56 protein-coding genes and 2 tRNA genes (1 of these 58 cut by a window edge) are annotated in these 55,369 nt (G+C 63.9%); 41 read left to right on the top strand and 17 right to left on the bottom strand.

What is annotated here, in order from left to right; translation table 11 throughout:
- Positions 1-590: the beginning of a prolyl oligopeptidase family serine peptidase gene (locus ACK4FZ_RS15665; protein ID WP_409822410.1), read on the bottom strand. 1,462 nt of this gene lie to the left of the window's left edge; the window shows 590 of its 2,052 coding nt (coding positions 1-590); it begins with the start codon at positions 588-590; its stop codon lies off the left edge, out of view.
- Positions 591-719: 129 nt separating this feature from the next.
- Here ACK4FZ_RS15665 and ACK4FZ_RS15660 point away from each other — a divergent pair, with 129 nt between their 5' ends.
- Complete coding sequence (locus ACK4FZ_RS15660) at positions 720-1,208, top strand: Ivy family c-type lysozyme inhibitor (protein WP_409822408.1); 489 nt, start codon at positions 720-722, stop codon at positions 1,206-1,208.
- A 381-nt stretch (positions 1,209-1,589) separates the two neighbouring features.
- Here the strand turns inward: ACK4FZ_RS15660 and ACK4FZ_RS15655 are convergent, their stop codons facing one another.
- Positions 1,590-2,483: a LysR family transcriptional regulator gene (locus ACK4FZ_RS15655; protein WP_409822406.1), complete on the bottom strand. Its 894-nt coding sequence runs from the start codon at positions 2,481-2,483 to the stop codon at positions 1,590-1,592.
- Between the two features lie 121 nt (positions 2,484-2,604).
- On the opposite strand from ACK4FZ_RS15655, the gene ACK4FZ_RS15650 reads away from it, so the two are divergent.
- Complete coding sequence (locus ACK4FZ_RS15650) at positions 2,605-3,318, top strand: carboxymuconolactone decarboxylase family protein (protein ID WP_409822404.1); 714 nt, start codon at positions 2,605-2,607, stop codon at positions 3,316-3,318.
- 34 nt (positions 3,319-3,352) lie between these two features.
- Here the strand turns inward: ACK4FZ_RS15650 and ACK4FZ_RS15645 are convergent, their stop codons facing one another.
- The 5 genes from ACK4FZ_RS15645 to ACK4FZ_RS15625 form a co-directional block, all read right to left on the bottom strand.
- Positions 3,353-4,111: a sulfite exporter TauE/SafE family protein gene (locus ACK4FZ_RS15645; protein ID WP_409822402.1), complete on the bottom strand. Its 759-nt coding sequence runs from the start codon at positions 4,109-4,111 to the stop codon at positions 3,353-3,355.
- Complete coding sequence (gene ltaE / locus ACK4FZ_RS15640) at positions 4,108-5,139, bottom strand: low-specificity L-threonine aldolase (RefSeq protein ID WP_409822400.1); 1,032 nt, start codon at positions 5,137-5,139, stop codon at positions 4,108-4,110. Before ltaE ends, ACK4FZ_RS15645 begins: the two co-directional genes overlap by 4 nt.
- Before the next feature lie 143 nt (positions 5,140-5,282).
- Complete coding sequence (locus tag ACK4FZ_RS15635; RefSeq protein ID WP_409822398.1) at positions 5,283-5,513, bottom strand: hypothetical protein; 231 nt, start codon at positions 5,511-5,513, stop codon at positions 5,283-5,285.
- Positions 5,514-5,633: 120 nt separating this feature from the next.
- Positions 5,634-6,386: an MBL fold metallo-hydrolase gene (locus tag ACK4FZ_RS15630; protein ID WP_409822396.1), complete on the bottom strand. Its 753-nt coding sequence runs from the start codon at positions 6,384-6,386 to the stop codon at positions 5,634-5,636.
- The gene (locus ACK4FZ_RS15625; RefSeq protein ID WP_409822394.1) at positions 6,383-6,991 is read right to left on the bottom strand and encodes a methyl-accepting chemotaxis protein; all 609 of its coding nucleotides are present in this window, start codon (positions 6,989-6,991) and stop codon (positions 6,383-6,385) included. The genes ACK4FZ_RS15630 and ACK4FZ_RS15625 overlap by 4 nt, the downstream gene beginning before the upstream one ends.
- 151 nt (positions 6,992-7,142) lie before the next feature.
- On the opposite strand from ACK4FZ_RS15625, the gene tcdA reads away from it, so the two are divergent.
- Entirely contained in the window at positions 7,143-7,925 is a 783-nt protein-coding gene (tcdA, locus tag ACK4FZ_RS15620) for a tRNA cyclic N6-threonylcarbamoyladenosine(37) synthase TcdA (RefSeq protein WP_144373758.1), read from the top strand.
- Positions 7,926-7,973: 48 nt separating this feature from the next.
- On the opposite strand, the gene ACK4FZ_RS15615 is transcribed toward tcdA, so the two are convergent.
- Positions 7,974-8,723, bottom strand: coding sequence for a substrate-binding periplasmic protein (locus ACK4FZ_RS15615; protein ID WP_409822392.1), 750 nt, complete (start codon positions 8,721-8,723; stop codon positions 7,974-7,976).
- Between the two features lie 311 nt (positions 8,724-9,034).
- Between ACK4FZ_RS15615 and ACK4FZ_RS15610 the strand changes: the two genes are divergently transcribed.
- The gene (locus ACK4FZ_RS15610; RefSeq protein WP_409822390.1) at positions 9,035-10,540 is read left to right on the top strand and encodes a methyl-accepting chemotaxis protein; all 1,506 of its coding nucleotides are present in this window, start codon (positions 9,035-9,037) and stop codon (positions 10,538-10,540) included.
- Between the two features lie 70 nt (positions 10,541-10,610).
- On the opposite strand, the gene ACK4FZ_RS15605 is transcribed toward ACK4FZ_RS15610, so the two are convergent.
- Positions 10,611-12,245: a methyl-accepting chemotaxis protein gene (locus tag ACK4FZ_RS15605; RefSeq protein WP_409822388.1), complete on the bottom strand. Its 1,635-nt coding sequence runs from the start codon at positions 12,243-12,245 to the stop codon at positions 10,611-10,613.
- 162 nt (positions 12,246-12,407) lie between these two features.
- Here ACK4FZ_RS15605 and ACK4FZ_RS15600 point away from each other — a divergent pair, with 162 nt between their 5' ends.
- The 7 genes from ACK4FZ_RS15600 to ACK4FZ_RS15570 all read left to right on the top strand — a co-directional run bounded on the left by ACK4FZ_RS15600 (position 12,408) and on the right by ACK4FZ_RS15570 (position 18,751).
- The gene (locus ACK4FZ_RS15600; RefSeq protein ID WP_409822386.1) at positions 12,408-13,190 is read left to right on the top strand and encodes a 3-hydroxybutyrate dehydrogenase; all 783 of its coding nucleotides are present in this window, start codon (positions 12,408-12,410) and stop codon (positions 13,188-13,190) included.
- A gap of 121 nt (positions 13,191-13,311) precedes the next feature.
- Positions 13,312-13,908: a Maf family protein gene (locus ACK4FZ_RS15595; RefSeq protein WP_144373754.1), complete on the top strand. Its 597-nt coding sequence runs from the start codon at positions 13,312-13,314 to the stop codon at positions 13,906-13,908.
- 15 nt (positions 13,909-13,923) lie between these two features.
- On the top strand, positions 13,924-15,420 hold the full coding sequence (gene rng / locus ACK4FZ_RS15590) for a ribonuclease G (protein ID WP_409822384.1): 1,497 nt from the start codon (positions 13,924-13,926) through the stop codon (positions 15,418-15,420).
- 138 nt (positions 15,421-15,558) lie between these two features.
- Positions 15,559-16,341, top strand: a complete 783-nt coding sequence (gene cysE / locus ACK4FZ_RS15585; protein WP_409822382.1) for a serine O-acetyltransferase — start codon at positions 15,559-15,561, stop codon at positions 16,339-16,341.
- The gene (locus tag ACK4FZ_RS15580; RefSeq protein WP_409822380.1) at positions 16,338-17,114 is read left to right on the top strand and encodes a DUF3658 domain-containing protein; all 777 of its coding nucleotides are present in this window, start codon (positions 16,338-16,340) and stop codon (positions 17,112-17,114) included. The genes cysE and ACK4FZ_RS15580 overlap by 4 nt, the downstream gene beginning before the upstream one ends.
- Positions 17,115-17,220: 106 nt before the next feature.
- Positions 17,221-18,063 (top strand): 2OG-Fe(II) oxygenase family protein, encoded by an 843-nt coding sequence (locus tag ACK4FZ_RS15575; protein WP_144373750.1) that lies wholly within the window; start codon positions 17,221-17,223, stop codon positions 18,061-18,063.
- A 118-nt stretch (positions 18,064-18,181) separates the two neighbouring features.
- A complete protein-coding gene (locus ACK4FZ_RS15570; RefSeq protein ID WP_409822378.1) occupies positions 18,182-18,751 on the top strand; it encodes a cysteine hydrolase family protein in 570 nt (189 codons plus the stop codon).
- Here the strand turns inward: ACK4FZ_RS15570 and ACK4FZ_RS15565 are convergent.
- The 4 genes from ACK4FZ_RS15565 to ACK4FZ_RS15550 form a co-directional block, all read right to left on the bottom strand.
- Entirely contained in the window at positions 18,737-19,255 is a 519-nt protein-coding gene (locus tag ACK4FZ_RS15565) for a GNAT family N-acetyltransferase (RefSeq protein ID WP_409822376.1), read from the bottom strand. The genes ACK4FZ_RS15570 and ACK4FZ_RS15565 overlap by 15 nt on opposite strands.
- Positions 19,256-19,322: 67 nt before the next feature.
- Positions 19,323-19,399 (bottom strand) — tRNA-Met (locus ACK4FZ_RS15560).
- Positions 19,400-19,433: 34 nt separating this feature from the next.
- Positions 19,434-19,510, bottom strand: a tRNA-Met gene (locus tag ACK4FZ_RS15555).
- Between the two features lie 91 nt (positions 19,511-19,601).
- Positions 19,602-20,756, bottom strand: a complete 1,155-nt coding sequence (locus ACK4FZ_RS15550; RefSeq protein WP_409822441.1) for a class I SAM-dependent methyltransferase — start codon at positions 20,754-20,756, stop codon at positions 19,602-19,604.
- 105 nt (positions 20,757-20,861) lie between these two features.
- Here ACK4FZ_RS15550 and ACK4FZ_RS15545 point away from each other — a divergent pair, with 105 nt between their 5' ends.
- The 28 genes from ACK4FZ_RS15545 (at position 20,862) to ACK4FZ_RS15410 (ending at position 48,353) form a co-directional block, all read left to right on the top strand.
- Positions 20,862-21,599, top strand: a complete 738-nt coding sequence (locus tag ACK4FZ_RS15545) for an SDR family oxidoreductase (protein ID WP_409822374.1) — start codon at positions 20,862-20,864, stop codon at positions 21,597-21,599.
- 3 nt (positions 21,600-21,602) lie between these two features.
- Positions 21,603-21,998 (top strand): dihydroneopterin aldolase, encoded by a 396-nt coding sequence (locus tag ACK4FZ_RS15540; RefSeq protein WP_409822372.1) that lies wholly within the window; start codon positions 21,603-21,605, stop codon positions 21,996-21,998.
- On the top strand, positions 21,995-22,741 hold the full coding sequence (locus tag ACK4FZ_RS15535) for a pteridine reductase (RefSeq protein WP_409822370.1): 747 nt from the start codon (positions 21,995-21,997) through the stop codon (positions 22,739-22,741). The genes ACK4FZ_RS15540 and ACK4FZ_RS15535 overlap by 4 nt, the downstream gene beginning before the upstream one ends.
- Positions 22,742-22,863: 122 nt before the next feature.
- Complete coding sequence (gene ttcA / locus ACK4FZ_RS15530) at positions 22,864-23,862, top strand: tRNA 2-thiocytidine(32) synthetase TtcA (RefSeq protein ID WP_409822368.1); 999 nt, start codon at positions 22,864-22,866, stop codon at positions 23,860-23,862.
- The gene (locus tag ACK4FZ_RS15525; RefSeq protein ID WP_409822366.1) at positions 23,852-24,652 is read left to right on the top strand and encodes a polyamine aminopropyltransferase; all 801 of its coding nucleotides are present in this window, start codon (positions 23,852-23,854) and stop codon (positions 24,650-24,652) included. The genes ttcA and ACK4FZ_RS15525 overlap by 11 nt, the downstream gene beginning before the upstream one ends.
- A gap of 135 nt (positions 24,653-24,787) precedes the next feature.
- A complete protein-coding gene (locus tag ACK4FZ_RS15520; RefSeq protein ID WP_409822364.1) occupies positions 24,788-25,846 on the top strand; it encodes a Gfo/Idh/MocA family protein in 1,059 nt (352 codons plus the stop codon).
- A 38-nt stretch (positions 25,847-25,884) separates the two neighbouring features.
- Positions 25,885-26,247 carry a GxxExxY protein gene (locus tag ACK4FZ_RS15515; RefSeq protein WP_409822363.1) on the top strand — a complete coding sequence of 121 codons (363 nt, stop codon included), beginning with the start codon at positions 25,885-25,887 and terminating at the stop codon, positions 26,245-26,247.
- A gap of 117 nt (positions 26,248-26,364) precedes the next feature.
- The gene (locus ACK4FZ_RS15510) at positions 26,365-26,931 is read left to right on the top strand and encodes an acyltransferase (RefSeq protein WP_409822361.1); all 567 of its coding nucleotides are present in this window, start codon (positions 26,365-26,367) and stop codon (positions 26,929-26,931) included.
- A 141-nt stretch (positions 26,932-27,072) separates the two neighbouring features.
- Positions 27,073-28,170 (top strand): DegT/DnrJ/EryC1/StrS family aminotransferase, encoded by a 1,098-nt coding sequence (locus ACK4FZ_RS15505; protein WP_409822360.1) that lies wholly within the window; start codon positions 27,073-27,075, stop codon positions 28,168-28,170.
- A complete protein-coding gene (locus ACK4FZ_RS15500) occupies positions 28,171-29,457 on the top strand; it encodes a lipopolysaccharide biosynthesis protein (RefSeq protein WP_409822358.1) in 1,287 nt (428 codons plus the stop codon).
- Positions 29,450-29,974: an acyltransferase gene (locus ACK4FZ_RS15495; RefSeq protein WP_409822356.1), complete on the top strand. Its 525-nt coding sequence runs from the start codon at positions 29,450-29,452 to the stop codon at positions 29,972-29,974. Before ACK4FZ_RS15500 ends, ACK4FZ_RS15495 begins: the two co-directional genes overlap by 8 nt.
- A complete protein-coding gene (locus ACK4FZ_RS15490; RefSeq protein WP_409822355.1) occupies positions 29,968-31,176 on the top strand; it encodes a DegT/DnrJ/EryC1/StrS family aminotransferase in 1,209 nt (402 codons plus the stop codon). The genes ACK4FZ_RS15495 and ACK4FZ_RS15490 overlap by 7 nt, the downstream gene beginning before the upstream one ends.
- Before the next feature lie 135 nt (positions 31,177-31,311).
- Positions 31,312-32,367 (top strand): glycosyltransferase, encoded by a 1,056-nt coding sequence (locus tag ACK4FZ_RS15485; RefSeq protein ID WP_409822353.1) that lies wholly within the window; start codon positions 31,312-31,314, stop codon positions 32,365-32,367.
- A gap of 455 nt (positions 32,368-32,822) precedes the next feature.
- On the top strand, positions 32,823-33,926 hold the full coding sequence (locus tag ACK4FZ_RS15480; protein ID WP_409822351.1) for a glycosyltransferase family 4 protein: 1,104 nt from the start codon (positions 32,823-32,825) through the stop codon (positions 33,924-33,926).
- Positions 33,923-34,357 carry a hypothetical protein gene (locus ACK4FZ_RS15475; RefSeq protein ID WP_409822349.1) on the top strand — a complete coding sequence of 145 codons (435 nt, stop codon included), beginning with the start codon at positions 33,923-33,925 and terminating at the stop codon, positions 34,355-34,357. Before ACK4FZ_RS15480 ends, ACK4FZ_RS15475 begins: the two co-directional genes overlap by 4 nt.
- A 35-nt stretch (positions 34,358-34,392) precedes the next feature.
- On the top strand, positions 34,393-35,634 hold the full coding sequence (locus ACK4FZ_RS15470) for a glycosyltransferase family 4 protein (RefSeq protein WP_409822347.1): 1,242 nt from the start codon (positions 34,393-34,395) through the stop codon (positions 35,632-35,634).
- Positions 35,635-35,668: 34 nt separating this feature from the next.
- Positions 35,669-36,106, top strand: coding sequence for a bleomycin resistance protein (locus ACK4FZ_RS15465; RefSeq protein WP_409822345.1), 438 nt, complete (start codon positions 35,669-35,671; stop codon positions 36,104-36,106).
- On the top strand, positions 36,103-37,143 hold the full coding sequence (locus ACK4FZ_RS15460) for an acyltransferase family protein (RefSeq protein ID WP_409822344.1): 1,041 nt from the start codon (positions 36,103-36,105) through the stop codon (positions 37,141-37,143). The genes ACK4FZ_RS15465 and ACK4FZ_RS15460 overlap by 4 nt, the downstream gene beginning before the upstream one ends.
- A gap of 178 nt (positions 37,144-37,321) precedes the next feature.
- Positions 37,322-37,849 carry an REP-associated tyrosine transposase gene (locus tag ACK4FZ_RS15455; protein ID WP_409822342.1) on the top strand — a complete coding sequence of 176 codons (528 nt, stop codon included), beginning with the start codon at positions 37,322-37,324 and terminating at the stop codon, positions 37,847-37,849.
- 470 nt (positions 37,850-38,319) lie between these two features.
- Complete coding sequence (locus tag ACK4FZ_RS15450) at positions 38,320-39,483, top strand: DegT/DnrJ/EryC1/StrS family aminotransferase (protein ID WP_409822340.1); 1,164 nt, start codon at positions 38,320-38,322, stop codon at positions 39,481-39,483.
- Positions 39,483-40,145, top strand: coding sequence for a sugar transferase (locus ACK4FZ_RS15445; protein WP_409822338.1), 663 nt, complete (start codon positions 39,483-39,485; stop codon positions 40,143-40,145). The genes ACK4FZ_RS15450 and ACK4FZ_RS15445 overlap by 1 nt, the downstream gene beginning before the upstream one ends.
- A 199-nt stretch (positions 40,146-40,344) precedes the next feature.
- Positions 40,345-42,228: a polysaccharide biosynthesis protein gene (locus ACK4FZ_RS15440; RefSeq protein ID WP_409822336.1), complete on the top strand. Its 1,884-nt coding sequence runs from the start codon at positions 40,345-40,347 to the stop codon at positions 42,226-42,228.
- Positions 42,229-42,566: 338 nt separating this feature from the next.
- The gene (locus ACK4FZ_RS15435) at positions 42,567-42,899 is read left to right on the top strand and encodes a PadR family transcriptional regulator (RefSeq protein WP_144373997.1); all 333 of its coding nucleotides are present in this window, start codon (positions 42,567-42,569) and stop codon (positions 42,897-42,899) included.
- Positions 42,896-43,735 (top strand): DUF1700 domain-containing protein, encoded by an 840-nt coding sequence (locus ACK4FZ_RS15430; protein WP_409822334.1) that lies wholly within the window; start codon positions 42,896-42,898, stop codon positions 43,733-43,735. The genes ACK4FZ_RS15435 and ACK4FZ_RS15430 overlap by 4 nt, the downstream gene beginning before the upstream one ends.
- A gap of 31 nt (positions 43,736-43,766) precedes the next feature.
- On the top strand, positions 43,767-44,675 hold the full coding sequence (locus tag ACK4FZ_RS15425; protein ID WP_409822332.1) for a LysR substrate-binding domain-containing protein: 909 nt from the start codon (positions 43,767-43,769) through the stop codon (positions 44,673-44,675).
- 307 nt (positions 44,676-44,982) lie between these two features.
- Positions 44,983-46,386, top strand: a complete 1,404-nt coding sequence (gene aspA, locus ACK4FZ_RS15420; protein ID WP_409822330.1) for an aspartate ammonia-lyase — start codon at positions 44,983-44,985, stop codon at positions 46,384-46,386.
- A gap of 366 nt (positions 46,387-46,752) precedes the next feature.
- Positions 46,753-48,069 carry a dicarboxylate/amino acid:cation symporter gene (locus ACK4FZ_RS15415; RefSeq protein WP_409822328.1) on the top strand — a complete coding sequence of 439 codons (1,317 nt, stop codon included), beginning with the start codon at positions 46,753-46,755 and terminating at the stop codon, positions 48,067-48,069.
- Between the two features lie 38 nt (positions 48,070-48,107).
- Positions 48,108-48,353 carry a DUF2164 domain-containing protein gene (locus tag ACK4FZ_RS15410; protein ID WP_144373992.1) on the top strand — a complete coding sequence of 82 codons (246 nt, stop codon included), beginning with the start codon at positions 48,108-48,110 and terminating at the stop codon, positions 48,351-48,353.
- A gap of 134 nt (positions 48,354-48,487) precedes the next feature.
- Here ACK4FZ_RS15410 and ACK4FZ_RS15405 read toward each other — a convergent pair whose 3' ends face one another.
- From ACK4FZ_RS15405 to ubiD, 3 genes are all read right to left on the bottom strand, one after another.
- Entirely contained in the window at positions 48,488-48,844 is a 357-nt protein-coding gene (locus ACK4FZ_RS15405) for a YggL family protein (protein WP_144373991.1), read from the bottom strand.
- A 79-nt stretch (positions 48,845-48,923) separates the two neighbouring features.
- Positions 48,924-50,969, bottom strand: a complete 2,046-nt coding sequence (locus tag ACK4FZ_RS15400; RefSeq protein WP_409822326.1) for an Ig-like domain-containing protein — start codon at positions 50,967-50,969, stop codon at positions 48,924-48,926.
- Between the two features lie 130 nt (positions 50,970-51,099).
- The gene (ubiD, locus tag ACK4FZ_RS15395) at positions 51,100-52,575 is read right to left on the bottom strand and encodes a 4-hydroxy-3-polyprenylbenzoate decarboxylase (RefSeq protein ID WP_409822324.1); all 1,476 of its coding nucleotides are present in this window, start codon (positions 52,573-52,575) and stop codon (positions 51,100-51,102) included.
- A gap of 148 nt (positions 52,576-52,723) precedes the next feature.
- On the opposite strand from ubiD, the gene ACK4FZ_RS15390 reads away from it, so the two are divergent.
- Together ACK4FZ_RS15390 and ACK4FZ_RS15385 are read left to right on the top strand one after the other, a co-directional pair.
- Positions 52,724-53,311, top strand: a complete 588-nt coding sequence (locus ACK4FZ_RS15390) for an OmpW/AlkL family protein (RefSeq protein ID WP_409822322.1) — start codon at positions 52,724-52,726, stop codon at positions 53,309-53,311.
- 107 nt (positions 53,312-53,418) lie between these two features.
- Complete coding sequence (locus ACK4FZ_RS15385; RefSeq protein ID WP_409822320.1) at positions 53,419-54,519, top strand: VanZ family protein; 1,101 nt, start codon at positions 53,419-53,421, stop codon at positions 54,517-54,519.
- On the opposite strand, the gene ACK4FZ_RS15380 is transcribed toward ACK4FZ_RS15385, so the two are convergent.
- Positions 54,475-55,221: a pyrimidine 5'-nucleotidase gene (locus ACK4FZ_RS15380; protein ID WP_409822318.1), complete on the bottom strand. Its 747-nt coding sequence runs from the start codon at positions 55,219-55,221 to the stop codon at positions 54,475-54,477. The two genes, ACK4FZ_RS15385 and ACK4FZ_RS15380, sit on opposite strands and share 45 nt — an antisense overlap.
- Positions 55,222-55,369: the final 148 nt, after the last annotated feature.

The following is a 55,369-nucleotide window of genomic DNA, read 5'->3' as shown; positions in this document are numbered from 1 at the left end:
AGCAGCCATACTTCGCGCGGGTAGCCGGCGCGGGTGAGCTGGCTGTCGTCCCAGGCCGGGCACACGAACACGCTGTCCAGGTCGCGCCAGGCGATGTGGTTTTTGCCGTAGGGGAAGGCAAAGCCGCCGGCCACGAAGGCGCCAGCGTTCAGGTCGTACTCGCGGCTGACGGTGGCGTCGCTGCCGCCGGGGGTAAGGCTGAGCAGCACGCGCGTGGGCTGCAGCGTGTAGTGCGACACGCCGTCCAGGTACCAGTCCACGTCTTCGTCGGCGGCCAGCTGGTCGATGTCGATTACCGTCTGCCAGTCTTGGGCGTTGGCGCGGTAGCTGTCCAGTGTGGTGCGGCGGTAGATGCCGCGCGGGTGGGCGTCGTCCTGATGGAAGTTGTACAGCCAGCCGTCGTGCTCGGCAAAGAACGGAATCTGCCGCGTGTCGCGCAGGTTGGCCAGAATGCTGGCTTGCAAATCGGCAAAGCGCGGGTCGGTGTCCAGCCGTGCACGGGTGGCGGCGTTTTGGGCGGCTACCCAGTCCAGGGCGGCGGCGTCGTCCAGGCTTTCCAGCCAGGCAAAATCATCGGTGTGTGGGGTCATCGGGGCAGGGCAGAGGGTTGGCCGCAAGGCAGCAATGGGCGGATTGTGCGGCAGTTTGCGCACGCAGGGAAGGCAGCGGCGAAGGCTGCTGGCATAATGCAGGTATCCCCGCAGCTACCGGAGCTTGCCATGAAGAAAACCATCCTGATCGTGGCCGCCTTGTTGGCCGCCAGCCCGCTATGGGCCAAGCCGGTGACGGCCACCCAGGCGGCCACCTGCAAGACGCAGGCGGCTTGTGCCTATTTTGGTGATGTGTACAGCGGCGATCGTGCCTTTCGCACTGCCGTGCAGGCCGTGTTTCGCGGTAGTGGCAACAAGGCCCCCGCCTGGGTGGCTGCGGGTGTGATGTCGCCGCTATTGCCCATCCAGCAAGGGGCGGAGCTGTACCTGCGCGGCAGCGTGTGCCAGCCGCACAACTGCCCGCACCAGCTGCTGGTGCTGTACCAGCCGCGCCGCCAGCAACTGGTGGCGCGCTACACCCGCGAAGACGGCAGCCAGCTGTGGCTGGGCCGGCCGTCGGCGGCGCAGAAGGCACTGCTGCAGGACGAAAGCGACCCCGCCTCGCCGCTGGCCGGCAAGCTCACCGATAGCACCCCGCTGCCGCTGGTGTTGCCTTAAAGGTTGGCCGCCAGCGTAATGCCAGTCAGTTAGCGCTGACTGGCGTTTTTTTTGGCTAGGGGTTTGTTGTGTTTGAAGAGTGCTAATGTGTCCGCGATGCGGACGATGATTAGATGCCGGTTCCGCCCGGCAGACGGGAAAGGGGGCGGATTGCCGCCCCCTTTTCATTCCCCCGCAACCCGGGGCTGCTCGAAACCCCGTTCAAAATGGCACGCCCCAGGCGCCGCCGAACTCGCCCCTCTCTAACGGCTCGGGGCTCAAACAAATCGGCGTCTTAAAACCTGGGGCGCACCATTTTGACCGGCTCGCGCCAACGGGATGGGGCGCTTCACTCACGTCCTGCTACTTGCAAACCAAGCACATTTGCCTAACTGACTGGCATTAAGCCGCCAGCGCGGCCTTCAGGTAGTCGATCCACAAGCGCATGGCCTGCGGCAGGTGGCGGCCGCTGGCATAGTACAGGTACAGCCCCGGCATGGCCGGGCACCAGTCGGCCAGAATGCGGGTGACCCGGCCGTCGGCCAGCGCCGCCGCGGCGTAGCCTTCAAAAACCAGCGCAATTCCCAGCCCGGCGGCGGCGGCTTCCACCATCAGCGGTTGTTCCCCCAGCGTCAGCTGCCCTTGCGGCTGCACCGTCAGCGCCTCGCCGTCTTTGGCCAGCTCCCACGCGTACAGCGGCCCGTTGCCGAAACGGTGGCGGATGCCGGCGTGCCGCGCCAGCTCGGCCGGGTGTTGCGGCGTGCCGTGCTGCGCCAGGTAGCCAGGGCTGGCGATGACGGCAAAGCGCATCGGCGGCCCTACCGGCACTGCCACCATGTCGGCAGCCAGCGTTTCGCCAAAGCGCATGCCGGCGTCGAAACCGGCGCTGACGATGTCCACCAGCGTGTCATCGCATACCACGTCCAGCTGAATACCCGGGTAGCGCTGCAGAAAGCCCGGCAGCAGCGGCATCAGCAGCAGGTAGGCCGCGGTGCGCGGCACGTTCAGCCGCAACAGGCCCTGCGGCAGGGCGCGATAGTCGTTGACCGCTTCCAGCGCATCGCCAATCTGGCCCAGCGCCGGCCCCAGCCGCGCCAGCAGCGCTTCACCGGCTTCGGTGGCGGTGACGCTGCGCGTGGTGCGGTGTAGCAAGCGCACCTGCAGCCGCGCCTCCAGCTGGCGCAGGCTGTGGCTGAGCGCCGACGCGCTGACGCCCAGCTCCTGCGCCGCAGCGCGAAAACTGCGGTGGCGTGCCACGCAGGCAAAGGCGTACAGCTCGTTCAGCGGTGGTGTCATTGGTGAATTTGGCTCAGTAAAGCAAGAAAGATAGCCTGGATTGTAGCGGGTAATTGCCGGCCTTACGCTGTCAGCATGGCTACAGCCACCCCGGTTGGGCCCCACCAGACAGGACTGCGCCATGACCGCTGCTGCCAGAGCTACCACACTCCCCTATCAACTGATCGCTCGCCTGGGCCTGTGCGATGGCGTGGCCGTCGACGAGGCGCGCCAGGCCTTGCAACAGCTGTGCTGGCACACCCGGCGCGAGCCCGGCTGCCTGCGCTTCGAGCTACTGCAGCAAACCGATGATGCCGCCGGCTTCTGGCTGCTGGAAAGCTTCCGCGACGCTGACGCCTTTGCTGCCCACCACGCCGCCGCGCATACCGTGGCCTACCAGGCGCGCGGCCTTACCCGGCTGCTGCAGCACTGGCCGCTGACCACGCTGCCGCCGCTGGCACCTGCGAAGCCGGATGACGGCGCCACCCGCTACGCGCGGGGCCTGGCGCGGCTGGCGCAAGTGGATGGCGAGGCCGGCCAGCGCGTCATCGATGTACTGCAAGGCGTGGCCCCGGCGTTGGCCGCGTACACCATTGCCTTTCCGTTTGGCGAGGTATATCAGGACGACGTGCTGACGCTGAAAGAGCGCGAAATCGCTACCATCGCGGCGCTGGCCGCGCTGGGCTACGCCACGCCACAGCTGAAGGTGCATCTACACGGTGCACTGAACGTAGGCTGCAACCGCGACGAGGTGATTGCGGTGCTGACGCAGATGGCGGTGTACGCCGGTTTCCCGGCGGCCATCAACGCGGTACTGGCGGCGAAAGAGGTGTTTGCCGAACGCGACGCTGCATGAGGCGGCGGCCAAGCTTGAGGGCTTGGCCGCGTGCCTAGCCGTACACCTTCCAGAAAAACGCGGCGGTCAGCACGCTGCCCAGCGCCACCACCACCCGCTTCAGCCACAGCGCCGGCAGGCGGCGGGCGAGGCGTGCGCCGGCGACGCCGCCGCAGACGGTGCCGGCTAGCATCACCAGCGCGGCGGGCCAGTCCACCAGGCCGGCCACGATGAAGGTGAGCACCGCTACGCCGGAGATCAGCACCGATAGCCAGGTTTTCAGCGCGTTCATGCGGGTGAGGGTATCCAGCGCAAACAGGCTGTACAGCGCCAGCATCATGATGCCCATGCCGCCGCCGAAAAAGCCGCCGTAAATGCTGACCACGAACTGCCCCAGCAGCAGCGCGCCGGTACTGCGGCCCACGTTGGCCGCGTGCTGGCTCATCCAGCGCGTGAGCGTGGCGCTGAAGGCAAACATGGCAGTGGCCAGCAGGATCAGCCACGGGATCAGCACGTCGAACAGCCGGGGCGATACCACGGTGACCAGCCAGCCGCCGGCCAGACCGCCCAGCAGGCTGGCGGCGCTCATGCCCGCCATGGCGCGCTGGCCGGCGAGTTCGCGGCGGAAGGTGAGGCTGCTGGCCACGTAGCCGGGCCATTGCGATACCGAGCTGGTGGCGTTGGCCACGATGGGCGGCACACCGGCCGCTACCAGCGCGGGGAAGGTAATCAGCGTGCCGCCACCGGCCACGGCGTTGAGGCCGCCGGCGGCGAAGGCGGCGGCAAACAGCGCCAGCGCAACGGTGAGCGTCATGCGGCCAGCACGCTGGCGAATACGGCGACGACGCGGTCCAGCTCGCTGCGGCCAACCTGCCAGTGCGTCACCAGCCGCATCAGGCCGTGTTCTGGCCCGTTGGCCTTGATGTTGGCCGCGGCCAGTGCCGCCATCAGGCGGTTGTTATCCAGCGCGGCGGGCAGGCGGAACCACACCATGTTGATGTGCACGTTGTCCAGGTTCACTTCCACGCCGGGCAGGGCGGCCAGCTGTGCGGCCAGGTAGCGGGCGTTGGCGTGGTCTTCCGGCAGGCGGGCCACCATCTCGGTGAGCGCCAGCAGGCCGGGCGCGGCCAGTACGCCGGCCTGGCGCAGGCCGCCGCCCAGCAGCTTGCGGTTTTTGCGGGCGCGGGCGATGAAGGTGGCCGGGCCGGCCAGAATGGAGCCTACTGGCGCGGCCAGGCCTTTGGACAGGCAGCACATCACGGTATCGCTGTAGCGGGTGATGTCGCTGACGTCGCAGCCCAGGTGCACGGCGGCGTTGAACACGCGGGCGCCGTCCAGGTGCACCGGTACACCGTGCTGTTGTGCTACGTCCCACACCGCGGCCATGTCGGCCAGCGGAATGACGCGGCCGTTGCTGTGCGCGTTTTCCAGGCAGATCAGGCCGGTGCGCGGCCAGTGGATGTCTTCGCCGTCACGGATGCGTTTTTTCACCTCGGCGGCGGGCAGCACGCCGTTATCGCTGGCGATGGTGCGCAGCTGTACGCCGGCAATGACGGCGGCGCCGCCGGTTTCGTGCCACACGATGTGGCAGTCGTCGCCCAGAATCACCTCGTCGCCACGCTGGCAGTGGGTAAACAGCGCCAGCTGGTTGCCGAAGTTGCCGCTGGGTACGAACAGCGCGGCTTCCTTGCCCAGCAGGCGTGCGGCCAACGTTTCCAGCTCGTGTACCGTGGGGTCGTCACCGTAGACGTCGTCGCCGACCACGGCGTTGGCCATGGCCTGGCGCATGGCCGGGGTGGGGTGGGTAACGGTGTCGCTGCGCAGATCGATGACGATGGACATGCTGGCTCCTGGGCACAAGGGGAACGGTGGGGCGGTGCAATGCACAACGGCAACCCGGAGGTTGCCGTTGGAATGGACCGGGGGTTACCCGATTGTGCCAGCCGCAGGCCGGCTGCATGAAGGGGATTTTGGCAAAACAGTGTTCAGGCTGCGTTGATGTGGTAGGCCGCCTTGATGGCGGCGGCCTTGTCCAGGGCGCTTTGCAGGCCCTGCGCTCCCAGGCTGATGTCGTGGCCGCAGGTGCAGGCCAGGGCGGAGTCGGGTTGCAGGCTGGACAGGTGCTGGTGGTTTTCGTGGCCGCAGGCCGGGCACTCTATGACCACGGTGGCCTTGTAGTGCTTGTCCAGATCGATATCAAAGCGCGGTGACTTCATCAGGCGGTCTCCCGTAAAAGACAAGAACCTCCGCTGGCAGCGGAGGTTCTTCAACTTAGGAATGTGCCGGATTTATTGCAAGTTGCATTTGCCGGCACCCGCCCGCGATGGGCGCCTGGCCTAGCGGCGGTGGCGGAAGGTGCTGAGGCCGATGGGCAGCTCGGCAAACCAGTTGATGAAGCGCATCACGTCGTCGCCCTGGTAGATGCTGCCGTGTTGCGGGCACAGCATGTCGATCTTCATGCGGCTGGCGCGCTCGCACCAGTCCAGCTTGGCTTCGGTGGAGCCCATCCAGCGGCGGTGGAAGCCTTCGGCGTGGCGGATGTGCTTGTCGAAGTCGCGCACGAACAGGACATCGTCTTCCGGTGGCAGCAAGGCGGCACCGACATCGCCGCTGAACAGGATGCGCGCGTCCGGGTCGTACAGGTGGAAGTTGCCGGACGAATGCAGGAAGTGCGCCGGCACGTACTCGATATGGCCGCTGCCCAGTGGCATGCCCATGCCCTCGTCGGGAATGGCGGTCAGCGAGTGCTCGTCGCCGCCAAAGTGCGGGATGAAGCTGCTCCACAACCGGCTGACGTAGCAGCGGATCTCGGGGTTGCATTCCAGCCACAGGCCCAGCGACGAGATGATGTCCGGGTCCTGGTGCGAGGCAAACAGGTAGCGTACCGACATCGGGTCGATGATGGTGGACAGCGCGGCAAACACGGCCGGAAAGATCTCGCTGCCGCCCGGGTCGGTCAGCAGGTTTTCGCCTTCGCGGCTGACCAGGTATTCGTTGGTATCGATGACGCAGTCGGGTTTGGACGGGTCGCGGGCAATCACTACCCAACGGTGGCTGCCGTCCTGAAAAATGGTCTGGGCCGTTTTCATCGTCTTTGCATTCCTGTGCACAGCGCCTCGATCGAGGGCAGGATGTTCTGGATTTTCTGGTCGAATTCCTGGCTGACCTCGGCCAGCGCACGGCCGTATTCGCGGCCGTAGGCAGCTTCGATCTTGGCCGAGCGGGAAATGGCGGTGCCGAACTGGCACAGCTTGCGCGCGTCTTCCAGCCGGTCCAGCAGGCGCAGGCGCACGTCGCGTACGCGCAGGCTCACTTGCTCGAACTCGGCCTCGCGTCGCGTCATCACGTCGCGCAATGCCGGCGACGGGTTATCAACCAGGTCGGTGGCCTTCTTCAGCAGGCGGTAGCGGCGTTCCTGGCGCAGCAGGTCGGAGATCAGGTTCACCGCCAGGTAGGCGTCCTTGGATAGCTCCTGCATCAGCCCGGTCAGCTCCACCGACAGGCTGCGTAGCTCCTTGGAGATGACGCCGAAGCCCAGCGCCACCTCGCCGGCACGGTGCGCCAGCAGGATGGCGTTCAGCGCCATGATGTTGATCTGGAACGCGATCAGCACCACCCCCTTGATGCCTTCGTTCAGCCGCACGAAGCCGGCCAGTTCGCTGGTGGAATTCTTTTGTATTGCCCGGGTGCTCAACGCCTGCTCCTTCGCCGGTGGCCATGCAAAGAGTTTAGCAAAGCGCGTGCTGCGATGCCCCAGTTCTTTTAGTTTTACTAACAAGTGGTAACGCGCTGGTGCGCCGGGCGCAGCTTGGTTATGCTTGGCCGTTTTTTGACGGGAGTCTGGCATGGAAGCCGATCTGGATCGCCGCTTTGGCGGTATCGCCCGCCTGTACGGCGACGCCGCGCTGCAAACCTTTGCTGCGGCCAACGTATGTGTGGTGGGCGTGGGCGGGGTGGGCTCCTGGGTGGTGGAGGCGCTGGCGCGCAGCGGCGTGGGCCGGCTGACGCTGATCGACCTCGACAATATTGCCGAATCCAATACCAACCGCCAGTTGCCGGCGCTAGACCCGCTGTACGGCATGGCCAAGGTGACGGCGCTGGCCGAGCGCGTGCGCGCCATCAACCCGGCTTGCGTGGTGACCGAGGTGGAAGACTTCGTTACCGAAGACAACCTGGACGCCATGCTGGGCCAGGGCTTCGACTACATCGTCGATTGTATCGACAGCCTGCGCGTGAAGACGGCGATGGCGGCGTGGTGCGTGCGCCAGCGCCAGCCGTTTATCGTGTCTGGCGGTGCCGGTGGCCAGATGGACCCCACCCGTATTGCCATTGCCGACCTGGGCGCCGTCACCGAAGACCCGTTGCTGTCCAAGCTGCGTTACCAGTTGCGCCGCCATCACGGTTTCAGCCGCGAGCCGGGCCGCAAGCTGGGGGTGACCTGCGTGTACTCCACCGAGCCGCTGGTGTACCCGCAGGCGCAGGCCTGCGACACGGCGGAGGCGCGCGGGCCACAGGGTTTGTCGTGCGCCGGTTTTGGCGCCAGCGTGGTGGTGACCGCCAGCTTTGGCCTGTTTGCCGCCTCGCGCGTGTTGTCCGACCTGGCCGCCGGCAAGCGCCGCAAGCGTTGAGCGCCGGTTTATATGCAAAAAAGCCACCTTGAGAGGTGGCTTTTTCGCTTATGGCGTGGCCGGCAGCCGGTAGCGCTGGCGGTAGTACTGGCTGATGCGCTCGTATTCGCCACTGGCTTTCAGCTTCAGCAGTGCGGCGTCGAACTGCTGGCGCAGCGTCTGGCTGGCAAAGCCGACGTGGCGCGGCGAGTTGCCGAACAGCGCATAGCTGACGATATTGAAGCGCTGGCCGTTCAGGTCGGTCTGGGTAGGGTTGGCGCGGAAGATGTATTCGTCGCCGACGATGACGTCGACGCGACGGTTCAGCAGCAGCCGGTTCAGCGTGTCCTGATCGGCATGTTCGCTGTAGCCGGGTGACCGGGCGACTGCGGCGGCAAACTCGTTACCGAACAGCAGCCGGGCGTTCTGGAAGCTGGCCACGGTGTAGCGTGCCAGGTCGCTTACCTGTAGCAACACCACACCGCTGCGCTGCAAGGTGATGGCGCGATTGCGGTAGTAGATCAGCGGCTGCGAGTAATAGAGCCCTTCACTGGTAGCCGGCGTCAGTGTCAGCATCGCGTCTACCTGACCTTCTTTGAGCATGGCCAGGCCGCGAGCTTGGGGTACCTGGACCACTTTGATCTGATGGCCCGCTTGGCTGAGTACCGCGATGGCCAGCGCCGACTCCAGCCCGGTTTGTCCACCCGCCTCGACATAAGGGGGTTTGGGCAGGCCGACCGCCAGGCGCACCTCCGCCGCACTGGCGCTGAGTGCCGGCAGCCAGGCCAGAACGAGCAGGCATTGTCTGAGTTCGCGCATGAGAGTGGGTTTCGGTCGTCGAGCGGTTATCGGTTAAAAAAGGGTGGGCTGTCCATTATTGTGGTGTGGCATGAATTTGTCAGCGTCATCGCCTGTCAATGCGGCCTATACTCACTGACAGCTGTGGGGGGGTAAGTTGATGAAACTTTTAACGAATAAGCGTGCCAGCGTGGCAAGTTACCTGTGTGCACTATGGCTATTGTACGTGCTGGGGGGCTTGGTACTGTTGAATTGGCAGGCAGTTACCCGTTTTGGCATGCGTTTATGTGGTGGTTAACCCTGTTTCAGTCCTGACCGACCGGAGGTGTGACGTGACGGAAGTAATGAGCATAGAAGCGCGTATTGCCCAACTGCGCGCCACGGCTGACCGTACCCTGGTGCTGACGCTGTGGCTGTTGTTGTTGCTGACCCTGTTGCTGGCCAGCTGGCACGATACCTGGCTGGAGGTGTTACTGCTGGGGGTGCCTGCAGCCGTGGTGCCGGCGTTGCTGGTCCGGCTGGCGCCTGCCGGTGCCCGCAGCACCCGTTTGGCGGTGGCGGCTTCCTTCATGGTGTTTTCGGCGCTGATGATCCATCAGAGCCGCGGCATGCTGGAGTTTCACTTTGCCATTTTCTGTTTTCTGGCTTTTTTGCTCTATTACCGCGACTGGCTGCCCATCGTGCTGGCTGCCGCCATTATTGCACTGCATCACGTCAGTTTTTACTTTTTGCAACTTAACCAGGTACCGGTGTTTGCCTATCCGTCGGTAGGCAGCTTTTGGGTGGTGTTACTGCATGCGGCTTTTGTGGTGGCTGAAACCATCGTGTTGGTGATTTTTGCCCGTCGCATGTACAGCGAGAGTGTGGAGGCTGCCACGGTAGCCATGCTGGCGGAAACCATGGCCAAAGGCGACCTGCGGCCAAGCACCATGCCGGTACCGATGGATAGCGATTTGCTGCGCATCGTGTTCAACATGCAGCAGTCCCTTGCCTTGCTGGTGGGCAGTGTGGCGCGTGAGACCGACAGCATACGACAAAGCTGCCAGCAACTGGATCAGCTGTCGCACACGGTCAAGCAGGATGCCGCTTTGCAGCGCAGCAGCTCGCAGCAGATGGCAGAGCAAACGGCTCAGCTAGCGCAGACGATAGGCAGCAGCAAAGATAGCGCCATGCTGGCCTCGCAGCTGACGCGCGATGCCGATCAGGTGGCCGGCAAAGGCCGTGCCATCATTCGCACCACTATGCAGGAGATGCAGCGCATGTCTGAAACCATCCAGGATACGGCTGGCCGTATCGAAACGCTGGGTAGCGCCAGCGACAAGGTTTCGGGCATCGTCAATGTCATTCGCGATATTGCCGATCAGACCAATCTGCTGGCGCTGAATGCGGCTATCGAGGCTGCGCGTGCGGGTGAGAACGGTCGCGGTTTTGCCGTGGTTGCCGACGAGGTACGCAAGCTGGCCGAGCGTACGGCGCTGTCGACCCGTGAAATCCAGCAAGAGATCGAGGGCATGCAGGACAGCAAGCAAGTGGCCGTCAGCAGTATGAGCAGCATGGTGGCGCGGGTGCAGAACGGTGTGGATCTGACACGGGAAGTGGAAGCCGCCATCGATAGCATTGCGCAGTCGGTACAAGGCGCAGCCGAGGTGGTGGCCGGCATTGCCGGCAACCTCAGTGCCCAGGTGAACTCGGTGCAGGGCATTGGCCAGCAGATCAGCGACGTGGCGGCTATTGCTACCCACAACGACGAGCGCGTACTGCAGGTTGCTAGCCTGACGCACGCCATGCTGGACACGGTTGGCCGCATTCAGGCCGATACCGACAAGATCCGGGTATAGAAACGGCAATGGCTTTTTCTGGCCGTGGTGGCGGGCTTGCCCTGCAGCCACGGCTTTTTGCTGGCCGGTGCTAGAAGCGGAACTGCTGCAGCGACTGGTTAAGCTGGCGCGAGCAGTCTTCCAGGCTGGCCGCCTCGGTGGACAGACTGTCGGCTTCGTCGCGGTTGCTGCCGATAGCCGCCCCCAGCGTCTGCATGTGCTGGCTGATGGTGGCCACGTGCTGGCGGATGCTGTGGCTGTGGCTGACGTTGTCGTCGAAGGTCTGCTGTAGCGAGTCCAGCAGCAGGCGCGCTTGTTCCAGCGTGCGTTGCACGTCGCCGGAGCAGCCGGACAGCTTGTCGGCCTCGTCGGCCTGGCTGGTAATGACGCCGGCGGTATCGCGGATGGTCTGCAGCAGCTTGCCGACAAAATTGTCGGTTTCGGACAGTGTGGCCTGGGTCTGGCCGGCCAGCTTGCGCACTTCGTCGGCCACCACGGCAAAACCGCGGCCCGCTTCGCCGGCACGGGCGGCTTCGATGGCCGCGTTCAGCGCCAGCAGATTGGTTTGTTCGGAAATGCCGGCAATGCGCTGCAGGATGCCGGTAATGTTCTGCACATCGCTGGACAGCGCCTCGAAGCGTTTGGCCAGTGTACGGTTGTCGGCCACATGGTGGTGCATGCCTTCGCTCAGTTCGCCGACGGCGCTGCGCGACTGCGCCAGCTGTTGGCCCACGCTGGCCAGTTGTTGCTGGGCGGCTTGCAGCATCTGGCTGCTTTGCGCGCTGAGCTGGTGGATGTCTTCGGTGCAGCCGTGCAGGGTATGCAGCGACTGCTGGCTGTGGTTCGCGGTTTCGCGCATGTGCTGGGTGCTTTGGCGCACGTTCTCGGCACTGTGGAAGGTCTGGCTGGCGTTGTCGGACACTTCGTGCAGGGTCTGGCTGACGGCCTGGCACAGCTGGTTGAGGCTGTGTGCCATCTGTGCGATTTCATCATTGCCACGCACGTTCAGCTTACCACTGAGGTCGCGTTCGCTGGCACGATGTGCCACGTGGCGGGTAATGCGGCTGATGGACGCGGCCAGCATATTGGCTAGCAGCCAGGCCACCATCATGCCTGCCAGCAACGAGATGCCGCCAATAAGCAGCACCTCTTGCAGTACGGCGTGGCGGCTGGCCATGGCGGCTTCCAGCGGCACGTCGGCCGCCAGTACCACGGTCTGGCCGTTCAGCGTGGTGGGCAGGAAGATGGAGCGGAAGGTGCCGTATTTGTCGCTGTACTCGTCGTATTGCACGGTTTTTTGCTGGAATGCTTGCAGCAGTCCTGCACTGGGTTCGTAGGTTTCCAGATGATGGCCGAACTGGTTGCTGCTACGTTCCGTCTCACCGGCACCGTCGGCCAGGTACACCACCTTGCCGTCTTTCTGCCACAGCAGGTACAGGTATTTCACGCCAAACTGGCGCGCGTAGTTGTCCATGCGCTCGGCGTTGGCCAGCATCTGCTGTTGTGTCACGCTGCCGGTATTGAATACCGTTGCCAGAAATGGCTCGCCCAACAGGGCCGGAATGGCGCGCGCGGCGGCGTTGAGCCGCGTGTCGATGACGGCAGTGGCTTGTTCGGTGCTGCGCAGGTAGCTGTGCGCCGAAAAAGACAGGATGGTCAGTATATTCAACAGGGCAAACAGGCAGACCAGCTTGGTGCGGATGCTCACGCGGTGTAACCAGGACATGGGTGGCAAACCTCGGTATCGGGGGGGCTAGAGTCGGGGTAACGTTATTATTTCACCTCGCGCCAAGGCAGAAGTGATTCTTATCGGTATTATCGAAAATCTTTGTTATACCTATTTGAAAAAGTTGCATTAATGCAATTGGCGTAATTGACGGGAGGCAGCATGCAGCAGCAAAAAACCGCGTTTATCACCGGTGCCGATCGCGGTATCGGCCTGGCCATCGCTTGCCGGCTGGCCGCACAAGGCTGGCGCATCGCCTTGCACGGCCTGGCTGACGAGCCCGGCCAGGCCGCCGCGCTGGCCGCAGTACGCGCAGCGGGGGCTGCCGACGCCGCTTTTTTCAGTGCCGACCTGCGCAGCGGTGACGCCACACGACAACTGGCTGAAACAGTGCTGGCGCACTACGGCCGGGTGGACGTGCTGGTCAACAATGCCGGCATGCAGCACGCGGCGCCGTTGCTGGAAATGCCGGCACAGAAGTGGGACGACATCATTGCCGTCAATTTGTCGGCGGCGTTTCATTTGATGCAAATGTGCTTGCCCGGCATGTTGGCCGCAGGCTGGGGCCGCATCATCAACATTGCCTCGGTGCATGGCCTGGTGGCGTCCAGCGGCAAGCTGCCGTACGTGGCCAGCAAGTTCGGCATTGTCGGCATGACCAAGGCGGCAGCGCTGGAAACCGCGGGCCTGGGCGTTACCGTCAACGCGGTGTGCCCCGGCTGGGTGGAAACGGCGCTGATCGAGCCGCAAATCCTGGCCCGTGCGGCGAAGCTGGGGGTTGGCCGCGACGAAGGCGCGCGCGACCTGGTGCTGGAAAAGCAGCCGTCGGGCCGCATGAGCCAGCCGGCCGATATCGCCGAGGCAGTGGCCATGCTGTGCGGCGACTGGGCGCACAACCTGACCGGCGTGGCCTTGCCGGTAGATGGCGGCTGGACGGCGCAGTAAGCGTTGCAGGGTTGGCCGCAGGCGGCGCTTGGCCAAGGCTTGCGCCAGCGCAAGCCTGCGGCATATGCCGATGCAGCCGGCTCTGGTAATCTAGCTGGCTGGATGACCAACCTTAGCCATCATGAGCACGAACGATTCCCGCATTTACCTGGCCTCCGGCAGCCCGCGCCGTCGCGAAATCCTGGAAGGCATGGGCCTGAGCCTGGAGCGCATTCACGCCGAGATCGATGAAAGCGTGTTGCCTGGCGAAGACGCCATTACCTATACCGAGCGCCTGGCGCGCGAAAAAGCCGCCGCCGGCTGGGAAGTGGTGCAGCGCTGCGGCCTGCCCGAGCGCCCGCTGCTGGCCGCCGACACCACGGTGGTACAGGACGGTGAAATCTTCGGCAAACCGGTCGACGCCGCCGACGCCCGCCGCATGCTGCTGGCCTTTTCCGGCCGCAGCCACCAGGCCGTTACCAGCGTGGCGGTACGCCAGGGCGATCATGTTGAGGTGCGCACCAGCGTGACCGACGTGACGTTCAAACCGCTGAGCGAGGCGGAAATCCAGCGCTATATCGATAGCGGCGAGCCGTTCGACAAGGCCGGTGCCTACGGCATCCAGGGCCGTGCGGCGGTGTTTGTCAGCCGTATCGAAGGCAGTTTCACCGGTGTGATGGGCCTGCCCGTCTACGACACCGCCCAGATTCTTGGCAACTTCGGTTACCAGTTTCCCTGACCCCCGGAGCCCGCCATGCTGCAACAACCGATTCCGCTGCCGCGCGACCTGCCGCGCCCCAAAGAACAGATCCTGGTCAACATCACGCCGCAGGAAACCCGCGTGGCGGTGCTGGAAGATGCCATCGTGCAGGAGCTGCACATCGAGCGCTCGGCCAGCCGCGGCATCGTGGGCAATATCTACCTGGGCCAGGTGAAGCGCGTGCTGCCGGGCATGCAGAGTGCCTTCATCGAAATCGGCCTTGAGCGCGCCGCCTTCCTGCACATTGCCGACGTACTCGAGCAGCGCCAGCACCCGTCCGAGCCGCAACGCATCGAGAAGATGCTGTTTGAAGGCCAGACCGTGCTGGTGCAGGTGATCAAGGACCCGATCGGCACCAAGGGCGCGCGGCTGTCGACGCAGATCAGCCTGGCCGGCCGTTTCCTGGTGCACCTGCCGCAGGAAGAACACATCGGCATCTCGCAGAAAATCGAGCACGAGGCCGACCGCCTCAGCCTGAAATCGCGGCTGGAAAAGCAGCTGCCGGACGGCGCGCCGCGCGGCTACATCATCCGCACCAGCGCCGAAACCGCCACCGACGACGAGCTGGCGGCCGACATCGGCTACCTGTCCAAACTGTGGGCCGATATCCGTCACAAGTCGCAGCACCTGCCGGCGCAGAGCCTGCTGTACGAAGACCTGCCGCTGGCGGTACGCGTGCTGCGCGATATGGTGAGCGACCACACCGAGAAGGTGATCGTCGATTCCACCGAGAACTACGGCAAGATGGTGGAGTTTGCCGAGGCCTACGTGCAGTCGGCGGTGGCCAAGATCGAGCGTTACAGCGGCGAGCGCCCGCTGTTCGAACTGCACGGCATCGAAACCGAGATCGACAAGGCGCTGTCGCGCCGCGTCAACCTGAAGTTTGGCGGCTACCTGATCATCGACCAGACCGAGGCGATGACCACCATCGACGTCAACACCGGCGGCTTTGTCGGCAACCGCAACTTTGACGAAACCATCTTCAAGACCAACCTGGAAGCCACGCTGGCGCTGGCACGCCAGCTGCGCCTGCGCAATCTGGGCGGTATCATCATCGTCGATTTCATCGATATGGATAACGCCGAGCACCGCGAGGCGGTGCTGGCCGAGCTGGCCAAGGCGCTGGCACGCGACCGCACCCGCGTCACGCTGAACGGCTTTACCAGCCTGGGCCTGGTGGAGGTAACGCGCAAGCGCACCCGTGAAAGCCTGGCCCACGTGCTGTGCGAGCCGTGTCCGGTGTGTCAGGGGCGCGGCGAGATCAAGACGGCGCAAACCGTCTGTTACGAGATCCAGCGCGAGATCGTGCGCGAGACGCGCCGCTTCGACGCCAAGGGTTTCCGCATTCTGGCCGCGCAAAGCGTGATCGACATGCTGCTGGACGAAGAGTCGCAAAGCCTGGCCATGCTGATCGACTTCATCGGCAAGCCCATCTCGCTGGCAGTGGAAAGCACCTACAGCCAGGAACAATTCGACGTGGTACTGATGTAGGCCTTGAAAGGCCGTCGCGGTGCCATCAGCTGTCACAGGCTGGCCGCGCACCGGGCACATCAAGAGGGCGCCGCCGGCGGGCAGCGCCCTTTTTCATGCCTGCGCGGGCAGGCAAACAGAACAAGCAAAGGTAAGAGCATGACTGCAAGCAATCACGACGCGCTGTGGCTGGCCATCCTGCAGGAGGCCGAACTGGCGGTGCGCGACGAGCCGCTGCTGGCCAGCTTCCTGCACATGACGGTGCTGCGCCACGGTACGCTGGAAGACGTACTGGCGTTTCACCTGTCCAGCAAGCTGGCCAGCCCGGTAATGGACGCCCGTGCGCTGATGGAGCTGTTCCGCGAGGCGTTTGCGGCCAACCCGGCCATCGTCGACGCGGTACGCGCCGACATCACCGCCTGCTACGAGCGCGACCCGGCTTGCGACAGCTACTCCACCCCCTTGCTGTACTTCAAGGGCTTTCATGCCCTGCAAAGCCAGCGCGTGACGCACTGGCTGTGGCAGGAAGGCAGAAAGACGCTGGCGTATTTCTTGCAAAACCGCATCTCCGAAGTAATGGGCGCCGATATCCACCCGGCGGCCAGAATTGGCCACGGCGTCATGCTGGATCACGGCACCGGCATTGTGGTGGGCGAAACCGCCGTCATCGGCAATAACGTGTCGATCCTGCATGGGGTGACGCTGGGGGGCTCCGGTAAGGAACGCGGCGATCGTCATCCCAAGATCGGTGATGGTGTGATGATCGGCGCCGGGGCGGCCATTCTCGGCAATATCCGGGTGGGCGACTGTGCCAAAGTGGGTGCCGGCAGCGTAGTGCTGGACGACGTCCCTGCCCATACCACGGTAGCCGGCGTACCGGCCAGGGTAGTGGCGCAGCTTTGTCCGGGCACCCCGGCGCTAGACATGGACCAGCGCGTATGAGCGCCAGCGCCATCCACCTTGCCCTGCCGTCGCCGGCGCATACGCTGCAGCAGCTGTGTACCGCCGGCACCTTGCCGGGCGAGGTGCTGTGCTTCCAGGAAGATTTCAGCCAGGGCCCGTTGGCCGATTGCGACCTGATCGACCCGCAGGCGCGCATGGGCTACTGGAACGCGGTGCTGTGGGCACAAGACTGGTGGCCACAGCAGGACGAAGACTTCGTGCACGCCTACTGGGCCAGTCGCAAGGCGCAGCTGAAGGCCTTCGAGCGCCGGGCGCCGTTGTACGCCTGGGCCGGTGGCCACGCCGGCGAATGGCTGATGCTGTGCATGCTGGCCGAGCACGCCCACGCCGACACCCCGCTGTACCACGTGGCGGTGCCGCAGGACGGCCGCCGCAGCTGCATGGGTATCCAGCCGCCGCAGGCGCTGCCCGCGCTGTTTGCCGGCGCTCGCTTGCTGACGGCCGGCGAGCGCGAACAGTTGGCCGCACAATGGCGTTACTGGCAGGAACATGGCGACGGAATACGCTACCTCGATGCGCAAGGCACGCTACAGCAGCACCCGATCGACCATTACGACAATGCACTTGTCAATGCCATAAAAGTGGCCGGTAAGTGGCCTGTAGCAAGGCTGGTAGGCGAAGTGATGGGGCGCGAGGAACAAGCCTGGCTGAGCGATAGCTTTTTGTTCTGGCGGGTGAAAAAGCTGGTGGATGCCGGTGTGCTGAAACGTGAAAATGTGCCTGGCGCCATGCCGTTGATATGCCATTGGTAAATCAAATAGGGTACTTCCGCACGACCTGAAGGCGGCGTAGAATGCGCCGCCTTTGCATTGGTGTGCCCGTTTGCGGCCGCCGTGCCGCCACACGAGGAAACCCGACATGAACGTACGCGTAGTCGATTACCGCGCGCCCGACGCGGCCGAACAGTTCACCCGCAGCCTGCACGAAACCGGCTTCGGCGTGCTGGTCAACCACCCGATCCCGCAAGACCTGGTAGAAAGCATCTACCGCAACTGGCTGGCGTTCTTCGGCACCGAAGAAAAGCACGACTTCGCGTTCTCGGTAGAAAAGCAGGACGGCTACTTCTCGCCGGAAATCTCCGAAACCGCCAAGGGCCACACCCAGAAAGACATCAAGGAATACTTCCACATCTACCCGTGGGGGCGCATCCCGGCGCAGCTGAAAGACGACGCCATGCGCTACTACGACACCGCCAACACGCTGGCGCAAGAGCTGCTGGCCTGGGTAGAGCAGTACACACCGGCCGACATTGCGGCCAACTACAGCGAGCCGCTGTCGCAGATGATCCAAGGCAGCCAGAAAACCCTGCTGCGCGTGCTGCGCTACCCGCCGCTGACCGGTAACGAGCCGGCCGGCTCGCTGCGTGCCGCTGCGCACGGCGACATCAACCTGCTGACCATCCTGCCGGCGGCTAACGAGCCGGGCTTGCAAGTGCAGGACATGAACGGCAACTGGATCGACGTACCCTGTGATTTCGGCATGCTGATCATCAATATCGGCGACATGCTGTGCGAAGCGTCGCGCGGTTACTACCCGTCCACCCAGCACCGCGTGGTCAACCCTACCGGCGAAGGCGCCAGCAAGAGCCGCGTGTCGCTGCCGCTGTTCCTGCACCCGCGTGACGAAGTGGTGCTGTCCGAGCGCTACACCGCCGGCGCCTACCTGGCCGAACGCCTGCGCGAGCTGGGCGTGAAGATGTAAGCCAGCCACGCTGCCTGATCAGCCCGGCCCTGTCCCCCGACAGCGCCGGGTTTTGTTTTGCACCCAGGGTTGGCCGCAAGCACGGCTAGAATGACACTTTGCCTGTGGAGACTGCTGCATGACCCAGCTTGCCGCGCCGAGCGCACTGATCATCATCGATATGCAGAAAGGCATGCAGCGCATGCCGGCACACACGCGTAACAACCCCGGCGCCGAGGCGGTAATCGCGGGCCTGCTGGCCGCCTGGCGCCAGGCCGGGCAGCCGGTGGTACACGTGCGCCACTTGTCGCGCACGCCGGGCTCGCCGTTCTGGCCGGGGCAGGACGGGGTGGAATGGCAGCCGGCGCTGGCGCCGCTGCCGCACGAGCACGTGGTGGACAAACACGTGCCGGACGCCTTTACCCACAGCCAGCTGGAACGCTGGCTGCACCAGCGCGGCATCCACCGCTTGGTGGTGGCGGGTGTCAGCACCAACAATTCGGTAGAGGCCACGGCGCGCAGCGGCGGCAACCTCGGCTTTGACGTGCGGGTAGTGGCCGATGGCTGCTACGCCTACGCACAGCACGATTTTGACGGTGTGGCGCACAGCGCGCAGACCGTGCACGCGATGGCGCTGGCCAACCTGCACGGCGAGTACGCCACGGTGCAGACTTCCGCCGAGGTGCTGGCTGCCTTAGCTGGCGCCTGATGCGGCCAACTCCGCCACCATGCCGGTAGCGTCGTTGCCGTAGCAGGCCAGCTTGGCCGCCGGTAGCGGGTAGGGGCGGTAGCCGTGGCGTGCCCAGTAGTGCTGGGCGCCTTGTACCGCCACCAGGCGTGCAAAGCGCAGGTCGCGCTCGCGCGCCTTGTCCTGCAGCCGGGCCAGCAGCCGCGGTGCGATGCCGCGGCTACGGGTACTGCGGCACAGTGCCATATCGTGGATGAACAGCGTGTCGTGTTGCGGCGGCAGGCGGGCCAGCGGCTGGTTCAGCTGCGGCGGGGTGTCGCCGTGCCACGGGTGGGCAAAGACATAGCCTTTTACCTCGCCGCCGTGTTCGGCCACCCAGCAGGTATCGGGCGATAGCGCATGGCGCGAGGCCAGTGCGTCGCGGCTTTCGATCAGGTTGGCGGGGTAGCTTTGTGCCTGGATGGCGAGAATGGCGCCGAAATCGGCGGCTTGCATGGTGCGTAAGACGATATTGCCGTGCTGCATGGACTTGCGTTGACAGTAAAGCGGGGACGTAAAGCAAAAAACCAGCCCGAAGGCTGGTTTTTTGTGTTGGTGGCGAATCAGGGACTCGAACCCCGGACCTGCGGATTATGATTCCGTCGCTCTAACCGACTGAGCTAATTCGCCGTGAAACCCTGCCGAAGCAGTGCTTCGCAAACTGTGGTGGCGAATCAGGGACTCGAACCCCGGACCTGCGGATTATGATTCCGTCGCTCTAACCGACTGAGCTAATTCGCCACGTTCCCGATGCGTTGCATCAAGGCTGCGAACTATAACCGAGCCGTTTTTGCGCTGTCAACAAGTTTTATGCAAATTCTGGCGCCGGCCGTTACAGCGTGTAGCAGCGGTCGCCGCTGGCGAAGCCTTGCCAGTCCACATCCACGCCCTTGCCGAAACCGATCACCTTGAAGGTTTCACCCATTTCCACCGGCGACAGCAGCCGCTGCGCCGCCTTGGCCAGCGGCAGGTATTGCTTGACGTTGGCCGCATCCAGGTGCGACAGCAGGTCGGTAATGCCGCAGTTGATCAGGAACTGCGCCTGGCTGCAGTAGCCGATCAGGTCCAGCCCGGCGTCGATGCCGCTTTGTGCCACCGCGCTGAAATCCACGTGGCAGGTAATGTCCATCAGGCCCGGCAGGTAGAACAGGTCTTGCACCGTGTGGTGGCGGTAGTGGCCCAGCAGCGTGCCCATGTGGCGTTCCGGGTGGTAGAACTCGCTGGCGCTGTGGCCGTAGTCGATCATGATGATGGCGCCGCGTTGCAGCGTCTGGCCCAGCGTGCGGATGAAGGCGCGGTTGGCCAGGCTGATCTCGCTGGTGTAACCGGGGGTGGCCGGAATCAGGTCTGCGGCCAACCCTGCCAGCACCGCATCGGTAAACGGGCGGTCTTCGTAACAGAAGGCGCCGTCCAGCACGGTAACGCCGCGTTGTTGCAGCGTGCCGTCCACATTGCGGCTCACCAGCTCGCACGGCATGGCGTCCAGTACCTCGTTGCCCAGCATGATGCCGTCGAAGCTGGCCGGCAGTGCCGCCGCCCACTGTACGCGGCTGGCCAGGTGCGGCACGCGTTCGGCCAGCGTGGCGCGCTGGCGCTCGATCAGGTCCGGCGACAGGTCGACGATGGTATAGCTGGCCGGCAACTGGCCCAGTACTTCCAGCTCGGCCAGCAGGTCGGCTGCCAGGCGGCCGGTGCCGGCGCCGAATTCCAGCAGGTGGCCGGCGGTTTGCGGCAGCAGTGCGGCCAGCTGGCGTGCCAGCGTCTGCGCAAACAGTGGCGATAGCTCGGGCGCGGTGACAAAGTCGCCCCCTTCGCCGAACTTGCGGCTGCCGGCGGTGTAATAGCCCAGGCCCGGCGCGTACAGCGCCTGTTCCATGAAGCGCGAAAACGGGATCCAGCCGCCGTTGTCGGCGATTTCGGCGGCAAGCGTGGTGGCCAGGGTACGGCTGATGGCCAGGGCGTCGTCAGAAGGCTGGGGCAGGGTCATGGTGCGGTGATTGTCAGTCATGGTGTTGTCGAGTATATAGCAAGCTGTCCGTTGCCATTGCCGGCGGGCAAACCAACACGTATTGAAGGGAACAGGATGAAGGTTGTGCTGGTGACAGGCGCTGCCAAGCGTTTGGGGCGTACCATCGCCGCCCGTTTTGCGGCCGCGGGCTGGGCGGTAGCGGTGCATTATCGCGATTCGGCTGCCGAGGCGGAAGCGCTGGCCGCCAGCCTGCCGCAGGCCCGAGCCTACCGGCTGGATCTGGGGGCAGCCGACGCCGACTTTGCCGGTTTACTGGCGGCCGTCCGGCAGGACCTGGGCGGCGTCGATTGCGTGGTCAATAGCGCGTCGTTGTTTGAAGAAGACGGCTTTGGCACGATGTCACCCGCGCTGTTTGACCGCCACATGGCGGTGAACTTTCGTGCGCCGGTACTGCTGACGGCGGCATTGGCCAGCCAGTTGGCCGCAGAAGGCCGCCAGGGCAGCGTGGTGCACATCCTGGACCAGAAGCTGTTCAACCTGAATACCGACTACTACAGCTACACGCTGTCCAAGCTGGCGCTGAAGGAAAGCATCCGCATGCAGGCGATGTCTGCCGCACCATGCCTGCGCGTTAATGGCGTGGCGCCGGGGCTGACCTTGCTCAGCGGCGAGCAAACCGAAGACAACTTCCGCCGCGCGCACCGCATGACGGCGCTGGGGCAGGGCACGCGCCCGGAGTCGGTGGCGGATGCGGTGCTGTTTCTGGCCGAAGCGGTGCAGATCAGCGGCCAGATCCTGACCGTAGACGATGGCCAGCACTTGTTGCCGCTGGCGCGTGACGTGATGTTTGCGGTGGAGTAAATCATGCAGGCACGAATTTTCTTGCGCGACTTCGAGGTGCCTTGCTTCATCGGCATTCACGATTTCGAGCGTGGCGTACGCCAGCGCATGCGTTTCCAGTTCGCGCTCACCGTGGCCCGGCTGGTGCCGGCTGCCGACCGTATCGAGCTAGTGCTGGACTACGATTATCTGCGCCAGCAAACGCTGGCCCTGGTGGCCGAGCGTGTGTTCGATACCCAGGAGTACCTGCTGGGCAAACTGGTCGATATCGTGTTTTCGCACCCGGACGTACTGGCCGCCACGGTAGAAACCTGCAAGCCGGATGTGTACCCGGACAGCGGTGGCGTAGGCTGCAGCCTGTCGCTGACGCGTGAGGAGTGGCAGCAGCTCAGGCAAAGCGGGCAGTGGTGGCAGCAGTGAGTACCTCCGCGCCGGTAGTGCTGATTACCGGCGCGGCGCGCCGTGTCGGCGCCGGCATCGCCCGCCACCTGCACGCCCGCGGCGCGCGGCTGGTGCTGCATTACCGCGGCTCGCGGGCACAAGCCGAGGCGCTGGCTGCCGAGCTGAACGCGCAGCGGCCCGACACGGTGGCGCTGGCGCAGGCCGACCTGCTGGATACGGCGGCGCTGCCGGCGCTGGTGGCCGACGTTGTAGGCTGCTTCGGCCGGCTGGACGGACTGGTGAACAACGCGTCCAGCTTTTACCCCACCGACGTTGGCCGCATCAGCGAACAGGACTGGTTCGACCTGATGGGCAGCAACCTCAAGGCGCCGCTGTTCCTGGCGCAGGCGGCGGCACCGTACCTGGCGGCCAGTCGGGGCGCCATTGTCGGCATCGTCGACATCCACGCCGAACGGCCGATGAAGCGCCACCTGGTGTACAACCTGGCCAAAGCCGGTCACGCACAGCTGATCCGCAGCCTGGCCATCGAGCTGGCGCCGCAGGTGCGCGTCAACGGCGTGTCGCCGGGCGTGAACGTGTGGCCGGAAGACGAAGTGTCGTTCGACGAGCGCGAGCGCCAGGCCATCGAGGCCACCATCCCCTTGCAACGCACCGGCGTGCCCGACGACATCGCGCGTGCGGTGGCTTTTCTGCTGTTCGATACCGACTACGTCAACGGCCAGATCCTGGCGGTAGACGGCGGCCGCAGCGTGGTGCTGTAGCCGCGGCCAACCGTGCTGCCGCGCCGCTTGCCGTATTGCTGAAAAAAAGCCTGCGCGGCGGTGGTACAAACCGGCTGCCGGGGGCTAAAATAGCCGGTTTTTCAATTTCTTAGCCGTACCCCATGTCCGAACCGCAACAGACCGCCGACGACAAGGCCAAAAAGGCCGCGTTCGAGGGCAATAAACTCTCCAAGCGCCTGCGTCACCATGTGGGCGCCGCCATCAACGACTTCAACATGATCGAAGAGGGCGACCGCGTGATGGTCTGCCTGTCCGGCGGCAAGGACAGCTATGGCCTGCTGGATATCCTGCTGGGCCTGCAAAAGTCGGCCCCGATCAACTTCAGCATCGTGGCCGTCAACCTGGACCAGAAACAGCCGGGCTTCCCCGAACACGTGCTGCCGCAGTATCTGGAATCGATCGGTGTGGAATACCGCATCATCGAGGAAGACACCTACAGCATCGTCAAGCGCCTGATTCCGGAAGGCAAGACCACTTGCAGCCTGTGCTCGCGCCTGCGTCGCGGCATCCTGTACCGCGTGGCCGACGAGCTGGGCGCCACCAAGATCGCGCTGGGCCACCACCGCGACGACATCCTGCACACTTTCTTCCTCAACATGTTCTACGGCGGCAAGCTGAAAGCCATGCCGCCCAAGCTGGTGTCCGACGACGGCCGCCACATGGTGATCCGCCCGCTGGCCTACTGCCGCGAGAAGGACCTGGAACGCTACGCCGCGTTACGCGCCTTCCCCATCATCCCGTGTAACCTGTGCGGCTCGCAGCCCAACCTGCAGCGCCAGGTGGTGAAGGAAATGGTGAACGACTGGGACAAACGCTTCCCGGGCCGCGTGGAAAGCATGTTCCGCGCCATGCAGAACGTGGTGCCGTCGCACCTGGCCGACACCAAACTGTTCGACTTTGCCGGCCTGCAAACCGGTGACAGCCCGTTCGAAGGCGGCGACACCGCCTTTGACAAGGAAGAATTCCGCGACCCGATCGCGCTGGCCGAAGACGACGACGGCCAGCCGATGGCGGCCGCAGCCAAGCCGCGCCGCACCATCAGCATTCTGGATTCGCGCCCCAAGGCCGATAGCCAGGCGGGAGACAGCTGTGGCGGGTAAGGCATTGCACCCCTTCCGCCGCCGTGTACGCAACAGCGTGGACGCGCTGCCGGAAGTGGAAATCTCCGAGGCGGACAATATCCGCTCGCTGCACCTGGGCTCGGAAACCATCCAGAGTTCGATGGACCTCGACGACCCGGCCGACCTGGTACTGAGCTACAGCCGCGCCATGATGGGCTTTCTGCTGTGGCGCGACGACCCGGCGCACATCCTGCAGATCGGCCTGGGTGGTGGCTCGTTCGCGCGCTGGATCGACGAATACCTGCCGGACGCGGTGAGCGTGGCGGTGGATATCAACCCGCAAGTCATCGCCGTGGCGCGGGCGTTTTTCCAGCTGCCGGAAGAGGGCGACTTCTTCCAGATCGTGGAAGCCGACGGCGCCGAGTACGTGAAGGTGTTCCGCGAGTCCACCGACGTCATTCTGGTAGACGGCTTTGACGGCTTGCAGATTGTCGATGCGCTCACCACCGAGGAGTTCTTCGAGGACTGCAAGCGCGCGCTGACCGAAGGCGGCGTGTTCGTCACCAACTGGTGGAGCGGCGACAAGCGCTACCACCAGTTTGTCGAGCGCCTGCTGGGCGTATTCGAAGGCCGCGTGGTGGAATTGCCGGCGCTGACGCACGGCAATATGGCGGTGATGGCGTTCAAGAGCACGCCTACTCCCACCACCTGGGACGCGCTGGAAAAACGCGCCGACGAGCTGGAAGGCCGCTACGGTCTGGAGTTTTGCGAGTTTGTGCGCCGCCTGAAAGAAAACAACCTGCACAGCCAGAACCGGCTGCTGCTTTGATTTTGTTCGGCCACGAACGCACACGAAAAACACGAAAGTCTACCCCGCCCAGACCAGGCGGCTTGCCAGGCAAGGGCAGGGTCCGTGTCGTTTCGTGTGTTTCCGTGGCTGAAAAGTAAAGAGGTGACAACTGCCATGATCAGTTACGACACGATTACCGACCGCAAGCTGCGCTTTGCCCTGGTAGGCTGCGGCCGTATTGCGGCCAACCATTTTGGCGCCATCGAAAAACACGCCGACCGTTGCGAGCTGGTGGACGTGTGCGATACCGACCCGGCCGCGCTGGCCGCCGCTGTCGCCCGTACCGGCGCAGTTGGCCACGCCACCCTGGCCAGCCTGCTGGCCAGCAGCCAGGCCGATGTGGTGATCCTCACCACGCCGTCCGGCCTGCACCCGCAGCAAGCCATCGACTGCTTTGCCGCCGGCTTCCACGTGATGACCGAAAAACCGATGGCCACCCGCTGGCAAGACGGCGTGGCGATGGTGAAAGCCGCCGACCAGGCCGGCAAGCGCCTGTTCGTGGTGAAGCAGAACCGCCGCAACGCCACGTTGCAGCTGCTGAAGCGCGCGGTGCAGGAAAAACGCTTCGGCCGCATCTACATGGTCAACGTCAACGTGTTCTGGACCCGTCCGCAAGACTACTACGACCAGGCCGACTGGCGCGGTACCTGGGAATACGACGGCGGTGCCTTCATGAACCAGGCCAGCCACTACGTGGACCTGCTGGACTGGGTGATTGGTCCGGTGGAAAGCCTGCAGGCCTACACCGCCACGCTGGCGCGTGACATCGAAGTGGAAGACACCGGCGTGGTGAGCCTGAAGTGGCGCAGCGGTGCACTGGGGAGCATGAACGTGACCATGCTGACCTACCCGAAGAACCTGGAAGGCAGCATCACCATCCTGGGCGAGAAGGGTACCGTCCGGGTGGGTGGTGTGGCAGTGAACGAGATCCAGCACTGGGATTTTGCCGAGCCGCACGCGATGGACGACGAGATCAAGAACGCCAGTTACGCCACCACCAGTGTGTACGGCTTTGGCCACCCGCTGTACTACGACAATGTGATCCGCGTGATGCGCGGCGAAGCCGAGCCGGAAACCGACGGCCGCGAAGGCCTGAAATCGCTGGAGCTGCTGATTGGTCTGTACCTGTCGGCCCGTGATGGCAAGCGCGTGTGCCTGCCGCTGGAGTACTGATGTTGTATTAGCCACGAAAACCACGAAAGAACACGAACATGCTGGAAAAAGAGCTTTGCTATCGCATCCAAGGCTGTGTGTTCGACGTCTATCGTGAGTTGGGGCACGGTTTTTTGGAGAAAGTGTACGAGCGGGCGTTGTTGCTGGAGTTGGAGCGTCAAGGCTTGAGTGCAGATGCACAATGCCCGGTAGCGGTGCGGTACAAAGGCGAGGTGGTTGGCGATTATGTGGCTGACATCATCGTGGAGGGGCGTGTTCTGCTGGAGCTAAAAGCGCAGGAGAAACTGACCCCAGCGCATAAAGCCCAGGTATTGAACTACCTGAGGGCAACCGGTATCCGGGTTGGGCTGCTAGTAAACTTTAGCTATCCCAAGGCGGATATTGTGCGCTTGGTACTATAAACCGCCCGGCTACGCCTACCTGCTCCGGACTGCTATCTGGGATAGTGCCCGTCATGGCTGCGCGTTTATTTTTTGTGGTTTTTGTGGTTTTCGTGGCGAAAGAAAAAAGGCAAAACAATGAGCTACACCGTTCACCCCACCGCCATCGTCGATGACGGTGCGCAAATCGGCGCCGACACCCGCGTCTGGCACTGGGTACACATCTGCGGCCAGGCGCGCATTGGCGCCCGCTGCTCCTTTGGCCAGAACGTGTTTGTTGGCAACGATGTCATCATCGGCGACAACGTGAAGGTGCAGAACAACGTGTCCATCTACGACGCGGTCACGCTGGAAGACGACGTGTTCTGCGGCCCGTCGATGGTGTTCACCAACGTCAACAACCCGCGCAGCCACGTTAGCCGCAAGAACGAATACCGCCGCACCATCGTGAAGCGCGGTGCCACCATCGGCGCCAACGCCACCGTGGTGTGCGGCCACACCATCGGCGAGTACGCCTTCATCGGCGCCGGCGCGGTGGTTACCAAGGACGTAAAGCCCTACGCGCTGATGGTGGGCACGCCGGCCAAGCGCATCGGCTGGATGTGCCAGTGCGGCGAACGCCTGCCGGACAGCATCGACCAGCACGCCTGCGCGGCTTGCGGCCAACGTTACGATATCGGCGGCAACCACTGCACGCCGGTTTGATTATCAAGATTTGGCCACGAAATCCACGAAATACACCAAAAAATACCGCTAACGAGGTGCTAGCCCATGATGAGGGCCGCCCTCTGACCGCGCGTTGTTCGTGCCTTTCGTGTGGTTCGTGGCTGATAAGGTTTAAAGCACATGTCCATCCAGTTCATCGACCTGAAAGTGCAGTACCAGCACCTGAAAGCCGATATCGACGCCCGCATCCACGCGGTGCTGGATCACGGCCAGTACATCATGGGCCCGGAGGTGAAAGAGGTAGAGGCGCAGTTGGCCGCCTACACCGGCGCCAAGCATGCCATCGGCGTCTGCGACGGCACCAAGGCGCTGCTGATCGCGCTGATGGCGCTGGGTGTGAAGGCCGGCGACGAGGTGATCACCACCCCGTTCACCTTCATCGCTACCGGCGAGATGATCGCGCTGTTGGGCGCCACGCCGGTGTTTGTCGATATCGACCCGGTCAGCTACAACCTGGACCCGGTCAAGCTGGAGGCAGCGATCACCCCGAAAACCCGCGCCATCATGCCGGTCAGCCTGTACGGCCAGTGCGCCGATTTTGACGCCATCAACGCCATTGCCGCCAGGCACGGCCTGCCGGTGATCGAGGACGGCGCGCAGAGCTTTGGCGCCAGCCAGCACGGCAAGCGCTCCGGCAACCTGTGCACCATCGGCACCACCAGCTTCTTCCCCAGCAAGCCGCTGGGTTGCTACGGCGATGGCGGTGCGGTGTTCACCAACGACGACGAGCTGGCCAAGAAAATGCGCGAGATCCGCGTGCACGGCCAGGACCGCCGCTACCACCACCCGGTGATCGGCCTCAATGGCCGCCTCGACACCATCCAGGCCGCCGTGCTGCTGGCCAAGCTGCCCAGCTTCCCGGACGAAGTAGCCGCCCGCGCCCGCATCGGCGCCCGCTACAGCGCGCTGCTGCAAGACGTGGCGCGCGTGCCGGTGATTGCCGACGGCAACAGCCACGTGTACGCGCAGTACACCATCGAGGTAGACAACCGCGAGGCGGTACAGCAGGCGCTGCAGGCGCTGGGTGTGCCTACCGCTGTGCATTACCCGATTCCGCTGCATCTGCAGCCGGCCTTTGCCCACCTTGGCCAGGGCGAGGGCAGCTTCCCGGTGGCCGAAGCCGCCGGCCGCCGCGTGATGAGCCTGCCAATGCACCCGTTCCTGGACGAGGCGACGCAAGACGCCATCGTGGCGGCGGTGAAGAAGGCGCTGAGCTAATTGGCCACTGTCTGGCAAAGGTTGGCCGCAGGCGGCTTTGCCCGCCATGTGGCCACGCTGGCAAGCGGGGCGGCGCTGGCACAGGCGCTGCCCTTGCTGTTTGCGCCGCTGCTTACCCGGCTGTATACGCCGGCAGACTTCGGCGTGCTGGCGGTGTTTGTGGCCTGGCTGTCCAATCTGGCGGTGGTGGCCACCGCTCGCTACGACATGGCGGTGGTATTGCCAGCGGACGATGCCGACGCCGCACGGCTGATGCGTCTGGCACTGCTGATCAACACCGCGCTGTGTGCGCTGTGCCTGTTGCTGTTCTGGCCGTGGCACCAGGCCATTGCCGGCGCATTGGGCCAACCGGCGCTGGCACCGTGGCTGCCGTGGCTGCCGCTTGGTGTGTGGCTGGCGGGCAGCGTGGCGGCGTGGACGGCGTGGAATAACCGCCAGCGCCGCTATGCGGCCAACGCCCAGGGGCGGGTGGTACAGTCGCTGGGGGTGTCGCTGTTGCAAGTGGCTGCCGGTTACAGCGGGCTGGCGGCGGCGGGCTTGATCGTGTCGCAGCTGGCCGGGCAGCTGTTGGCGCTGCTGGCGCTGGCCCGGGCCGACGTGGCGGGGCGCTTTGCCTGGCTGCGCGGCCATCGCCGCGACAGCCTGCTGCTACAGGCGCGGCGCTATCGCGAGTTTCCGCTGGTCAACACGCCGCACGCCTTTGTAGTGGCGTTCCAGGATTCCTTGATGCTGGCCATGTTGGCCGCATTATCCGGCAGTGCGGTGGTGGGCCAGTACGCGCTGGTGCTGCGCGTGCTCAAACTGCCGGCGGCGCTGGTGGGGCAAGCGGTGTCGCAGGTGGTATTCCGCGACCTGGCCGAGGCGGCAGCCAGCGGCCGTGCGCTGCGTGGCATGCTGGCGCGGGCACTGCTGATGCTGGCGGCGCTGGCGATTGTGCCGTTCAGTGTGCTGGGGCTGTGGGGCGGCCCGCTGTTTGCCTGGGTTTTCGGCGCGGGCTGGCACGGTGCCGGCGACATCGCCGCCGTGCTGGCGCCGTATTTTGCCGCGGCGTTCATTGCCGGCCCCGCCTTCATGGTGCCGATGGTGCTGGGGCAGCAGCGCGCGTCGTTTGTCTTTGTGCTGGCCGGCGTGGTGGTCAACCTGACGGCCTTTGCTGCTGTGTATGTGGCCAGCCACGATGCCCTGCGCGCCTTCGGCGTGATGTCGCTGGTGATGAGCGTTTATTTTGCGGCCTACGTGGCGTGGGTATTCCGCCTGTTGCGCCGCCGGGAACAACACGATGCTTGATCGCGTACTACTGATGCTGTGGCGCAGCTGGCTGCGTTTGCGCGGGGCACGGCTGGCGCCGGGGGCGCGCGTCAACCCGTCGGTGCACGCCGCTGCGGCCAGCCTGACGCTGGGGGGCCATGCCCGCCTGTACTGGGGCGGCGACGTACTGGCCCACGGTGGCGGCCGCCTGCGCCTGGGCGCGCACAGTCATATGGCGCCTTACTTTTATTGCCTGATTGGCCGCAACCTGCTGCACATCGGCGACCACGTCGCCATCGGCCCGCGCTGCCAGTTCTTTTGCCACAGCAACGGCATTCCGGCCGACGCGCCGGCCACGCCGTTTACCGCCTGCCATGTCGATGGCGACATCCGCATCGGCAACAATGTGTTTATCGGTGCCGGTTGCATCGTGCTGCCCGGCACCGTGATCGGCGACAACGTGGTGGTCGGCGCCGGCAGCGTGGTGAAGGGCGTGCTGGAGAGCGGCTGGGTGTACGCCGGCCAGCCGGCGTGCAAGGTGAAAGCGCTATGCTGACCGGCAACTCCTTGACCCTCACCCAGCTGTTTACCGCGCTGCCGGCCATGCTGCTGGGCCGTCGCCGCCATCGCGCCGCGTTGCGCCTGGCGCTGGCCAGCCAGTTCGGCGTGGCGGTCGAGCGCATCCGCCTGTTCGACAGCGGCCGCGCCGCCTTCGCCGCCTTGCTGAAGCTGCACGACGTGCAAGCCGGCGACGACGTGCTGGTACCGGCCTTCACCTGCGTGGTGGTGCCCAACCAGGTGCCGCCCAGCGGCGCGCGCGTGCGGTTTATCGATATCGCCGCCGGCGGCCTCAACCTGGACTGGCTGGCGCTGGATGCTGCCATCCGCCCGGCTACCCGCGTGGTGGTGGTGCCGCACAATTTCGGCGTGGCGTGCGAGGTGCCCACCTGGCTGCGCGAGAAGCACCGCCAGGTGCGTTTTGTTGATGACGCCGCCCACGGTTTTGCCTCGCAACTAGACGGCCAGTGGCTGGGCACCTACCACGACGGCGCGTTTTTCAGTTTTGAATACAGCAAGAACCTCAGCGGCGGCATTGGTGGCCTGGCCATTCTGCCGGCCGGCGCCAGCCTGCCGGATGCCGACTTGCCCGAGCTGCGCTGCGCCGACGAGTGGCGCTTGCTGGCCACCTTGCTATCGCACCTGCTGGCCGCACGTTGGCCGCTGTCCGGGCGCATCAGCATGGCGCTGGCGCGCCGCGTGGGGCTGGTGTACCGCTCCGGCGACGACGAAGTGCTGTTCGGCGAGCCGCACCCGGCCCGTGCCATGCCGCTGCTGGCTAGCGTGCTGGTGCGCCGCCAGCTGGCCAGCCTGCCCGCCGTGCTGGCACACAAGCAGGCGCTGGTAGCGCGTTACCGCAGCGCGCTGGCCGCGCTGCCGGCATTGCGGCAGTGGCCGGCGGATGCTGCTACCCACTGGGTGCGTTACCCGTTTGCGCTGCCGCAGCCGGTGGCCGACAAGGCCGCGCTGGCGCGCAGGGTTAGCGCCGCCAGCGGGCTGAATATCGGCGTCTGGTTCGACGACGTCATCCACCCAGCCGGCAGCTTCCGCCACGGTTACCGCGCCGGCCAGGCACCGCACGGCGAGGCGCTGGCCGCCACTGTGTTGAACCTGCCGGTCAACATCGCCATCGGCGTGGACGCCGCGCTGGAGCGCAAGCTGGCGCGGTTGTTGGCGGCGCTGCAAGCGGAGCTGGAATAAATACATGGTCGGCAACGACACTCACCAACACGAAAAGGCCTGGCGGCATAATCGCACTAGAGATAAGCAGGGCGTGGCCAAGAGCATGCCGCCTTGTTCGTGTTTTTTCGTGGTTTTCGTGGCCAGAAAGTCAATATGAAGCTTCTTCTGATCGGCTCCGCCTCGGTACACACCCACCGCTACCTGGCCGGCATTGCGCCACACGTCAGCGAGGTGCACCTGGCCAGCAACGGCCCGCTGCCACCGCGCTACCAAGTGCCCAATCTGGGCCGCGTGCTGGCCGTGGATTTCAGCCTGAAGGCGCTGGGCACCGCCGCCCGCCTGGCGCGGCTGATCGACGAGGTGCAGCCCGACATCGTACACGTGCACCAGGCCAATAGCGTGGCCTGGCATGCGCGCCGCGCGCTGGCCGGCCGCAAGCTGCCGTGGGTGCTTACCACTTGGGGCTCGGACGTGCTGCTGCTGCCGCAACAGAACGCCTTGATGAAAAAAATGGTGGCGGCCAACCTGGCCGCGGCCAGCGCCGTCACCAGCGATTCGCTGCACATGGCCGCCGTGTGCCGCCAGCTGGCCGCCGTGGCGCGCATGGACGTGCTGAACTTCGGCATGGACGCGCTGCCGCCACCGCCGGACATCGCTGCCAAGCCGCTCTCGGTGCTGTCGTGCCGGCTGCACAAGCCGCTGTACCGCATCGACGCCATCCTCCGCGCCTGGACCGAGGTGGAAGCCGACGCCGCGCTGGCCGGCTGGCAGCTGACCGTGGCCGCCAGTGGCGACGAAACCCACAACTTGCAGACGCTGGCGCAGCAGCTGGGGCTGCAGCGGGTGGTGTTTACCGGTTTTGTGGCGCCCGAGGTGCTGGCGCAGCACTACCGCGACGCGCGCGTGTTTGTCAGCGTACCGATGAGCGACGCCACCAGCATCAGCCTGCTGGAAGCGATGGGCCACGGCTGCCTGCCGGTGCTGTCCAACCTGCCGGCCAACCTGGAGTGGGTGCTGGACGGCGTCAACGGCGCTATCGTGGAAGACCTGGGCCGTCTGGGCAGCGCGCTGAAGACGCAGCTGCGGCAAGCGGGGGATAATGCACGGCTGGCCAGTGCCGCGGCGCTGAACCGCCAGCTGGTGGAGGCCAAGGGCCTGTATCGCCAGAACATGCAGTGCTTTGCGCAGATTTACCGGGAGTTGTGCTGAAGGCTTGATTAGCCACGAAAACCACAAAAGGGCACGAAAAAGGCAAAGGCATTTTTGCCACGGAATACACGGAAGGCGCGGACAGAGCCTGAAGTAAACCAAGGTTGGCCGCAGGGTGGTCAGTGTGCTTCCGTGCTTTCCGTTTTGTCCGTGGCTAAGAGAGGTTCGTGGTTTTCGTGGCCAAGAAGCAGTAAAGGCGTTAGCCACGAAACCCACAAAAAGACACGAAAAGATAAAGGCATTTTTGCCACGGAATACGCGGAAGGCGCGGACAGAGCCCGAAGTAAACCAAGGTTGGCCGCAGTGGTGTCGGTGTGATTCTGTGCGTTCCGTTTTTTCCGTGGCTAAGAGAGGTTCGTGTTTTTTCGTGGCAAAAGAAAGGTTTGCGTTTTTTCGTGGCCAACAGGTTTGCCCGGCCCAGGAACGCGTCGTTACCCGTACACAGGTTTGAACAGATGAAAATTGCCCATCTCACCAGCGCCCATCCGCGCCACGATATCCGCATCTTCGTTAAAGAGTGCGCCACGCTGGCCGAAGCCGGCCACGAGGTGCACCTGATCGTGGCCGACGGTAACGGCGACGAGATCAACCGCGGCGTGCGTCTGCACGATGTGGGGCCGAAAAGCGGTGGCCGCTTGTCGCGCATGACTGGCACCGTGAAGCGGGTGTACGAAAAAGCGCTGCAGCTGATGCCGGACGTGGCGCATTTTCACGACCCGGAGCTGATCCCCGCCGCGCTGCGCCTGCAGCAGGCCGGCATCAAGGTGGTGTACGACGTGCACGAGGACGTGCCGCGCCAGGTATTGGCCAAGCACTGGATTCCCGGCATGGCACGGCCGCTGGTGTCGCGCGGGGTGGAGACGCTGGAAGACTACGCCGCGCGCCGTTTCGACGCCATCGTGGCCGCCACGCCGGTGATTCGCCGCCGCTTCGAAGAGGCCGGCGCCCGCCGCGTGGTGGACGTGTGCAACTACCCGATCCTGGCCGAGCTGGTGCGCGACACGCCGTGGGCCAGCCGCCGCAACGAAGTGTGCTACCTGGGCGGCATCAGCCGTACCCGTGGTATCGAGCCCATCATCGCCGCGCTGCCGGACACCGACACCCGCCTCAACCTGGCCGGCATCTGGAGCGAGCCGGACCTGAAAGCCGTGCTGCAACGCGAAGCCGGCTGGAGCCGCGTTAACGACCTGGGCGTGCTGGACCGCGCCGGGGTGGCCGACGTGCTGGCCGCCAGCAAAATCGGTCTGGTGACGCTGTTGCCGACGCCCAGCTACGTGGAATCCCTGCCGATCAAGCTGTTCGAGTACATGGCCGCCGGCATGCCGGTGATCGCCAGTGATTTTCCGCTGTGGCGCGAGATCATCGAAGATGCCGACTGCGGCCTGCTGGTAGACCCGCAAGACCCTCGCGCCATCGCCGACGCCATCGCCCAGCTGCTGGGCGACGACGAACGCGCCCGTCTGATGGGCCTGTCCGGCAAGCAGGCGGTGCTGGCCAAATACAGCTGGGCCGCCGAAGGCGCCAAACTGGTGGATTTGTACCGGGGGTTGGCCGCATGAAGCGTTCGATGCCGATGACCCTGCTGCGCGTGGCGCTGCCGTTGTGGTTGCTGTTCTGTCTGGTGCAATGGCTGTGGTACGGTGCGCCGCTCACCGCCGCCACGCTGGGCGGCCACGCCGCGCTGGCGCTGGCTTACACGCTGTGGCACTGGCGCAATGGCGCCTGGTTTGCGCGGCTGGCGGCCAACGATTACGCCGGCTGGCAGCGTGTGGCTAAAGGCGGCCAGATGCGCTTTCTGATGGCTTACGGCCTGTCCAGCCGCGGCATGATGCTGGCCTGTTTGGTGGTGGGCATGCAGTGGGTGGCCAGTGGCGCCGTCCCCAGCACCGAACGCCTGCTGACCCACGGCATGCTGTGGGCGCCGCTGGGCATCGTGCTGGCGTATTTCGACTGGCTGCGCATGGAACAAGCCAGCAGCCAGGTCTCCTGAATGTGTCGGGCGGCGCGGCTGCCCGGAAACCGACTATGAAAATCCTGTACATCAACCATTACGCCGGCAGCCCGCTGCACGGCATGGAATTCCGCCCCTACTACCTGGCCCGCGAATGGGTGAAAGCCGGCCACGAGGTGCATATCGTGGCGGCCGACTACTCGCACCTGCGCCAGCGCAACCCTGAGTTAACGGCCAAGTACGCCGACCAGGACATCGACGGCATCCGCTACACCTGGTGCAAGACGCCGCGCTACGAGGGCAACGGCGTCAAGCGCGTGGTCAATATCTTCCGCTTCCTGGGCCGGCTGATGGGCCTGTCCGGCCGCTACCTGCGCGACTGGAAACCGGATGTGGTGATCGCCTCCTCCACCTACCCGCTGGACACCATCCCTGCTGCCTTCATCGCCAACCGTACCGGCGCGCAGCTGGTGTACGAGGTGCACGACCTGTGGCCGCTGACGCCGGTAGAGGTAGGCGGCATGAGCCCCAAGCACCCGTTCATCCGCCTGCTGCAGTGGGCCGAGGACTTCGGCTACAGGAAAGCCGACACCGTGGTGTCGATGCTGCCGTGCGCCCGCGACTACATGCTGGCGCATGGCATGGCGCCGGAAAAATACGTGGTCATCCCCAACGGCGTGGACGTGGCCGAGTGGCAGGGCAAGCCCGAGCCGCTGCCGGCCGAGCACCGCATGCGCCTGGCCGAGCTGAAGGCGCAGAAGCGCTTCATCCTCGGTTACGCCGGCGGCCACGGCCTGGCCAACGCGCTGGATTACCTGCTGCAAGCCGCCAGCCTGATCCGGCAAGACCCGGCGCTGGCCGACAAGCTGCAGGTGGTGCTGGTGGGCGACGGCCCGGACAAGGCCGCGCTGGTCGCGCAGGCGCAGGCGCTAGGCCTGGATAACGTCAGCTTTCTGCCGGCCATTGCCAAGCGCGCGGTGCCGGCCTTCCTGGCCGAGTGCGACGCGCTGTACATCGGCTGGCGCAAGCTGCCGATCTACCGCTTCGGCATCAACCCCAACAAGCTGTTTGATTACATGATGGCCGCGCGCCCGGTGCTGCACTCGGTGGAAGCCGGTAACGACATGGTGGCCGAGTCCGGCTGCGGCGTCAGCGTGGCAGTGGAAGACCCGGCCGCTATTGCCGACGGCATCCGCCGCCTGCTGGCCACCACGCCGAACGAGCGCGGCCGCATGGGCGCCGCCGGCAAGCAGTTTGTGCTGGCCAAGCACGATTACGCGGTGCTGGCGCGCCGCTTCCTGCAGGGCTTGCGCTAAGGCGCTGGCCAGCAACACCACAGGGCCTGACACGATGAGCGAACCCTACTGGAACCCGATGGTGCCGGAACTGACCGTGCGCGACATGGCGCAATCGCTGCCGTTTTATCTGGCTGCCGGTTTTGGCGTGCGTTTTCGTCGCAGCGAGCCCGATTTTGTCTATCTGGAGCAGGGCCAGGCGCAGCTGATGCTGGAAGCCTGGCACCCGCAAGGCTGGCACACCGGCGAGCTGCAGCTGCCGTTTGGGCGCGGTATCAACCTGCAGATCGAAGTCGACGACGTAACCGCGTTGGCCGCACGGCTGCAGGCTGGCGGCTACGCCGGCTTCCGCCCGGTGCAGGAAAGCTGGTACGCGGTGTCCGAACACGAAGAAGAAGGCCAGCGGGAAGGCCTGTGGCAAGACCCGGACGGCTACCTGCTGCGTTTTGTCGAAATCCTGGGCAGCCGCCCGCGATCACCGGAGGCCGCATGAGCCAGCAGCCCCACATCCGCTTTGATTTTGCCGACGGCCTGCGCGGCCTGGCCATGCTGGCCGTGGTGTTGTTCCACTACACGCAGACGTTCTGGCAGCGCCGCGACCGCATTGCCGAGGTGATGAGCGTGCCGCCGCTGCCGGGCTACGACGGCGCGTCGTTCCTGCTGCCGTTCAACCTTGGCGCGGTGGGCGTGGGGCTGTTTCTGCTGATTTCCGGCCTGCTGATTCCGCTGTCGCTGACGCGCATGGGCACGTTGCGCTTTGCCGTGTCGCGCTTCTTCCGCATCTACCCCACCTACTGGGCCGGGCTGGCGGTGACGGTGGCCGCGCTATGGTTGGCCGCACAGCTGCCTGGCGGCGTGTGGAGTGTGAGCGCGCGCGACGTGCTGGGCCACGTCAGCATCGCGCTGATCGACTGGATAGGTGGCCGCAATATCGACCCGGTGATGTGGACGCTGAAGGTGGAGCTGTGGTTCTACGCCATGCTGGGCGGTGCGTTTGCCATTACCGGCCGCCGCATCAAGTGGGCGATCTGGCTGCTGCTGCCGCTGCTGGTGTGGCTGTGCCGCTTTGCGCCGGTCAACAGTTTCCAGACCATTGTCTGTTACTTCCCGCTGATGTTTGCCGGAAGCTGGGTGTACTTCTACCAGACCGGCCACGCCGGCCGCGTGGAAACCGTGCTGCACTTTATCGGCATGCTGGCGCTGTACGTGTGGCTCACCGGCTGGGGCGACCCCGGCCTGTACGCCAGCTACGGCATCGGCGTGGCGCTGTTTGTGGCGGGGGCGTTGCGGCCGCAGCTGGTAGCGGCGCCGCTGCTGACGCGGGTGGCTAGCGTCAGCTACGCCTGGTACGTGTGTCACGCCACGGTCGGTTACCTGATCCTGTTTACGCTGGCACAATACGGCACCCCGTGGTGGGCGATGGTGGCCATCGCGCTGGCGGTAAGCTGGGGCATCGCACAGGCCATCCACCGCTGGGTGGAGCTGCCGACGCAGCGGTGGGGGAAGGTGTTGTCGGATAAATTGAAGTGAAAAACGTAGGGTGGGCAAAGCGTAGCGTGCCCACCGTGCTGTGCGGATGGGCATGGCGGTTTTGCGGGTGTAGTGGGCACGGCTTGTTGCCTTAGCCCACCCTACGATTGGCAGTGCCACGTTGTATGTAGGGTGGGCAAAGCGCAGCGTGCCCACCGTGATGGCAGGGGTGAAGCTCATGGCTGATTACCGCAGGTTCAGGCAAGCAGGTGGGTATTACTTTTTCACGCTGACGTTGGCGGATAGAGGCTCTTGTTTGCTGGTAGATGAGATCAGCCGTTTGCGGCAGGCGTACCGGACGGTCGCTATACGGTGGCCTTTCGAGACGCTGGCCATTTGTGTCTTGCCAGACCATTTGCACGCTGTGTGGCGTTTGCCGGAAGGGGATAGCGACTTTTCTACACGATGGGCGCAGATCAAGGCGCTGTTTAGTAGAGGGTTGGCCGCACGAGAACGCAGCGATAGCAAGGTGCGTCACCGAGAGAAAGGTATTTGGCAAAGGCGTTTTTGGGAGCATTGCATACGCGATGCTGACGATTTGCAACGCCATATCGACTACGTGCACATCAATCCGGTCAAACATGGGCTGGTAGCGCGGGTGATGGAGTGGCCCTATTCCAGCTTTCACCGCTATGTGCAGCATGGGGAATTACCCGCTGACTGGGCGACTAGTGGTTTGCTACTGCCACAGGATTTTGGGGAGTAGGGGTGGTGGGCACGGCCTGCGGTCTTAGCCCACCCTACGGTTAGGTGTAGCGTCGCGGTTGTAGGGTGGGCTAAGCGCAGCGTGCCCACCGTGCTGTGTGGATGGGCGTGGTGGTTTTTCGGGTGTGGTGGGCACGGCCTGTGGCCTTAGCCCACCCTACGGTGGGTGCAGCTTCGCGGTTGTAGGGTGGGCAACGCGCAGCGTGCCCACCGTGCTGTGCGGATGGGCGTGGTGGTTTTTCGGGTGTGGTGGGCACGGCCTGCGGCCTTAGCCCACCCTACTGTTAGGTGCAGCGTCGCGGTTGTAGGGTGGGCAAAGCGTAGCGTGCCCACCGAGCCAGGTAAAGCCGGGAGCCGGAGGGTGAATACGCACCATCGCCCCATATCGATTACATACCGTCACCCGCTACGGGGGGCGGTGCAGGATAATGGCGGGTCGGGCTGACCTGCCGCATGAATACGGAAAAGAACATGGCTGAACAGAAGTTTTTACCCTTCGCCCTGCCGGATATCGGCGAGGACGAGATTAATGAAGTGGTCGACGCGCTGCGTTCCGGCTGGGTGACCACCGGCCCGAAAACGCGCCAGTTCGAGGCGGATTTTGCTGCCTACATCGGCGGTGGTGTGGAAGCCATCGCGGTGAATTCCGCCACCGCCGGCCTGCACCTGGCGCTGGAAGCGGTGGGGGTGAAAGAGGGCGACGAGGTGATCGTGCCCAGCTACACCTTTACCGCCACCGCCGAGGTGGTGCGCTACCTCGGCGCGCACCCGGTGTGCGTGGACGTGGACGCTGCCACTTTCAATATCCGCCCGGACGCCATCCGCGCCGCCATTACCGATAAAACCCGCGCCATCATTCCGGTGCACTTTGCCGGCCTGGCCTGCGATATGGACGCCATCATCGCCATCGCGCGCGAGCACGGGCTGAAGGTGGTGGAAGACGCCGCCCACGCCATGCCCACCTACTACAAGGGCACGCTGGTGGGGGCGCTGGATTCCGATGTGACGGTGTTCAGCTTTTACGCCAACAAGACCATGACCACCGGCGAAGGCGGCATGGTGGTATCGCGCCACGCCGACATCATCGCGCGCTGCAAGGTGATGCGCCTGCACGGCATCAGCCGCGACGCTTTCGACCGCTATACGTCCAAGACCCCGGCCTGGTACTACGAAGTGGTGGCCCCGGGCTACAAGTACAATATGCCGGACACCGCCGCGGCGATGGGCATCCACCAGCTGAAGAAGATCGACGCCTTCCTGCAAAAGCGCGAGGCGATGGCGGCCCGTTACGACGCCGAGCTGGCCGGCCTGCCGCTGACCCTGCCCGCGCACCCGGCCGACGCCGGCAGCAACCACGCTTGGCACCTGTACCCGGTGCGCCTGCAGCCACAGGCCGGCATCAGCCGCGATGATTTCATCGTGAAAATGGCTGAACTGGGCATTGGCTGCTCGGTGCATTTCATTCCGCTGCACCGCCAGCCGGTATGGCGCGATAGCTACGGCCTGACGCGCGAGCAGTTCCCGGTGGCCGACGCGGCGTTTGAAGCCGAAGTGACGCTGCCGCTGTACACCCGCATGAGCGACGACGACCAGACCCGCGTCATCGCCGCCGTGCGCCAGCTGCTGGGGCACTGATGCGCGATCAGGATAAACATGGCGTGGACACGTTGCGGCCAATCTTGGCCGCACGCCCCGGCTCGGCGCTGGCCAAGCGCCTGTTCGACCTGGTGGCGGTGCTGGCCGGCCTGTGGCTGATCTGGCCGCTGCTGCTGGCCATCGCGCTGTGGGTGAAGCTGGATTCGCCCGGCCCGGTGTTCTTCCGCCAGGTGCGGGTAGGGCGTGGTGGCCAGCTGTTCCGCATCCACAAGTTCCGCACCATGAAGATTGGCGCCGAAGCCGCCGGCCAGCTGACGGTGGGCGCCGACCAGCGCGTAACGCGCGCCGGCCACCTGCTGCGCAAGACCAAGCTGGACGAGCTGCCGCAGCTGCTGGATGTGTTGTACGGCGACATGAGCCTGGTGGGCCCGCGCCCCGAGGTGCCCAAATACGTGGCGCACTACCCGGATAGCGTGAAGGACATCGTGCTGTCGGTACGCCCTGGCATTACCGACTGGGCGTCGATCCGCATGATCGACGAGAACGAGATCCTGGGCAAAGCCGCCGACCCGGAACGCGCCTATATCGAGCAGGTGCTGCCGGAAAAGCTGGGCTACTACGTGCGCTACGCGCAAAGCCACAGCCTGGCCGGCGACGTGCAGATCATTGTGGCCACCTTGCTGAAGATCGTGACCCGCTGAGTCTTGTTTGCCACATAGCGATAGAAGGACACAGGGAGATATCTGGCCATGGCTTCTACGCAAGGGCACGAGATAACCCGGCGTGGATGCTGCGCCTGGGTTAGCCGTTTCCCCGCCGGGCTTGGGCGGGGGCTGTGGCAGAGGGGGTTGGTGTCGTTTCGTGGGTTTCGTGGCCAAGAAAGTCTTTAGAGACCATTACATGCTGGAAAAACTGCTTTCCTTCTCGCGCCATCACAAGATGGCGCTGCTGATGCTGCTGGACGCGCTGCTGTTGCCGCTGGCGATGTGGAGCGCGGTGCTGCTGCGCCTGGGCGGCAACTGGGACCCGAAGCTGGACCCGTACTGGTGGATTTTTGCCGTGCCGCCGCTGTGGGTGCTGCCCATCTTCATCAAGCTGGGCCTGTACCGTGCGGTGCTGAAGTTTCTGGACGACCGCATCGTCTACACCGTGTTCGTCGGCGTATCGCTGTCGGTACTGGTGCTGATGGCGGTGCTCCTGATGGCCGGCATCGGCGCCTTTCCGCGCACCGCCATCATCATCTTCTGGGTGTTCGCCATGGCCTATATCGGCGGCAGCCGCTTTCTGCTGCGTGGCCTGGTACGGCGTATCGATGCGCTGGATGCACCACGCCGCCCGGTGCTGATCTACGGCGCCGGCCGCGCCGGCCTGCAGCTGATGGCCGGCTTGCTGGAAGGGCGCGAGTACCGCCCGATGGCGTTTGTGGACGATAACCCGCAGCTGTGGCGCCGCACCTTCCGCGGCCTGGCGGTGCACGGCCCGCACGAGCTGCCGCAACTGCTGCAGGACACCGAGGCCGAGCTGATCCTGCTGGCCATCCCGTCGGCCAGCCGTGGCCGCCACCGCGAGATCCTGGAAAAGCTGGAACCGCTGCACGTGCCGATCAAGCGGCTGCCGGGCATGGCCGACTTGGTATCGGGCGAGGTGCGCGTCACCGAGCTGCGCGAGGTGGGCATCGACGACCTATTGGGCCGCGACCCGGTACCGCCGCAGCCCGAGCTGCTGGCGGCCAACATTGCCGGCAAGGTGGTGATGGTCACCGGCGCGGGTGGCTCCATCGGTTCCGAGCTGTGCCGCCAGATCGTGCGCCAGAAGCCGGCGCGCATCGTGCTGTTCGAGGCCAGCGAGTACGCGCTGTACGCCATCGACCAGGAGCTGGCCAAGCTGGCGCCGGCGGTGCCGCGGGTACCGTTCCTGGGCAGCGTCACCGACTACCCGCGCCTGCTGGCGGTGCTGCAGGGCATGCGCGTGGACACCGTCTACCACGCTGCCGCCTACAAGCACGTGCCGATGGTGGAGCACAACCCGGTGGCCGGCATCGTCAACAATGCCTTTGGCACCGACACCTGCGCCCGCGCCGCCGAAGACGCTGGCGTGCCGACTTTCGTGCTGATCTCTACCGATAAAGCCGTGCGGCCCACCAACGTGATGGGCGCCACCAAACGGCTGGCGGAGCTGGCGCTGCAGGCGCGCCACGCGGCCGGTAGCCGCACCCGCTTCGTGATGGTGCGTTTCGGCAATGTGCTGGGCAGTTCCGGCTCGGTGGTGCCGCTGTTCAAGCAGCAGATCGCCAGCGGCGGCCCGGTAACGCTGACGCATCCGGAGATTACCCGCTACTTCATGACCATTCCGGAGGCGGCGCAGCTGGTGATCCAGGCCGGCGCGATGGGGCAGGGTGGCGACGTGTTCGTGCTGGACATGGGCGAGCCGGTGCGCATCATCGACCTGGCACGGCGCATGATTCACTTGTCCGGCTTGCAGGTGCGCGACGAGCGCAACCCGCAGGGCGACGTGGAGATCCGCTGCACCGGCCTGCGCCCGGGCGAAAAGCTGTACGAGGAACTGCTGATCGGCGACAAGGTGCTGCCCACCGAGCACCCGCGCATCATGCGGGCGCAGGAATACCACCTGGCGCCGGCCGAGCTGGCGCAGCACCTGGCGGCCTTGCGTGCGGCATGTGACGCGCTGGACGCGGCGCAGGCGTTTACGCTGCTGCAGGGCGTGGTGCACGAGTTCAAGGCGGCCGACGCCACCGCCGACTGGCTGGAGCAGGCGCGGCGCTAGCCGATATCGGCAAGGTCGTGCCGTCGCAACGTACAAGGCCCGCCGGCATTGCCGGCGGGCCTTGTGCTTACCAGGTTGGCCGCATCGCCTGCGGGCTTGCTACTACTGTGGTTTAGCAGCTTGTGTAGCAAGGCTGGCAGCGCGGCAACAAGCCGTGCAGGCGCTGAGAAATTACTGATGCATTAACAGCTACCTTGCAATGCATAGTAGTGTACTGCTAGGATGCAGGTATCAAGTGAGGTGGCGGTGGCAGTAGGTTCCTTGTATTGCAAGGTAGCGGCGCCGGCGCGTGGGTGCCGGGCGTTGACCGCGCGATAAGCCGTGAGGCAGGAGAAACGATGAAAACGCAATTGCGTAAAGGCACGCTGGAGATGTGCGTGCTGGCGGTACTGGCCCGCCACGACAGCTATGTCTACGAGATCGTCAGCACACTGGCGCAAAGCATGGACATCAGCGAAGGCACCATCTATCCGCTGATGCGGCGGCTGCAAGCCGACGACTGGGTCAGCACCTATCTGGTGGAGTCGGCCAGCGGGCCGGCGCGCAAGTACTACCGGCTGACGCCGGCCGGTGGCGAGGCGCTGGCCGCCATGCGCCGGGAATGGGGCAGTTTCGTTGCCGAGATCAACGCCGTACTGGGCCACAACGGCCCTGAAGGAGACACACCATGAACCGCGAACAGTACCTGCAATGGCTGGCCGCCGCGCTGGGCAAGCTCGGCCCGGCCGAACGCGACGAGATTCTGGCCGACTACCGCGCCTATTTTGACGACGCGGCCGCCGATGGCCGCAGCGAGGCCGAGGTGTGCGCGGCGCTGGGCGAGCCGGAGCGGCTGGCGCGCGAGCTGACTGCCGAACGCAAACTGGCCGACTGGGAGGCCGACAAAAGCCCGGCCAACATGAAGCAGGCGCTGGGCGCGCTGGCTGGCCTGGGCGTGCTGAACGTGCTGCTGGCCTTCCCTTACCTGTTGTTGCTGACCTGGCTGGGCAGCCTGTGGCTGGGCGCGGTCGGCCTGCTGCTTGCCGGCGTGGTCATTACCGGCAGCTGGGCCAGCCACAGCGTGTTCGGCTGGCCGTCGCTGGACCATATCGTGGTGAACGACAGCGGCGTCGGCCCGTGGCTGATTGCCGCCGGCACGCGTGACGGCCAGCCGCCAAGAATCCGCATCGAAAGCGGGCATGGCGAAACGGTGCGCATCGAGCCGGACCCGGCCAGCGGCAAGCTGGTGATCGAAGCGCGCGACGGCGACGAGCATTTCCGCCTGGAGCGCGACGCCAGCGGCAATGTGGCGCAGCTGCAGATTCGCGATGGTGCCGATAGCGTCGAGCTGAGCGGCCTGCCCAAAGCCAGGTCTGGCAGCGTGCTGGTGTTCGGGCTGGTGCTGACCGTGCTGGGGTTGATCGGCAGCGTACTGGGCTGGAAAGTGTTGCGCTGGGTGTGGCACGGCACCGGCCGCTGGCTGCGCTGGCAGCAGCGTCTGGTGGCGGGCGACACGGCAGTACGGTAGGCTGCGGCCAACCTTTGATACGGGAGCAGGCATGGAAACCCGCTGGCTGGAAGACTTTCTGGTATTGGCCGAAACCGGCAGCTTCACGCGCTCGGCCGAGCTGCGCCACCTGACGCAGCCGGCGTTTTCCCGCCGCATCAAGGCGCTGGAAAACTGGTTGGGCGCCGACCTGATCGACCGCACTACCTGGCCGACACGGCTGACGCCAGCCGGCGAGCTGCTACAGGAAAAGGCCCGCCTGCTGGTGGGCGAGCTGTCCAGCACCCGCAGCCTGCTGCGCGGTTTGCAGCAGGCCGACGCCGCCACGCTGACGCTGGCCGTGCCGCATACGCTGTCGTTCGGCTTCGTGCCGCGCTGGCTGGCCAGCGAACAGGCCACGCTGGGCGAGGTGGCCTGGCGCCTGCTGGCGCATAACGTGCACGACGCGGTGATCGCGCTGACCGAAGGCAACGCCGATCTGCTGCTGTGTTACCACCACCCGCGCCACCCGGTAGAGCTGCCGGACAGCCGCTACCACGGGCTGCGCCTGGGCAGCGAAACGCTACAGCCGTTTAGCCGCGCCGAGCACGGCCAGCCCTTGTGGCAGCTGCCCGGCAGCCACGGCGCGCCGCTGCCGTTTTTGGCCTACGGCCCCAATGCCTACTTTCGCCGCATGGTGGAGCTGATCATCGAACGCGCGCCACAACCCTGCCTGCTGCAGCAGCGTTTCGAAACCGATATGGCCGAAGGCCTGAAGGCGATGGTGCTGGAAGGCCACGGTGTGGCGTTCTTGCCGCAGAGTGCGGTGCAGCGCGAGCTGGCGGCCGGGCAGCTGGCCGCCGCTGGTGGCGAGGCGTGGTCGCTGCCGATGGAAATCCGCGTTTACCGCGACGCGCGGCGCGAGCTGCCGCAGCTGGATACGCTGTGGCAGGGGTTGGCCACACGTTACCCGGCGGTGTAGGGGCTGGCGGAAGGCAGCAATACGCTGCGTGCGCGATGGGTCGGCGCCTTGGGTAAGCCGGTAGCAGTCAGCTGCCCGTCGGCCGGCCAGCGCTGGCACACCACACACCACGAGCGGCGCAGCTGCCGTTGCACGTGTGTAATCTGCGCGACTTTCAGGCAAGAAGGCCGCGTGTTGGCCGCAAAAGGCGGCCATTTGCCAGATCATGCAAATCTTGCATGATCCTATCGCCATTCGGAATTGGCCGCCGCCACAGAGCTGCCGCTACAGTGCACGCACTCCACACAAAAGCACAAAGACAACACCTATGACCACCCGCCTGGAACACGATCTGCTGGGGGACCGCGAGGTCCCGGCACACGCCTACTGGGGCGTGCACACTCTGCGTGCCATCGAAAACTTCCCGATCACCGGTCAGACCATCGCCAGCTACGGCGACCTGATCCGTGCGCTGGCGGTAATCAAGCAGGCCGCCGCGCTGGCTAACCACCAGCTGGGCCTGCTGGCCGATCACCACAAGGAAGCCATCGTGCTGGCCTGCGAGGAAATCCGCGCCGGCAAGCTGCACGACCAGTTTGTGGTAGACGTGATCCAGGGCGGTGCGGGCACCTCCACCAACATGAACGCCAACGAGGTCATCGCGAACCGCGCGCTGGAACTGTTGGGCCACGGCAAGGGCGAATACCAGCACCTGCACCCCAACGAGCACGTCAACATGGGCCAGAGCACCAACGACGTGTACCCCACCGCGCTGCGCCTGGCCACCTTCTGGGGCGTACAGCGCCTGCTGGCGGCCATGGCCCGCCTGCGCGACGCCTTCGACGACAAGGCCGACGAATTTGCCGACGTGCTGAAGATGGGCCGCACCCAGCTGCAGGACGCGGTACCGATGACGCTGGGCCAGGAATTCCGCACCTACGCCGTGATGCTGGGTGAAGACGAACAACGCCTGTACGAAGCCAGCGCCCTGATGCTGGAAATCAACCTGGGCGCCACTGCCATCGGCACCGGCATTACCGCGCACCCGGACTATACCCCGCTGGTGTGCGAGAAGCTGTCGGCGCTGACTGGCCTGGCGCTGGAAACCGCGCCCAACCTGATCGAAGCTACCCAGGACTGCGGCGCCTTCGTGCAGCTGTCCGGCGTGCTGAAGCGGGTGGCGGTGAAACTGTCCAAGAGCTGCAACGACTTGCGCCTGTTGTCTTCCGGCCCGCGAGCTGGCCTGGGCGAGATCAACCTGCCGGCGCGCCAGGCGGGTTCGTCCATCATGCCGGGCAAGGTGAACCCGGTGATTCCGGAAGTGGTGACCCAGGTGGCCTACGAGGTGATCGGTAACGACATGACCGTCACCATGGCGGCCGAAGCCGGCCAGCTGCAGCTGAACGCCTTCGAGCCGGTGATTGCCTACAGCCTGTTCCGCAGCGTTAGCCACCTGGCCGCCGCCTGCGACACACTGCGTGATAACTGCGTGGTCGGCATTACGGCCAACCGCGACTATCTGCTGGACACCGTGCACCGCTCGGTGGGCCTGGTAACCGCACTGAACCCCTACATCGGCTACGCCGCCGCCACCGAAGTGGCGACCGAAGCCCACCAGAGCGGCGGCAGCGTGTACGACATCGTACTGCGCCGTGGCTTGCTGACCCGCGAGCAGCTGGACACCGTGCTGCAGCCGGCAGCCCTGACCAGCCCGCGCTGGATTACGCTGTAACGATTCCCTCTCTCTTGAATGTGATGTGAAGTTTGGCCGCCCTACCGCAAGGTATGGCGGCATTTTTTTATCTGGCCACTTGCACCTTGCACCGGGCGGGCTAGCCCATGTTGCTGGCAGAGATACTGGCTTGCTTTGGCATGATTTTTATTGCCAGTAAATGCCAATGACAGCACACATACCTCGCCAAGTGCGGGATTTGCCTGATTACAGCGCGGCCGCTTTCTGCTTTAATGCCAGCCCCGACCGCGCCCTGCTGCCGGTACGAGGTAAAACAAGCGCCGCGCGGCGCTGAGGTACTGCCCGGCCATGACCGGCGCGGACACTACAAAGGATTAATTTCACAAAGCAATACAGGGAAATACCGTGAAACTTAATCGATTGACCAAGATGATCCTGGCCGCCATGGTGCTGGGTATCCTGGCCGGCTACGGCTGGCGTGAAATGGCTGGCAGCGATGAGGCCATCAAGTCGTTTGCCGACCAGCTGTCCATTCTGACCGACATCTTCCTGCGCCTGATCAAGATGATCATTGCGCCGCTGGTGTTCTCCACCCTGGTGGTGGGTATTGCTCGTATGGGCGACTCGGCCACTGTTGGCCGCATCGGCGCCAAGGCCATGGCCTGGTTCCTTACTGCCTCGCTGGTATCGCTGGTGCTGGGCTTGGTGATGGTGAACCTGCTGCAGCCGGGCGTGGGGCTGGGCCTGCCGCTGCCGGAAGTGACCGCCAGCTCGGGTATCGAGAAGGGCGCGCTGACGCTGAAAGACTTCATCAGCCACCTGATCCCGAAGAGCGTGTTTGACGCGCTGGCCAAGAACGAGATCCTGGCCATCGTGGTGTTCTCACTGTTCTTCGGTACCGCCGCGTCTGCCATCGGCGACAAGGCCAAAGGCCTGATCGACGCCATCGACGCCGTGGCGCACATCATGTTGAAAGTGACCGGCTACGTGATGAACTTCGCCCCTTTCGCCGTGTTTGCCGCTATCGCCGGCATGGTGGCCAAAGAAGGCTTGGGCATCCTGACTACCTACGGCAGCTTCATGGCGCAGTTCTACCTGTCGCTGGGCCTGCTGTGGCTGGCGCTGCTGGCCATGGGCTCGCTGTTCCTGAAGCGTCGCGTGTTCGAGCTGCTGCGTGCCATCCGTGAACCGGCGCTGCTGGCGTTCTCTACTGCCAGCTCGGAAGCCGCTTACCCAAAAACCCTGGACCGCCTGAAACGCTTTGGTTGCAGCGACCGCATCGGTAGCTTCGTACTGCCGATGGGCTACTCGTTCAACCTGGACGGTTCGATGATGTACTGCACCTTTGCCACCATCTTCATCGCCCAGGCCTACGGTATCGACCTGAGCTTGTCGCAGGAAATCACCATGCTGCTGATCCTGATGGTGACTTCCAAAGGCATGGCCGGCGTGCCGCGTGCCTCGCTGGTGGTGATTGCCGCCACGCTGGCGCAGTTCAACATTCCGGAAGCCGGCCTGCTGCTGCTGCTGGGCGTGGACCACTTCCTGGACATGGGCCGTTCTGCCACCAACGTGCTGGGTAACGCTATTGCCGCCAGCGTGGTGGCCAAGAGCGAAAACCAGCTGGGCGCCGCCCAGCCGGAGCTGGACGAAGACGACGATATCGACCCGCAGCCGCGCCGCGACCCGGAACTGGAACCGGCATTTGCCAAACAAGGCTGATGCGCTGACACTGTCGGCTGGATAACGATGGATGCATCATGAAAAGCGATGAACGCTATCTGACCCAGCCGCAGCTGGCAGAACTGGCCGCCCAGATACAGCAACACCTGGCGGCCGAACACGAGGTGGAACTGGGTGGTTTTGACGCCCAGGCGCTGGTATTGCTGGTGGCCGACCGCATTGGCCCCGCCATCTACAACAAGGCGCTGGCCGACGCCCGTAGCGCGCTGGATGCGCGCATGGAATCGTTGCAGTCAGCGTTGTGGGAGCTGGAACGGGGCTAAGCCCGCACCGTGATGAACGACCAGGTTGGCCGCACCCTTAACCGGGGTGCGGCCAACTTTTTTTATGGGCCTGACGTACCCCAGGCGCAAAAAAGCCCGCCTGACGGGCGGGCTGTCTGCGTGGCAAGCGTGGCTTACCAGGCGCTATGCCATACGTCCAGCAGGTCGCTGGCTTCCACGCTGGCCACGTCGGCACGGGCTTGCAGCCAAGCCACCAGCGCAGCTTTCACTTCTTCGGTCACTTTTACGCCGTTTACCGGAAACACCACGCCATCCAGCTGACCGTCGCTGAAGTGGCCGCCAAAGCTGACGCTGTGGCTGTCTACCGCTTCCAGCCAGCCGTTCAGCAGCGCATCGTTAGCAGCGTCGTCCTGTTCTTTCAGGGTGGCCACCACGGTAAAGCCCAGCTCCTGGAATTCACCGACGCGCAGTTTCTTGCGTTGGCGCGGCGACAGGCGTTTCAGGCGGTTGGGGGAGTTCGGGTTGGTCATGACTTGGTCCAGTATGGGTAAACAAGCAGCGATTATAGCCGCCCAGCCCGACAAAATCGAACCGGACGGCTGGCCGCGATCAGCGTGCTACGCGGAAGGACGTGACCATGCCTTTGGGCGTGCGGATGGTAATGAACACGGTACCGCCGACCGGGCATAGTGCATTGCCGTCAGCAATGCCAACCAGGAAACGGTAGGCACTGGGTCGGTTTTGCGAGGCGACAGTGACGCTGCTGCTACCGATAACGCTTAACGCGCTGTCGGTACTGATGGACACGGTAGTGCCGGCAGGCATCACGTTGCCATTTACATCCATCGGTGTCACAACGACTTCAGCGGTGCGGTTGCTGGGTGAGCACAGCGAGGCCCCGGTGATGGTTGTGTTGTCAGCGGTACTGCCCGACCAGATGATCTCGCGCGCTACGCCAATGTTCAGTGATTTGGGCACGCTGGATGCCACGCTGCTGCTGCGGAGCACGCCGTTGTAGTTGCCGTCCTTGTCGTTCCACTGGCTGTCACGGTTGTAATCGACAAACTCTTCATTGTTTTGCTTGGCGCTGGATTTGAAGTCGCGGCCGTCTACCGGCAAGTAGATCTCGGGCAGGTCAATGAACGGTTCGCCACTGTCCCATACCCCGTTACCGTTGCTGTCGGTAAAGCTTTCCTCACCATCGGTAAACGCGAGGACGGTCTGACGGCCGGGGCCGGTCAGGGCATCGCGATCGCCACTGCTAGTCAGGGTGACGCTGCAACGGCCATTGCTGGTGGTGCAACTGGGTGTTACCTGGCCAATACCGGCCTCGGTGCGGAAGCTGATCGGGGTACCATCCGGCGTCGGGTTGCCAAAACGATCAGAGGCATAGACGCTCAGCGTAATGCTTTCGCCATCGTGGCTCAGGAACTCGGGGTTGGCCGCGGTGGCCGACAGCGAGAAGCCGCTATGGTGCGGAATGCCGGTGGAAATGGTGAGATCGCCGGACTGCGTCTGGATGGTGGTATTGCCCGAGCTGACACTGGCCGTAACGCGCACCACACTGCTGACATTCCCTGCGTACACGGTGACGCTGGCCTGGCCGTTATTGTCGGTGGTGCCGCTCAGGGTGCTAACGGCAGTCTGACTGTTGTAGGGCTGCAAGCTTGTTCCACCGGCAGTGCTATTGAGCTGGAAGTTGACCTGCGTGTTGGTAACCGGGTTGCCAAACCTGTCTTTCAGCCTGAACAGCAGGGTGGAACTGACGTTGCCGCCCAGCGACTGTAGTTTGATGTTCTTGGGCGTTGCGCTGACAAACTCCAGCGAGGTGGGTGTTTCTGCCACCGTGGTAATGGTCAGATCCGGGTTGGTGTTACTGCTCTTGCTGACGGAACCCAGTCTGGCCGTGGCCGTGATCTTGTCCACGCCGGAGCAGCCTTTGTCGGTATAGGTGACGCTGGCACGGCTTTGCTTCACACCGTTGACCAGTACTGTCTGGCTCTTGACGGTGGCACTGCTCGCGTTATCCAGTAGTGCTTTGTTGGTACTGGCGCAGTTGGAGGTAAAGGTCACATCTAGCGGTACGTCCAGCGCACTACCGGCATTGTCGGTAATGATCACGCTGGCGGCGACGGTGCCGCCGCTTGTGATGCCGGGCACGCCCAGTTGTACGGTACTGAGATTGAACTGTACCGGTGCAACACTGAAATTGAAGGCGTTACTGCTGATGCTGCTGCTGCCGTTGACCATGCTGGCGGACAGGGTGCCGGCACCCGCCTGGCTGGAAGCGGTAAAGCGGGTAGTGGCAAGGCCGCGGCTATCGGTCAGTACCTTGCTCGCTTCCAGTATGCCGAGTGCGCTATCGGTATTCGTGATTTCAATGATGCGGTTGGCAATCGGGTTGCCGCTGGCGTCTAGCGCACGCAACGTGACGGTGGCTTCTTCGCTGATCTTCAGGTTATTGGTGCTGAGCCCGGACTGATTGGTAATGCTTAGTAGCAGGCTGGGGCTGCTAACGCTACCGTTGCTGCCGCTGTTTGCTGTCTGGCCTGCGCTGCCGCCACCGCCACCCCCGCCGCATCCAGCCAGTGCCAGCGCGGTGCAGAGCAGGGTTAATGTAAACGCACGGCTTAGCGTAGTGTTGTGGCGTATCAAAGTGAGCCTCGCTTCTGTCGCATAGTTCAGATAACAAAGCGGGACAGAATAAAGCTGTCGCTGTCCCGCTTTTAAAGCAATGGCATCATTTTATTTGCATATCACTACATTGCGCTACAACTTCTATAATTCATAATCCAAGTTCATGCCATATGCTATCGATATGGCGCGATACTTCGCTGCTCATTGTGATAGGTACACCCCACTCGCGGCTGGTTTCCCCCGGCAGCTTGTTGGTGGCGTCCAGCCCCATCTTGCCGCCCAGGCCGGAAACCGGGCTGGCAAAGTCCAGGTAGTCGATCGGGGTGTTTTCGATCAGCGTGGTATCGCGTACCGGGTCCATACGGGTGGTGATGGCCCAGATCACTTCTTTCCAGTCGCGCGTGTTCACGTCGTCGTCCACCACCACGATGAACTTGGTGTACATGAACTGGCGCAGGAAGCTCCAGCAGCCCATCATCACGCGCTTGGCGTGGCCAGGGTACTGTTTCTTGATGCTGATCACCGCCATGCGGTAGCTGCAGCCTTCCGGGGGCAGATAGAAATCCACGATTTCCGGAAACTGCTTCTGCAGAATGGGCACGAATACTTCGTTCAGTGCCACACCCAGGATGGCCGGCTCGTCCGGCGGCTTGCCGGTGTACGTGCTGTGGTACACCGGGTTCTCGCGCATGGTGATGCGGTCGATGGTGAACACGGGGAAGCTGTCCTGCTCGTTGTAGTAGCCGGTATGGTCGCCGTAAGGGCCTTCCATCGCCATGTCATTGGGGTGGATGTGGCCTTCCAGCACGATTTCGGCGCTGGCCGGTACTTGCAGGTCGGAGCCGATGCACTTCACCAGCTCGGTACGGCTACCGCGCAGCAGGCCGGCAAACTGGTATTCGGACAGCGTATCCGGCACTGGTGTCACCGCACCCAGGATGGTGGCAGGGTCGCAGCCCAGTACCACGGCCACCGGGTAGGGCTTGTCGGGGTTGGCCGCACGGAACTCGCGGTAGTCCAGCGCGCCGCCACGGTGCGCCAGCCAGCGCATGATGACGCGGTTGCGGCCGATAACCTGCTGGCGGTAGATGCCCAGGTTTTGCCGCTTCTTGTGTGGGCCGCGGGTCACGGTGAGGCCCCAGGTAATCAGCGGCGCCACGTCGCCCGGCCAGCAGTGCTGGATCGGCAGCCGCGACAGGTCGACTTCATCGCCTTCCCACACGATTTCCTGGCAGGGAGCCTTGCGCACTTCTTTCGGCGCCATCGACAGTACCTGCTTCAGCAGCGGCAGCTTGTCCCAGGCGTCGCGCAGGCCTTTGGGCGGCTCCGGCTCTTTCAGGTAAGCCAGTGTCTGGCCTATTTCGCGCAGCGCCAGTACATCATTGGCGCCCATACCCATGGCCACACGTTTGGGGGTACCAAACAGGTTGGCCAGCACCGGGATGTCGTAGCGCTGACTCCCGGTTTGTGGCTGGGTAAACAGCAGGGCAGGGCCGCCGGCTTTCAGCACACGGTCGCCGATTTCGGTCATTTCCAGATGGGTAGAGACCGGCACGGCGATGCGTTTGAGCTCGCCTTGGGCCTCGAGTTGGGACATGAAGTCCCTCAAGTCGTGGTATTTCATGATTTTTTCATGATCTAGCGCAAAAACGATGGTGCGGCGCAAGGTTAATCTAGGTTCCGACGTCGCAAGCTACTGTCCGCAGTGAGTCAAGTCAATAAGCGGACAAGCGAGCGAACTACTTTTGCTAGCTACCCGCTTGGAGATAAACATGAAAAAGCTTGCTATCGCCGCTCTGGCCACCGTGCTGACTTCCAGTGCTTTTGCTGCCCAGGGTGACATCCTGGCCCGTTTCCGCGTGACCAACGTTAACCCGCAGACTTCCGTATCCTCGGGTCTGGAGGGTGTGGATGTTGAAGACGACACCATTCCTGAAGTCGATTTCACCTATATGCTGACCAACAATGTCGGTGTCGAGCTGATTCTGGGCACTTCCAAGCACTCAGTGATGGCTGGCTCCACCGAGCTGGCTACTGTCAAAGTATTGCCGCCGACGCTGACTGCCCAGTACCACTTCAATCCGGAAGGCCAGTTCCGTCCGTACGTGGGTGCTGGTGTCAACTACACCCGTTTCTACGGCTTTAAAGACAAGGCGGGTGCTAATCTGAGCGTGAAAAAGAACAGCTTTGGCCCGGCCATGCAGGTGGGTATCGACATGCCGCTGACCAAAGATATCTTCCTGAACCTGGATATGAAGAAAATCTGGATCAAGACCAAGGTAAAAGCCAGTGGTACCGAGCTGGGCACCCTGGACATCAACCCGCTGGTAACCAGCGTGGGTATCGGTACCAAGTTCTGATCCCAGTCTGAACACTGCGCAAAAGGGCACTCCGGTGCCCTTTTTCTTGCCTGTCATCAGGGGGCTGGGTATGCTGTCCCCGTTTGTTTATCCGGGTTGTCCACCACATGATCGCGCATACTGGACGCGCCGCGCACAGCCATGTTGCCCTCTATGCGGCCTTCGTCAATGCCGTGGTGATCTTCTTTCTCAGTCTCTATCCCTTCACCGGCTGGAGCTACTCCGGTCGCCCGCTGTTCGAGTTTCTTAGCTATCCGCTACCGTACTACACCCGCTTTTTCGATAATGCGGCCAACGTCATCATTTATATTCCGTACGGCTTCAGCTTGGCGCTCCTATTCATGCCGCGCTGGCTTTCGACCCTGCTTGCCCTTGCTGTCTGCCTGCTAACCAGCATTGCGGTAGAATTTTTGCAAGAGTTCCTCCCCATGCGCGTGGCATCCAATCTGGATGTGTTGTGCAATCTCATCGGTGGTTGTCTCGGGGCCATGTTGGCGGTGTCGCCTATCTTCCGACGCCGCTGGCAACATTTGATGCAATGGCGGCGGCGTTACTTTGTTGATGGCAGTGCTGCCGACTATGGTTTGCTGTTGATGGGCCTGTGGCTGTTGACCCAGCTCAATCCTGCCATGCCCTTATTCGGTGTGGTGGCTTATCCGCAGGGCTTGCCGCAGCCCTACGTTTCGCCGCTCGATAACCCTCGGCTCTTCCTGTTTCTAGTTGAGGCTGGTGGTGCCATGGCGAACATGTTGGCCACTTGCCTGTTTATGACCAGCTGGCTAAAGGTGCGTGCTGACCGCTTTCGCAGCATCCTGCTGCTGCTGTTGACAGTCTGGTTGTGCAAGATGTTGGCCGCAGGCGTACTGTTAAAACCCTTTGCCCTGTTTCAGTGGATCAATCCGCACCTTATTACCGGGCTCGCAGCTGGTTTCTTGCTGCTGTGGTGGGTTGCAGGGCTGTCCCGAATACTGCAAACCATAGTCGCCATACTTGCCTTGCTGGCGGCACAATTCGCTGCGACATTGTGGCCGCTGAGCGAGGTGCAGTCCGATTTCTTGTCGCTGTTTCGCTGGCCCTATGGCCACCTACTCAATATGAGTGCCTTGTTGGATTTCCTGTCCGACCTGTGGCCTGTGGCAGCCTTGGCCTGCTTGCTGCTATCGCTATGGCAACAGCTCAAGCCGGCGCAGACTACCCAGATCCACTAGTCGCCAGTCCACCCAGGCGGGCTTTCGCAGTTGCCGGCTCAGCCACACCGTGCGCATCCCCAAACGCTTGGCTGTTCGCAGGTTTTGCACCGAATCCTCCACCATGATGCAGTCGCCGGCAGCTAACCCGGCCTGTCGTAGCACACTGCGGTACGCCGCGAGCCTCGGTTTGGGCGTCAGGCCGAAGCTATCCATGCCGAAGCTGCGTTCGATCTGATGCGCGATACCCAAGTGGCGCACAATCGCCTCCACATAATGTTGCGGGCCGTTGGAAAACACCCATTTGCGCCCGGGTAGCTGTCTTAGCAGGCCGGGTAGGGTGTTCGACGTGTCAATCAGTGGTAGCAGCGTCGCCATCGGATGGGTATGTCGCAGAAAGTGCGCCGGCTGAATGTGGTGATGTCGGCTCAGCCCTTCCAGCGTCGCACCATAGCGTTCCCAATAGTGCGTCCGCATCCAGTCCGCTTCGGCACGGCTTACGCCGACATGGTGGCTGATATAGCGCGTCATGCATTCATTGATCATCGGAAACACCGCGGCACCAGCGTGATGCAGGGTGTCGTCGAGGTCAAATAACCAGTTAACAGGGGTATGAGGCACGGCAAATCGCCCGGTTTCATGAACAGGCTGCCAGTGTAAAACACGGCTAGTACTGTGCGAACCGGAAAATTTTCCGTTTTGACGGTGTTTGAAATCAGCCACTTAAGCAATTACTTGCACTTTTTTGCCGGCGAGGTGTTGACGGCCCAGAGCGTGGTGGGTATAGTTCGCCTCCTCAGCTGACGACGCAAACGAAACGAAGTCAGCACCGCTCTTTAAACAAACCAAATAACCGATAGGTGTAAGTGTC

The organism is Vogesella sp. (assembly GCF_046297735.1).
Taxonomy (GTDB): Bacteria; Pseudomonadota; Gammaproteobacteria; order Burkholderiales; family Chromobacteriaceae; genus Vogesella; species Vogesella urethralis.
The sequence above is the reverse complement of the archived record's forward strand: the minus strand, read 5'-3'. Positions and strand labels throughout refer to the sequence as shown.

Coding starts and splice junctions, on each gene's coding strand:
- ACK4FZ_RS15660 (WP_409822408.1), top strand. CDS start 720: ATGAAGAAAACCATCCTGATCGTGGCCGCCTTGTTGGCCGCCAGCCCG.
- ACK4FZ_RS15655 (WP_409822406.1), bottom strand. CDS start 2,483: ATGACACCACCGCTGAACGAGCTGTACGCCTTTGCCTGCGTGGCACGC.
- ACK4FZ_RS15650 (WP_409822404.1), top strand. CDS start 2,605: ATGACCGCTGCTGCCAGAGCTACCACACTCCCCTATCAACTGATCGCT.
- ACK4FZ_RS15645 (WP_409822402.1), bottom strand. CDS start 4,111: ATGACGCTCACCGTTGCGCTGGCGCTGTTTGCCGCCGCCTTCGCCGCC.
- ltaE (WP_409822400.1), bottom strand. CDS start 5,139: ATGTCCATCGTCATCGATCTGCGCAGCGACACCGTTACCCACCCCACC.
- ACK4FZ_RS15635 (WP_409822398.1), bottom strand. CDS start 5,513: ATGAAGTCACCGCGCTTTGATATCGATCTGGACAAGCACTACAAGGCC.
- ACK4FZ_RS15630 (WP_409822396.1), bottom strand. CDS start 6,386: ATGAAAACGGCCCAGACCATTTTTCAGGACGGCAGCCACCGTTGGGTA.
- tcdA (WP_144373758.1), top strand. CDS start 7,143: ATGGAAGCCGATCTGGATCGCCGCTTTGGCGGTATCGCCCGCCTGTAC.
- ACK4FZ_RS15615 (WP_409822392.1), bottom strand. CDS start 8,723: ATGCGCGAACTCAGACAATGCCTGCTCGTTCTGGCCTGGCTGCCGGCA.
- ACK4FZ_RS15605 (WP_409822388.1), bottom strand. CDS start 12,245: ATGTCCTGGTTACACCGCGTGAGCATCCGCACCAAGCTGGTCTGCCTG.
- ACK4FZ_RS15600 (WP_409822386.1), top strand. CDS start 12,408: ATGCAGCAGCAAAAAACCGCGTTTATCACCGGTGCCGATCGCGGTATC.
- ACK4FZ_RS15595 (WP_144373754.1), top strand. CDS start 13,312: ATGAGCACGAACGATTCCCGCATTTACCTGGCCTCCGGCAGCCCGCGC.
- rng (WP_409822384.1), top strand. CDS start 13,924: ATGCTGCAACAACCGATTCCGCTGCCGCGCGACCTGCCGCGCCCCAAA.
- cysE (WP_409822382.1), top strand. CDS start 15,559: ATGACTGCAAGCAATCACGACGCGCTGTGGCTGGCCATCCTGCAGGAG.
- ACK4FZ_RS15580 (WP_409822380.1), top strand. CDS start 16,338: ATGAGCGCCAGCGCCATCCACCTTGCCCTGCCGTCGCCGGCGCATACG.
- ACK4FZ_RS15575 (WP_144373750.1), top strand. CDS start 17,221: ATGAACGTACGCGTAGTCGATTACCGCGCGCCCGACGCGGCCGAACAG.
- ACK4FZ_RS15570 (WP_409822378.1), top strand. CDS start 18,182: ATGACCCAGCTTGCCGCGCCGAGCGCACTGATCATCATCGATATGCAG.
- ACK4FZ_RS15565 (WP_409822376.1), bottom strand. CDS start 19,255: ATGCAGCACGGCAATATCGTCTTACGCACCATGCAAGCCGCCGATTTC.
- ACK4FZ_RS15550 (WP_409822441.1), bottom strand. CDS start 20,756: ATGACCCTGCCCCAGCCTTCTGACGACGCCCTGGCCATCAGCCGTACC.
- ACK4FZ_RS15540 (WP_409822372.1), top strand. CDS start 21,603: ATGCAGGCACGAATTTTCTTGCGCGACTTCGAGGTGCCTTGCTTCATC.
- ttcA (WP_409822368.1), top strand. CDS start 22,864: ATGTCCGAACCGCAACAGACCGCCGACGACAAGGCCAAAAAGGCCGCG.
- ACK4FZ_RS15520 (WP_409822364.1), top strand. CDS start 24,788: ATGATCAGTTACGACACGATTACCGACCGCAAGCTGCGCTTTGCCCTG.
- ACK4FZ_RS15515 (WP_409822363.1), top strand. CDS start 25,885: ATGCTGGAAAAAGAGCTTTGCTATCGCATCCAAGGCTGTGTGTTCGAC.
- ACK4FZ_RS15510 (WP_409822361.1), top strand. CDS start 26,365: ATGAGCTACACCGTTCACCCCACCGCCATCGTCGATGACGGTGCGCAA.
- ACK4FZ_RS15505 (WP_409822360.1), top strand. CDS start 27,073: ATGTCCATCCAGTTCATCGACCTGAAAGTGCAGTACCAGCACCTGAAA.
- ACK4FZ_RS15495 (WP_409822356.1), top strand. CDS start 29,450: ATGCTTGATCGCGTACTACTGATGCTGTGGCGCAGCTGGCTGCGTTTG.
- ACK4FZ_RS15490 (WP_409822355.1), top strand. CDS start 29,968: ATGCTGACCGGCAACTCCTTGACCCTCACCCAGCTGTTTACCGCGCTG.
- ACK4FZ_RS15485 (WP_409822353.1), top strand. CDS start 31,312: ATGAAGCTTCTTCTGATCGGCTCCGCCTCGGTACACACCCACCGCTAC.
- ACK4FZ_RS15480 (WP_409822351.1), top strand. CDS start 32,823: ATGAAAATTGCCCATCTCACCAGCGCCCATCCGCGCCACGATATCCGC.
- ACK4FZ_RS15475 (WP_409822349.1), top strand. CDS start 33,923: ATGAAGCGTTCGATGCCGATGACCCTGCTGCGCGTGGCGCTGCCGTTG.
- ACK4FZ_RS15470 (WP_409822347.1), top strand. CDS start 34,393: ATGAAAATCCTGTACATCAACCATTACGCCGGCAGCCCGCTGCACGGC.
- ACK4FZ_RS15465 (WP_409822345.1), top strand. CDS start 35,669: ATGAGCGAACCCTACTGGAACCCGATGGTGCCGGAACTGACCGTGCGC.
- ACK4FZ_RS15460 (WP_409822344.1), top strand. CDS start 36,103: ATGAGCCAGCAGCCCCACATCCGCTTTGATTTTGCCGACGGCCTGCGC.
- ACK4FZ_RS15455 (WP_409822342.1), top strand. CDS start 37,322: ATGGCTGATTACCGCAGGTTCAGGCAAGCAGGTGGGTATTACTTTTTC.
- ACK4FZ_RS15450 (WP_409822340.1), top strand. CDS start 38,320: ATGGCTGAACAGAAGTTTTTACCCTTCGCCCTGCCGGATATCGGCGAG.
- ACK4FZ_RS15445 (WP_409822338.1), top strand. CDS start 39,483: ATGCGCGATCAGGATAAACATGGCGTGGACACGTTGCGGCCAATCTTG.
- ACK4FZ_RS15440 (WP_409822336.1), top strand. CDS start 40,345: ATGCTGGAAAAACTGCTTTCCTTCTCGCGCCATCACAAGATGGCGCTG.
- ACK4FZ_RS15435 (WP_144373997.1), top strand. CDS start 42,567: ATGAAAACGCAATTGCGTAAAGGCACGCTGGAGATGTGCGTGCTGGCG.
- ACK4FZ_RS15430 (WP_409822334.1), top strand. CDS start 42,896: ATGAACCGCGAACAGTACCTGCAATGGCTGGCCGCCGCGCTGGGCAAG.
- ACK4FZ_RS15425 (WP_409822332.1), top strand. CDS start 43,767: ATGGAAACCCGCTGGCTGGAAGACTTTCTGGTATTGGCCGAAACCGGC.
- aspA (WP_409822330.1), top strand. CDS start 44,983: ATGACCACCCGCCTGGAACACGATCTGCTGGGGGACCGCGAGGTCCCG.
- ACK4FZ_RS15410 (WP_144373992.1), top strand. CDS start 48,108: ATGAAAAGCGATGAACGCTATCTGACCCAGCCGCAGCTGGCAGAACTG.
- ACK4FZ_RS15405 (WP_144373991.1), bottom strand. CDS start 48,844: ATGACCAACCCGAACTCCCCCAACCGCCTGAAACGCCTGTCGCCGCGC.
- ubiD (WP_409822324.1), bottom strand. CDS start 52,575: ATGAAATACCACGACTTGAGGGACTTCATGTCCCAACTCGAGGCCCAA.
- ACK4FZ_RS15390 (WP_409822322.1), top strand. CDS start 52,724: ATGAAAAAGCTTGCTATCGCCGCTCTGGCCACCGTGCTGACTTCCAGT.
- ACK4FZ_RS15385 (WP_409822320.1), top strand. CDS start 53,419: ATGATCGCGCATACTGGACGCGCCGCGCACAGCCATGTTGCCCTCTAT.